Here is a 55,636-nt window from a genome sequence, read left to right as displayed (position 1 = left end):
AGCCGGTTAACATAGATATAGCCTGAAGCCGCTTTACTGCTGCTTCTCATCTGCTGCGCAGAGTCAGTAACGCTGGCAATGGCGGGGGAAGAGAGAAAGAGACTCAGTAAAGTGGCGACAATGACAGCTTTCATAATCGACTCCTCACCTGTGATACTTCATCAATCGCGCACGCGGTGCATTGTTCAGGGCGCTTTTATAGAGTTTAGTTTTTAACCAGCGCAGCGCCAGAGCGGCTTTTTGAACGCGTATTTCAATGTTTTTGAAAAAACGCGCGTAACAGGCTGAAGTTGCACGCTTAGCACAAAAAGGCGCGCTGTCTGGCACGCCTGTGCAAAACAGGCGAAATGTGCGCTTGTGTTTAGCCCCTGAGGCCAGTATGATTACGCGTCAATTTTTCAGCTGCATTCAGAGGTGTGTGTCATTTAACGATGATATGCAACCTATAACGTTCCTTGCTTCCATGGGCCGCAGCTGACCCTGACAGGAGGCTGAATAATCCGTAAGGAGCTATCGATGCGTCATTACGAAATCGTATTTATGGTCCATCCTGACCAGAGCGAACAGGTTCCGGGCATGATCGAGCGTTACACTGGTGCTATCACTGGTGCACAGGGCACGATCCACCGTCTGGAAGACTGGGGCCGCCGTCAGCTGGCTTACCCGATCAACAAACTGCACAAAGCTCACTATGTTCTGCTGAACGTAGAAGCGCCGCAGGAAGTGATCGACGAGCTGGAAACTAACTTCCGCTTCAACGACGCCGTTATCCGCAGCATGGTTATGCGCGTTAAGCACGCGGTAACTGAAGCTTCTCCGATGGTTAAAGCGAAAGACGAGCGTCGTGAGCGCCGCGAAGATTTCGCTAACGAATCGGCAGAAGAGTCAGATGCTGGGGATTCTGAAGAGTAATTCCCGATGACGGCAAATCAGCTGCGTCTGTCTGGCACTGTGTGCAGGACGCCAGTTCGAAACGTCAGTCCGTCAGGGATCCCACACTGCCAGTTCATGCTTGAGCATCGTTCTGTGCAGGAGGAGGCCGGGTTTCACCGGCAAGCCTGGTGTCAGATGCCGGTGATTATCAGCGGCAGCGCCCATCAGGCGATTACTCAACATATAACGGTCGGCACGCAACTCACGCTCACAGGTTTTATTAGCTGCCATCAGGCACGCAATGGCCAGAGCAAACTTGTGTTACATGCCGAGCAGATTGAATTGATAGATTCTGGAGACTAGCCAAATGGCACGTTATTTCCGTCGTCGCAAGTTCTGCCGTTTCACCGCGGAAGGCGTTCAAGAGATCGATTATAAAGATATCGCAACGCTGAAAAACTACATCACTGAAAGCGGCAAGATTGTTCCAAGCCGTATCACCGGTACTCGTGCTAAATACCAGCGTCAGCTGGCTCGTGCTATCAAGCGCGCGCGTTACCTGTCTCTGCTGCCGTACACTGATCGTCATCAGTAATCGGCAACTGTCCATTAACGACTTTAAGAGGATAAGGTAATGCAAGTTATTCTGCTTGATAAAGTAGCAAACCTGGGCAGCCTGGGTGACCAGGTTAACGTTAAAGCGGGCTACGCTCGTAACTTCCTGGTACCACAGGGCAAAGCTGTTCCTGCTACCAAGAAAAACGTTGAGTTCTTTGAAACTCGTCGTGCTGAACTGGAAGCTAAACTGGCTGACGTTCTGGCAGCTGCCAACGCACGTGCTGAGAAAATCAGCGGCCTGGGCACCGTTACCATCGCGTCTAAAGCAGGCGACGAAGGTAAACTGTTCGGTTCTATCGGTACCCGCGACATCGCTGATGCAGTTTCTGCAGCAGGTGTTGAGGTGTCTAAGAGCGAAGTTCGCCTGCCGAACGGCGTTCTGCGCACCACCGGTGAGCATGAAGTTGACTTCCAGGTTCATAGCGAAGTTTTCGCTAAACTGGTTGTGAATGTAGTTGCTGCATAATTTTATGCAGTAATGCGAAAACGCCGGCCCTGTGCCGGCGTTTTTGTTTCCGGCGCTTACTGAGCGCGGATAAAGGTGCCGTCGGGCTGACGGGTAAACAGCACCGGACCGTTACTGCCATCAACGGTAAGACCGGTCACCACGCCGTCGCCATTCTGCCGAATCTTCACCTGCTGACCGCTCTGCAGCGAGCTCAGCGGCGAGCCTTCTCCCTCTACGCGCGCCATCGCAAACACATCATTAACCGGCAGATTATTGTCCCGGAACAGCTGCGCCAGCGTCTGGCCCGAGGCTACGCTGTAGCTGCGCCAGGTGCCCTGCGCATCAATAGCCGGCTGGCCGTTTTGCGGCGCAGAAGCGCTATCCTGATTACCAGAAAGCTCCGCCTGCATTGGTACCTCTTTCGGCTGACTCTCAACCGAACGTTCAACCGGATATTTGCCGTTGCTGGTCGGCCAGAGAAACGCCAGCAGCACGATTATCAGGGCAATAACGATGCCGCGGCGATGAAGCGGCGGCAGGGGATCCATCCAGCGTACATCATCCAGCAGGTGCCAGACGCGCTGCAGGGCAGCAGGCATGCGGGACGGGGTATCTGTGGCCATAGGTGAATCCTCCTCGCCAGCGGTTTTATGCATTCTGGCTGGCAGCCAGCGTTGCAGCCAGGGTAACAGCGTTCGCGTGGTGCGCGTCCGGCGACGTCGCGGGGCAATCTGGCCCATGTTATCTCTCTTGTTTTACAGTATGGGCAATGACAGCAGGAAGTGCCCGCCAGCATTGAAAAATTTGACCTGCGTATTGTTTCTGTTTCGTCGCCAAATGTCATCACGCACCGCGTGAGATTTTACGCCAGCCGCGTGCGCTGCTATGCTGCCGGTTCACTTTTATCCGGGATTAAGGAATCAAGATGACGACCCCTTCATTTGACAGCGTCGAATCACAAGCAAGTTACGGTATCGGTTTACAGGTTGGTCAGCAGCTGCAGGAGTCTGGACTGCAGGGTCTGCAGCCTGAAGCACTGCTGGCAGGTCTGCGCGACGCGCTGGAAGGGAACTCACCGGCGGTTCCGGTTGATGTGGTACACCGTGCGCTGCGCGAAGTACACGAGCGTGCAGAAGGCGTGCGCCGCGAGCGCACCGAAGCGATGGCCGCACAGGGTCAGCAGTTCCTTGAGCAGAATGCCCAGCGTGAAGGCGTGAGCACGACGGAGTCAGGTCTGCAGTTTAGCGTGATCAAACAGGGTGATGGTCCGATTCCGTCACGTCAGGATCGCGTACGCGTGCACTACACCGGTAAGCTTATCGACGGCAGCGTGTTCGACAGCTCCGTTGCCCGCGGTGAGCCAGCAGAGTTTCCGGTTACCGGCGTTATCGCTGGCTGGATCGAAGCATTAACGCTGATGCCGGTTGGCTCAAAATGGGAGCTGACTATCCCGCACAACCTCGCCTACGGTGAGCGTGGTGCCGGCGCCTCAATCCCGCCATTCAGCACCCTGATTTTTGAAGTTGAGCTGCTGGAAATCCTGTAATAGCTTCGCCGCCAGGGGCGTATAAATGCGCCCCCTACGGGTTGGCCGATGTAGGGGCGCCATTAATGGCGCCCTTGTTGCGTGTGGGGATCGAATGTAGGGGCGCCATTAATGGCGCCCTGGTTGCGTACGGGGATTGAAACCTGGGGCGCATAAATGCGCCCCCTACAGGCGGGTCAATGTAGGGGCGCTATTAATGGCGCCCTGGTTACGGGCGGGACTGAAACCAGGGGCGCATTTATACGCCCCCTACGGTCGGGTCGGTGTAGGAGCGCCATTAATGGCGCCCTGGTTGCGTACGGGGATTGAAACCTGGGGCGCATTAATGCGCCCCCTACGGGTAGGCCGGTGTAGGGGCGCCATTAATGGCGCCCTGGTTGCGTACGGGGATTGAAACCTGGGGCGCATAAATGCGCCCCCTACAGGCGGGTCGGTGTAGGGGCGCCATTAATGGCGCCCTGGTGACGGGCGGGCGGGGTCAGGGGTGCTGCAGGTTGACCTGCCAGATAGCAAAGCCCGTCTCGTCTGTGCCCACCGGCTTCATCGGATAGTCGGCATACTGGTTTATAAACTGCGTTGCTTTACTGCCCGGCGCCGTTTCAAAGCGAATATCCAGCGGCGTCTGGCTCTTTATGGGCGCTAAACGCCAGTTATGATCTGCCTGCGGCTGCACGGCGCCCTGTTGCTTACTCTGGCTGCTGATATAGGCTGCCACCACGGCGCGATTCTCATCCGGTGAGGCAAAGGCGACAAACGGTTCGCCGGTACCGGCAAACTTACCGCCCCAGGCGCGATAATTATTGGTCGCCACAAGGAAGGTTGCCGCGGGATCAACCGGCTTGCCCTGCCACGTAAGCTGGCGGATGCGTGACGCATTTTGATTAATCAGGGCACATTCGCTGTCGTAGCGGGCGGGCTGCGTCACATCAATCTGATAATTCACGCCATCTATTACGTCAAAATTGTAAGTGCGAAAATCCCAGTTAATCAGCGACTGCGGCTTGCTGCTGTGTGGGTCAATCTGATTAAACTGCCCGGCTGAGCACTCCAGCCACTCCTTAACCTGAGCGCCGCTCACTTTCATCACAACCAGCGTATTGGGATAGAGGTACAGATCGGCGGCGTTGCGAAACGTCAGCTCACCTTTCTCAACCTCCACGTAGCTTGCAGGATCGTTTTTGCGGCCGCCTGCTTTAAACGGAGCTGCTGCCGACAGCACCGGCAGGCGTCCCAGATCGGGATCGCCCTGAATAAAGCGTTCGGTATAGGCACGCTGCGCGTTATTCACAATCTGCACGGTGGGATCGTCCTGCACCAGCGCCAGATAGCTGTACATCACATCTGCTGCTTTGCCGATCGGTTTGGCGACAAACTCGCGCGTGGCGCGATGATCTTCAGCCAATACCGCAACCAGCGCGGGATCCTCTGCCGCCAGCGATCGCTTCGCCGCTGCGTCATAAATCGGATGCGCAGCGGCAGTACCCTGCGTCACCTGCCACGATCCCCGATCGTTGCTCAGCACCAGATCGACCACGCCAAGATGATCGCCCCACATTCCTGGCATCACGGCGGGTATGCCGTTCAGCGTCCCCTGAGCAATATCAGCGCCTTTGATCGCAGCAAACTCTTTTGAGGGGAATACCGCATGCGCATGACCGAACATGATTGCGTTAATGCCCGGCACCTGGCTCAGATACCACACCGAGTTTTCCGCCATCGCATGATACGGCTCGCTGCTCAGGCCGGAGTGGGGAATGGCAACAATAATGTCAGCACCTTTAGCGCGCATTTCCGGCACATAGCGTTTGGCGGTTGCGGTAATGTCATCAACCCGCACTTTACCCTGCAGATTATTGCGATCCCATACCATAATCTGCGGAGGCACAAAGCCGATATAGCCAATCTTAAGCGTGTGCTGAGCGCCGCTGCGATCGGTTACCAGGGTCTCTTTAATCAGATAGGGCGTAAACAGCGGCTTACCGCTGGCTTCATCAATGATATTGGCATTCACATAGGGAAAGCGTGCACCTGCCAGCGCGCGCTGCAGATAAGGAAGGCCGTAGTTGAACTCGTGGTTGCCCAGGTTGCCGACCGCGTAATCCAGCGTGTTCAGCGCCTTATAAACCGGATGCACCTCGCCTGGCTGCAGCCCCTTTGCCGCCATATAGTCGCCAAGCGGGCTGCCCTGAATGATATCGCCATTATCGACCAGCACGCTGTTTTTGCGCCCGGCGCGCGCCTGCTGAATCAGCGTGGCGGTACGCACCAGACCGAACTTCTCCGTAGATTTATCTTTGTAATAATCAAAATCCATCATATTGCTGTGCAGATCGGTGGTTTCCAGAATACGCAGATCCACAGTCGCAGCCTGAGCGGTAGCGGCTGCCAGACACAGCGTCAGTAACGACATGTTCACTCTGAACACGGCTCTCTCCTTGTTTACCTAATAGGCTTCTCAAAATAATGTAAAACCATGACAAATTATCAGTTCAATTTGTGATAGATATCGGGGTTTTGCTTTTTTTCCGCGACCGCAGGCGATTCAGCAATGCGCCATAGTTACCCTTTGCAATCTATGGTATTGATAATACGATCTATTATTGAATACGATGCCGGCAACAGACAGGCGGGCCTTTACCTGCCAGACTCTGAAGAGCAGCAGTCCGGGTCGGAAAGCGCATTTCTGCGAAAATGAGGTGAAGCATGTTAGATAAAATTTGCCAGCTGGCGCGCGACGCAGGCGATGCAATTATGCAGGTCTATGACGGCGCACAGCCGATGGACGTGACCCGTAAAGCGGATGATTCACCCGTTACCGCGGCGGATCTGGCCGCCCATGATGTGATCATACAGGGCTTAAAAGCGATCGCGCCCGATCTGCCGGTGCTGTCTGAAGAGGATCCGCCAGCCTGGGCGATCCGCCAGCAGTGGCAGCGCTACTGGCTGGTCGATCCGCTGGATGGCACCAAAGAGTTTATCAAGCGTAACGGCGAATTTACCGTCAACATTGCCCTGATCGATCAGGGTAAGCCGGTGATGGGCGTCGTTTATGCGCCGGCGCTGGGCGTGCTCTATTCAGCGGCAGAGGGTAAAGCGTGGAAAGAGGAGGCGGGGCAGACTACCCGCATTCACGTGCTGGATGCGCGGCCACCGCTGGTCGTCGTCAGCCGCTCGCACGCTGACAACGATCCGGAGCTGAAGGAGTACCTGACGCAGCTGGGCGAACACCAGACCACGGCTATCGGTTCATCGCTGAAGTTCTGCCTGGTGGCCGAAGGTAAAGCGCAGCTCTATCCGCGCTTCGGGCCTACCAATATCTGGGATACCGGTGCAGGCCATGCGGTTGCGCTGGCGGCGGGGGCCCATGTGCATGACTGGCAGGGGCGTACGCTTGACTATACGCCGCGCGAATCCTTCCTGAATCCCGGTTTCCGCGTTTCTCTGTTTTAATGCATCGGGAGGCATACGCCTCCCGTTATTTACGGCTGCAGCAGAGAGTGAAGCAGCGTCATCACCTCTTTAACTTCATCCTGCGTCAGCGCTCCCTCTTTCGCAAAACGGATATGTGCCGTTTTATCCAGCACCACTACGGTCGACTCCCCTTTTCCCAGCTGCCAGGCTTTTCGCGCGCTGCCGTTGCTGTCGATAATGAACTGCGACCAGGGGAACTGCGCTTTGTTACTTTCAATGCTATTGCGCACAAACATGCCGGTCCCCGGAATGGCGTCATCGGTATCGACCAGCGTGGTGGTCTGATAGCGATCGTGCGGTAGCTGGGCTGCTTTGATCGCCTCAATCAGCGCCGCGTTTTGCTCTTTAGCTGAGATGCGTCCGGCGAGATGCAGGATCACCCGTACTTTGCCGCTAAGCTGAGCGCTGTTCCACGGCTGATAGCTGAACTTATCCTGCTGATACATCAGCTCGCCCCGATCGGCAACACCCACCGGCGGCACGCGTTCGTCGGTTTTAAAAGCGTGTGCTGCTGCCAGGCCAGGCAATAGCAGGGCGATCGCAAGCAGGGGAAGGGCCAGACGCATAGAGTGCTCCTTAGTGATCAGACCAGTTGGTCATATTTTTGTCATGGTAAGCGCGGATGATGCGCCTGTCGCGAAAACCTGGCAGCTTTGCAACCTGCGCCACAAATCTGTAACCAACAAAGGTTTATACTGGATTTTGTGAGGTGAATGACAGAGTTGTCTGTAATGATGTGTCAATTCAGTAAAAAATTCATGTTTCCGGAACCCGGATCAAAAATCCTGTTCTATATTTAGGCCTCATTTGCGCTTCATGAGTTCGTACCCATTTGGCAACGGCGAAGCGTATTACATCTGTTCAGGAGTTAAACAGCATGAAGATCTTCCAGCGATATAATCCGCTGCAAATTGCGAAATATGTGAAAACGCTATTTAAAGGAAGGTTGTATATCAAGGATGTTGGCGCGTTTGAGTTTGATAAAGGCAAAGTGATTTTGCCGCGCGTTAAAGATAAACAGCACCTCAGCGTAATGTCAGAAATCAATCGTCAGGTGCTGCGACTGCAGGCTGAGTATAACTAAGCGTTAAAATCAGGCAGTAAAAAGGGCGCCGCTGGCGCCCTTGATGTTTCTGCTGTTTCTGTTTTAGCACTGTGGCTTCACGGCCATGCGCTTATCGATCAGGAGAGCGATGGATTTTCATCATCACTGGTTTTCACGCTGAGCGCCGGCGGGCGTTCATCAATACGCGTCACCAGCAGCTGATCGATACGGTAACTATCGATATCCACCACTTCAAACTTATAGCCGGAAAACTTCACAAAGTCGGTGCGTTTCGGGATTTTGCGCAGCATATACATCATAAAGCCGCCGATGGTCTCATAGTTGCCGGACTGCGGAAATTCATCGATATCCAGCACGCGCATAACATCATCAATCGGGGTGCCCCCTTCGACCAGCCAGGAGTTTTCGTCGCGCGCGACAATCTGTTCTTCCAGCCCCTGACCCACCAGGTCGCCCATCAGCGTGGTCATCACGTCATTCAGCGTGATGATACCTACCACCAGCGCATACTCATTCATGATCACGGCAAAGTCTTCGCCGGCGGTTTTAAAACTCTCCAGCGCTTCCGACAGCGTCAGCGTATCCGGCACAATCAGCGCCGAGCGGATCTGGACGCCGCTGTTGAGCGCCATGCTCTGATTACCCAGCACGCGCAGCAGCAGCTCTTTGGAGTCAACGTAGCCGACGATATGATCGATATCGCCGTCGCACACCAGGAACTTTGAGTGCGGGTGCTGGGCGATTTTGGTTTTCAGGCTCAGCTCATCTTCACGCAGATCGAACCAGACGATGTTCTCGCGCGAGGTCATGGAAGAGGGAACGGTGCGCGACTCCAGCTCAAACACATTCTCAATCAGCTCATGCTCCTGCTTGCGCAGCACGCCGGCCAGCGCACCCGCCTCTACCACCGCATAGATATCGTCAGAGGTAATATCATCTTTGCGTACCATCGGCAGCTTAAAGAGACGGAAAAAGACGTTGGCGAGGCCGTTGAACAGCCAGACCAGGGGCCGCATGACCAGCAGGCAAAAGCGCATCGGATTGATGATACGCAGCGCGACGGCTTCCGGGGCGATCATGCCGACGCGCTTGGGCGTCAGGTCAGCAAACAGAATGAACAGGCTGGTTACGATGGTAAAGGAGCAGATAAAGCTGAGCTTTTCCGCCAGCTCAGGCTCCACAAAGCGGTTGAACAGGCTGCTGAAAGCGGGGGAGAACGCTGCGTCACCAACGATACCGCCCAGAATCGCGACCGCGTTCAGGCCGATCTGCACCACGGTAAAAAACATGCCGGGCTGTTCCTGCATCTTCAGCACGCGCTGCGCGTTGATATTGCCTTCATCAGCCAGCAGTTTAAGTTTGATCTTGCGGGCGGCCGCCAGCGAGATCTCCGAAAGAGAAAAAAAGGAACTGATGACAATCAGTAAAAGTATGACAAGCAGGCTATCTAGCATAAAAGATCCGTTGAGTTAATCACTTGTCATTTTTGGCCTGGGCAGCGCGAAGAGGGGTACGTCCGGTACACACCAGTCTGACAGGGCTATCCGTGCCAAAAATGTCTGCGCCAGTTCGACAATAGAAAGTAACGTCGGGGCAGAATTGAATGCAGGCAGGGCCTGCTGGTCGGTGATTATAGCAGCAGCGCCTGTCATGCCGCCAGAGGCACGATCGGTGACACCAGATTTATCCGACAGCAGCGCAGCGGCGCACAGAAGCACGGCATCCCGGTTGTATCACCGCGATCAATTACCGACAATAGCGATCAATTTGGCTTAGTCGTGGGTTTAACGTAGCCGCTTGCCCTAAAAGATGGCTATGCTGATGGGTAAATGGGGAAGTGAAACCCTGCCTGACTGATTAACGCCCCTGCGGAAGGGGGGCAGGCATTGATAACAGGAGTACGCGTGCCGCGATTTCATGCTTATTGTTTGGCCAGCCTGCTGCTTGCTGCGCCTGCCGTTGAGGCAGCGAAAGTGCGACTGCAGGTAGAAGGTCTTACCGGGGATTTAGAAAAAAATGTCAGGGCGCGCCTGTCCACTATTGGCAGCGATGAAGTCTCCAGTGACGGGCGCTTTCAGGCGCGCGTCTCAAATGCCATTAAAGAGGGACTGCGCGCGCTCGGCTACTATGAACCGCAGATTGACTTTGAATCGCGTCCACCCCCGCCACAGGGTGGTCGTCCGGTTCTGATTGCCCATGTGACAGCCGGCGAACCGGTAAAAATCGGCGGCAGCACCATTGTGATCGAGGGTGAAGCGAAAGAGGATCCGGACTACCGGGCGTGGGTAAAGCAGGGCAGACCAAAAGTGGGCTCGCAGCTGAACCACGGCACCTACGATAAATTCAAAAGCGGTTTCTCTAACCTGGCGCTGCGTAACGGCTATTTTGACGGTGATTTCAAAAAGAGCCAGCTCGGCGTCTCCGCAGAGCGGCGGCTGGCTTTCTGGGATATCGATTACGACAGCGGCCCGCGCTACAGATTTGGCGACGTCAGCTTTGAAGGCTCGCAGATAGATGAAGCTTACCTCCATAATCTGGTGCCGTTTAAGAAAGGCGATCCCTACAGTTCACGCGAGCTGGCTGAGCTGAATCGCCGCCTTTCCGCCACCGGCTGGTTTAACTCTGTCGTGGTGGCCCCGGAGTTTGATAAAGGGCGTAAAACCAAAGTGCTGCCGCTCAGCGCTGCACTTTCGCCGCGCGTGGAAAATACCATCGAAACCGGCGTAGGCTACTCCACTGACGTCGGCCCGCGCCTGAAAGGCACCTGGCGAAAACCCTGGGTTAACGATCGCGGCCACAGTCTTGCGGCCAGCGCCTATGTCTCCGCGCCGGAGCAGCAGCTCGATCTCAGCTACAAAGTGCCGCTGCTGAAAAGCCCGCTGGAGCAGTACTACACCTTTTCCGGCGGCCTGAAGCGTACCGATCTCAACGATACGAAATCGGATACCACAACGCTGGCGATGTCGCGTAACTGGGACAGCAGCTCCGGCTGGCAGAAAGCGGTTAACCTGCGCTGGAGTCTCGATCACTTTACCCAGGGTAACGTAACCAATACCACCATGCTGCTCTATCCGGGCCTGAGCCTGAACCGCACGCGGTCGCGCGGCGGGCTGATGCCCACGTGGGGCGATTCACAGCGCTATTCGGTCGACGTTTCTGATACCACCTGGGGTTCCGATGTCGACTTCCTGATCCTGCAGGCGCAGAACGTCTGGATCCGTACGCTGGCGGATAAACATCGCTTTGTGGCACGCGGTAACCTGGGCTGGATTGAAACCAATAATTTTGAAAAAGTGCCGCCCGACCTGCGTTTCTTTGCCGGCGGGGATCGCAGCATCCGCGGCTATAAATATAAAAATATCTCGCCGCGCGACGAAGAGGGCAAGCTGACCGGTGCCTCGAAACTGGCAACCGGATCGCTGGAGTATCAGTACAACGTCTCCGGCAAGTGGTGGGGCGCAGTATTTATCGACTCCGGGGAAGCGGTTAATGATATTAAGCAGAGCAACTTCAAGACGGGTGCAGGCGTAGGCGTGCGCTGGTCTTCGCCGGTCGGGCCCATTAAGTTTGATATCGCCCGGCCCGTTGGCGATGACAAGGAGCATGGATTGCAATTTTATGTCGGACTGGGGCCGGAACTATGAAGCTGTGGAAAAAGGTCCTGATTGGCCTGATTATTTTTCTGGTCGTTCTGCTGGGCAGCGTGGCGCTGCTGGTTGGCACGACGCCGGGTCTGCATCTGCTGCTGAAAGGGGCTGACCGCTGGGTGCCCGGTCTCTCAATCGGCAAGGTTGACGGCGGCTGGCGCAATCTGACGCTGAATAATGTGAAATATGAGATGCCGGGCGTCAGCGTGGATGCCGGGCGCTTTCATCTCGCGCTGGATCTCAACTGCCTGCTGCACTCCTCGGTCTGCGTCAACGCGCTCGCGCTGCAGGATGTCAGTGTGGTGGTCGACAGCAAAAAAATGACGCCGGCCAGCGAGCCGCCGCCACCGGAGGAGTCGGGCAGTACTAATCTCAGCACGCCTTACCCGATCGCGCTGCGGAATGTCGCGCTGCACAATATCAACGTTAAAGTTGATGATACGGCGATTTCACTGCTCGATTTCAGCACCGGTCTGCAGTGGCAGGCTCGGGCGCTGACGCTCTATCCTACCCGTATCCAGAGCCTGCTGATTGCGCTGCCAAAAGCGGCTCAGGTGGCGAATGAAGAGATTGTTCAGCCGAAAGTTCAGCAGCCGCAGCCGGACGAAAAACCGCTGGGCGAAACGCTGCAGGCGCTGTTTGCCAAACCGCTGCTGCCGGAGCTGCCTGACTTCCGTCTGCCGCTGGATATCACCGTCCAGTCGCTGCTCGGCGAGCAGCTGCGCATTACCGGGGATACGGATCTCACTCTCTCGCGCCTGCTGGTAAAAGCCAAAACGGCAGATACGCATCTGCAGCTGGAGACGTTTGATATCGATTCACCCCAGGGCCAGGTGAGCGCCCGCGGTGACGCGCAGCTGGCGGGCAACTGGCCGGTTAACTTCACGCTGAACGGCGCGCTGAATATCGATCCGGTAAAAGGCGAAAAAGTGAAGCTGACGCTGGGCGGTGAAATGCGCGACGAGCTGCAGCTGGGGCTGAACCTCTCCGGACCGGTGCGCGCGCAGCTTGCGGCGACGGCACAGCCTGCCGTCGCTGAACTGCCGCTGTCGCTGACGCTGACCAGCCCGCAGCTGCGCTGGCCGCTGACCGGACCGGTGCAGTACCAGGCAGATAATTTCGACTATCAGTTCAAAGGCAAAGCCACCGACTATGTGATGTCGCTGCGTGCGGCGGTAAAAGGCGAGGCGATCCCACCGGCAACGATTACGCTCGATGGCAACGGCAACGAGCAGCAGTTTACGCTGGATAAACTGCGCGTCGCCGCGCTGCAGGGCAACATCGATCTCTCGGCGCTGGTGGACTGGCGCAAAGCGATTAGCTGGCGCAGCGAGCTGACGCTGGCCGGTATCAATACGGCGAAGCAGTATCCTGACTGGCCTGCGAAGCTGGATGGCAAAATCACCACGCGCGGCAGCCTTTACGGCGGCAGCTGGCAGCTGCGCGTACCGCAGCTGGAGCTTAACGGTAACGTGAAGCAGAATGCCGTACGCGCGCAAGGTTCCCTGAGCGGTAATAGCTACAACCAGTGGAAAATTCCGGGCCTGAATGTGGCGCTGGGACGTAACTATCTGGATGTAAAAGGCGAACTGGGCGATACGCTGAATCTGGATGCGATTGTGGATGCACCGCGTCTCGACAACGCGCTGCCGGGCCTTGGCGGCGTCGTCAAAGGGGCTATTAACGCGCGCGGCACGCTGCAGGCGCCGCAGCTGCTGGCCGATCTTACCGCTACCGGCCTGCGCTGGCAGCAGCTGCTGATCCGCCGCGCCACGCTGCAGAGCGACATCAAGTCGGGTGAGCAGGTGGCCGGCAAGCTGCAGCTGCGCGTGGAACAGCTGCAGCAGGAGGCGCTGAAAATCAACCTGCTGACGCTGAATGCCGACGGCAGCGAGAAGCAGCATCAGCTGAAACTCAATGTTCAGGGTGAGCCGGTTTCAGGTCAGCTGGCGCTGAACGGCAGCTTTGATCGTCAGGCTGGCCGCTGGCAGGGGTCGCTGAATAATACCCGCTTTGATACCCCGGTCGGTGAGTGGCGCCTGACGCGCGCCATGGCGATTGACTATCTCAACAGCAAGCAGAGCGCAACCATTGGTCCGCACTGCTGGCAGAACCCCAATGCGCAGCTCTGTGTACCGGAACCGATTGAGGCGGGCGCGAGCGGCCGGGCGCACGTTGTGCTGAATCGCTTTGATCTGGCGATGGTGAAGCCGTTTCTGACCGATGCCACCCGGCTTAGCGGTCTGTTCAGCGGGGATGTGCGCGTTAACTGGAGCGCGGACGGCGCGCTGCCAACCGGCACCGTGGCGCTGAAAGGCAGTGGCGTAAAAGTCGTGCAGGATGTGCAGGGTAATGCGCTGCCGATAGCGTTCGATACGCTGAACCTCAACGCGGCACTGCGTGACGGACGCGCGCAGCTCGACTGGCTGATCCGTATTGCTAACAATGGCCAGCTTAACGGCAACGTGCAGATCAACGATCCGCAGAACCGGCGACAGCTCTCCGGCAACATCGGCATCAGCAACATCTCCCTGGCAATGCTGAATCCGGCGCTGTCGCAGGGCGAGAAAGTGCAGGGCAGGCTCAACAGCAATCTGCGGCTGGGCGGGACGCTGCAGCGTCCGCAGGTGTTTGGCCAGCTCGGCCTGAGCGATGTCAACGCCCAGGCAAGCTTTATACCGGTGACGCTGACGTCGGCTAACCTGAACATGGTATTCAACGGCATGAGCTCTACGCTGAATGGTCTGATTCAGACGCAGCAGGGCAGCCTGAATCTGGGCGGAAATGCTGACTGGAGCCAGCTCGATAACTGGCGTGCGCGTGTCACGGCGCAGGGCAGCCGCATTCGCGTTACCGTGCCGCCGATGGTGCGCATGGATGTCTCGCCGGATCTGGTTTTTGAGGCGACGCCTGCCGCGTTCAGCCTGGACGGTAAAGTGGATGTGCCGTGGGCGCGTATCACCGTACAGGAGGTGCCGGCGAGCGCTACCGGCGTCTCATCGGATGAAGTGATGCTGGATGAGAACCTCAAACCTATAGCGCCAAAAACGGCTGCCATCCCGATTAACAGTAATCTGGTGATCCACGTCGGCAATGATGTGCGCCTCTCCGCGTTTGGCCTGAAAGCGCGCCTCAGCGGCGACCTGAAGCTGGTACAGGATAAAACCGGACTCGGCCTTAACGGGCAGATCAATATTCCGTCAGGCCGTTTCCACGCCTATGGGCAGGATCTGATCGTCCGCAAAGGTGAGCTGCAGTTTGCCGGCCCGCCGGATCAGCCGTATGTTAATCTGGAAGCGATCCGCAACCCGGATGCCACTGAAGATGATGTCACGGCGGGTCTGCGCGTGACCGGTCTGGCGGATGAGCCGAAAGTGGAAGTATTCTCCGATCCGGCCATGTCGCAGCAGGAAGCGCTCTCTTACCTGTTACGCGGTCAGGGACTGAACAGCGACGGTGACAGTAATGCATTAACCTCCGCGCTGGTGGGGCTGGGGGTTGCACAAAGTGGGCAGGTTGTGGGTAAAATCGGTGAGACGTTTGGCGTCAGTAATCTTGCGCTTGATACCACAGGCGTAGGTGACAGCCAGCAGGTTCAGGTCAGCGGCTATGTGCTGCCGGGGCTGCAGGTGAAATATGGCGTAGGTATCTTTGACTCACTGGCGACGCTGACTCTGCGTTATCGCCTGATGCCAAAACTCTATTTGGAAGCTGTGTCTGGTCTCGATCAGGCGCTGGATTTGCTCTATCAGTTTGAGTTCTAGCAATGCGAATAATTGTCTACGGCAGTTTACGGCGCAAGCAGGGAAATAGTCACTGGATGACCAATGCGCAGTGGCTCGGCGAGCACCAGATTAAGGGGTTTGACCTCTATAATCTGGGGCTTTACCCGGGTGTGGTGGAGGGCGAAGGAACCGTCCTGGGTGAGGTATACCGCATTGATGCCAGCACGCTCGGTGAGCTGGATGCCCTGCGCTGCAAGAACGGCGAGTATAAGCGTCAGCTTATTCAGACGCCTTACGGCAGCGCCTGGCTGTACGTCTACCAGCGCTCAGTCGCGGGGCGACCGCACATTGCCAGCGGCGACTGGCTGCAACGCGATGACGCTGCAGATGCATAAATAAAAACACCGCCGTAAAGGCGGTGTTTTTTTATCGGTAACGCGCATCTCAGCCGGTCTGCCCGGCAAAGATTATTTCTGCTGCGCGCGCTCGAAAGAGGTGATGATTTCAGCTTTGGCCGCTTCTGCGTTATCCCAGCCGTCAACCTTCACCCACTTGCCTTTTTCCAGATCTTTGTAGTGCTCAAAGAAGTGGGTGATCTGCGCTTTCAGCAGCTCTGGCAGGTCGTTCACATCTTTGATGTGATCGTACTCTTTGCTCAGTTTGGTATGCGGCACCGCCACCAGTTTGGCATCTTCGCCAGACTCATCGGTCATCTTCAGAACGCCAACCGGACGGCAGCGGATCACTGAACCCGGCACCAGCGGATAAGGGGTTGGCACCAGCACGTCAACCGGGTCACCATCCAGTGACAGCGTGTTGTTGATGTAGCCGTAGTTGCACGGATAGAACATGGCGGTAGACATAAAGCGGTCTACAAACAGGGCGCCAGACTCTTTATCCACTTCATATTTGATCGGATCGGCATTCGCCGGGATCTCAATAATTACATAGATATCTTCTGGCAGATCTTTACCTGCAGGCACCTGGTTCAGACTCATCTGGCTTTCCTTCATTAGTCGTATGTTGAGTGACGGCTATTATAGCCAACTGACTCTGAAAGTATGCCCCCTTTTTGGCGTTTCGGAATGCTCCAAGCCCGCTACTTCGCCGTCACAAATAGCGAGACAATGCCCGCCGCAATCAGCGGCCCTACCGGCACGCCGCGAAAGAACGCCACGCCAATCACGGTACCAATCAGCAGCCCGGCAACCACCGATGGCTGAATGCTCATAAAGCTGACGCCGCGCCCGCCGAGCCACGCAACAAATACGCCAACCAGAATTGCCACGATGGACTGCCAGCTGGCAAATGATTTCAGCAGGGCGCTCACCGGCAGGGTGCCGCTCGCCAGCGGTGCCATGACGGCGACGGTCAGAATAATAATTCCCATCTGAATACCCTGTTTCTCCACGTAAGGGAAAAACTGCGCCAGCGGCGTGAGCTTGATGGCCAGCAGGATCAGAATCGAAATCGTCACAGCGCTGTTATGAACAAAATAACTCAGTATGGCGAGACAGATAAGGATCAGCGTTGAGGCGTAGGGGGCCATGATTTCTCCATAAATAATCAGCAGGCTGACAATGAGCCATGCAACGGTTTGTCTGCTGTCCTTTATCAACCATCAGAAAAAATGGCGCAACCGGCTTATGCATAATTATCTCTGCTGCAGTAAAGAGAATTCACAGCATGAGCGATCATCATTCGCCCGATCGTCAGGCACCGGTAAAGTTTCCGCACGTCACAGCCGATAATTTCTTCGTTTAGGGTCACTGGATTCTCCCTTTTTTACCGCATACGGGAATTATCATGATTGCTCAGCTCTCGCTTCGCACTGCCTTACTTTCGCTGCTTATCTGCATGACGCTGCTGCTGCTGGCCGTCAGCGGCATGGGCATTTACGCCATCAATGCCGGTAATCAGTCGCTTAACGCCATCAATCGTATTCAGGGAATTGAACTGAATAGCCTTTATCAGAGCAACGCCGACCTGATGCGCGCACGCGCCAGCGCCGCGCTGGCGGTGCGCAAAATTGAGATTGGTCTGCTGGATGAGGGGACCGCCGTCACGAAGCAGGCCGCCGCGGACGTCGCCAGCTCGCAGCGGCATCTGCAGGCGTTTATCGACGCCGGCACCGTAACGGCTCACGGCAAAACGCTGGCGGAGGCGATCGCCGCCGCCTATAAAGCGTATCAGCAGGGTGCAGTTGCGCCGATGATGGCCGCGCTGGAAAAGCAGTATACCGATGAATATTACCAGGTACTGGAGGGCAATGTATCGCAGCTTGCGGCCCGCTATGCCGGTGCGGTTAACGCATTCAGCCTCTACGCCGATGAGGTCTCTGCCGCACGGCTGGCGCAGGCGGCGCACAATGAGTGGCAGATGAAAATCCTGATCGGCATTGCGGTGGCGCTCACCCTGCTGCTGACCGGCCTGGCCTGGCTGCTGCTGCGTCAGGCGCTGCTGCGTCCGCTGGAGAGCGCCGTCCGGCATCTGGAGCAGGTGGCTGCGGGCGATCTGTCGCAGCCGCTGCCGGCTGCCGGTCACAATGAGATTGGCCGTCTGAATCAGGCGCTGGCCGTTATGCAGCGCGCGCTGCGCCACTCTGTGAGTCAGGTGCGCGAAGCCAGCCTGCAGATCGATACCGGCAGCCGCGAGCTGGCGGCCGGTACGGTACATCTCTCACAGCGTACCGAGGAGTCTGCCGCATCACTGGAGCAGACTGCTGCCAGCATGGAACAGCTCACCGCCACCGTGCGGCTCAACGCCGTTAATGCGCAGCAGGCAAATCAGCTCGCCAGCAGCGTCTCTGACACCGCCGGCCGCGGTGCCGAAGTGGTGTGCTACGTTATGGAGAAGATGCAGGAGATCACGCAGAGTTCCAACCGCATCGCGGATATCCTTAGCGTGATTGACGGTATTGCCTTTCAGACTAATATTCTGGCGCTTAACGCCTCGGTAGAAGCGGCGCGCGCTGGCGAGCAGGGCCGGGGCTTTGCCGTGGTGGCGAATGAAGTACGTACGCTGGCAGGACGCAGCGCCAGCGCGGCGAAAGAGATCCGGACATTGATCAGCGAGTCGCAGACGCGGGTGAAAGAGGGCAGTGAGATGGCGACGCGCGCGGGGGCGACCATGGATGAGATCGCCGGTGAAGTGATGCGCGTAACGACGCTGATGAAAGAGATCTCCGGTGCATCTGACGAGCAGAGTCGCGGTATTGAGCAGGTCAATATGGCGGTGACGCAGATGGATGAAGCGGCGCAGCAGAACGCGGCGCTGGTGGAGCAGGCGGGAGCCGCCACCCGGCTGCTGGAAGCGCAGTCGCAGCAGCTGCAGGCCTCAATGGCGCAGTTCCGCATCGCCGCGGCGTAAGCGCAAACCATAAAAAACCCGCTCAGCGGCGGGTTTTTTTACTGTCCGGCACGGCTCAGGCGCCGTGGTTATCCGGATATTCGCGGATAAAGCGCTCAACATCATCGACCATCGCTTCGTTACCACAGAAGAACGGGCAGCGCTGGTGCAGCGTTTCAGGCTGCAGGTCAAGAATACGGTTTTTACCGTCGCTGGCTTTACCGCCCGCCTGCTCGGCGAGAAACGCCATCGGGTTGCACTCATACAGCAGGCGCAGCTTGCCGTTGGGATGGCTGGCGGTGCTTGGGTAGAGGTAGATGCCGCCTTTCAGCAGGTTACGGTGGAAGTCTGCCACCAGCGAACCGATATAGCGCGAGGTATAAGGACGATGCGTGTCGATATCCTCTTCCTGGCAAAACTTCAGGTATTTCTTCACGCCCTGCGGGAAGCGAATGTAGTTACCTTCGTTAATGGAATAGGTGTAGCCCTTTGCCGGATAGGTCATGCGCTCGTGGCTCAGGCAGAAAACGCCGAGCGACGGATCATAGGTAAAGGCGTGCACGCCGACGCCGGTGGTATAGACCATCATGGTTGAGGAGCCATACACCACATAACCTGCGGCCACCTGCTGATTCCCCGGCTGCATAAAGTCCGCTTCTGTGATCGGCGTACCGGGTTCACTGATGCGGTGATAGATAGAGAAAATGGTTCCGACAGAAACGTTTACGTCAATGTTGGATGAGCCATCCAGCGGATCCATCAGCACCACATATTTGCCATCTTCCGAGCCTTCAAAGATAACAAACTCATCCTCTTCTTCAGAGGCGATGCCGGCAACCACACCACGCGCTTTCAGGGCAGCTTTCAGTTTTTCATTCGCGAAGAGGTCCAGCTTCATCTGCTGTTCGCCCTGCACGTTTTCCACGCCGCTGGCACCCAGAATATCCACCAGACCCGCTTTATTAATATCGCGGTGAATGATTTTAGCGCCCAGCTTAATGGAGGAAATCAGCGCCGTCAGTTCACCTGTGGCGTGAGGAAAGTCGTGTTGCTTCTCGACGATGAATTCGCCTAACGTTTTCATAACACATTCCCTGAATCTACGATGGAGTGGCAGCAGCTGTAACAAACTGCCAACGTATGCGTACGCAGTTTAGCCGATTGAACTTTAAAAACCATAGTCCTAATCCGTTTCTTCCCTTCAGACTCGGGGTTACACTGTGCGCCGAACTTTCAGTTAATGGATCTATTTATGCGCATTCACATCCTCGGCATTTGTGGCACTTTTATGGGCGGCCTGGCTATGCTGGCGCGTTCGCTGGGACATCAGGTAACCGGCTCGGACGCAAATGTTTACCCGCCGATGAGTACGCTGCTTGAGCAGCAAGGCATTGAATTAACTGAGGGTTACGAGGCGTCGCAGCTCGATCCGGCGCCAGACCTGGTGATTATCGGTAACGCCATGACGCGCGGTAATCCCTGTGTTGAAGCCGTGCTGGAGCGCAACATTCCCTACCTCTCCGGGCCGCAGTGGCTGCACGATTTTGTGCTGCGCGATCGCTGGGTGCTGGCCGTAGCCGGAACGCACGGTAAAACCACTACTGCCGGCATGGCAGCGTGGATCCTCGAGGCGTGCGGCCTCGAACCAGGCTTTATCATCGGTGGCGTGCCGGGCAACTTCGACGTCTCGGCAAAATTAGGAAAAAGCCCATTCTTTGTCATTGAAGCGGATGAGTATGACAGCGCCTTCTTCGACAAGCGCTCCAAGTTTGTGCACTACTGCCCGCGTACGCTAATCCTCAATAACCTTGAGTTTGACCATGCAGATATCTTCGACGACCTGCGCGCTATCCAGAAGCAGTTCCATCATCTGATCCGCATCATACCCGGCCAGGGCAAAATCCTGCTGCCGGAACACGATCACAACCTGAAGCAGGTGATGGCGATGGGCTGCTGGAGCGAGCAGGAGACCACAGGCGAACATGGCCACTGGCAGGCGAAAAAGCTGACGCCAGACGCCGCCCGCTGGGAAGTCTGGCTGGAGGGGGAAAAAGTGGCCGAGGTGAACTGGGGGCTGGTCGGCGAACACAATATGCATAACGGCCTGATGGCGATTGCCGCCGCGCGCCACGTGGGTGTGAAACCGGCAGATGCGGGCGAGGCGCTCAGCAGCTTTATCAACGCGCGCCGCCGGCTGGAGCTGCGCGGTGAGGTCAACGGTATCAAGGTCTATGACGATTTTGCCCACCACCCGACGGCGATACACGCCACGCTGGCGGCGCTGCGCAGCAAAGTAGGTGGCAGGGCGCGCATCCTCGCGGTACTGGAGCCCCGCTCCAACACCATGAAAATGGGGGTCAGTAAAAACGATCTGGCGCCGTCGCTGGGCCGGGCAGACAAGGTCTTTCTGCTCCAGCCGCACCATATTCCGTGGCAGGTCTCCGACGTGGCAGACGCCTGTATTCCGCCTGCGCAGTGGAGTGCGGACGTCGATACGCTGACGGAAATGATTGCGAAAGAGGCGCAGCCAGGCGACTCAATTCTGGTGATGAGCAACGGCGGTTTTGGCGGGATCCATCAAAAACTGCTGGAGCGACTGGGACGCTAAGGCTGGGGCGTCCTGCAGGACGCCTCCGGAGAGCGTGCGGCCGGCAGGCCGCCTCTTACGCTTCAGCCAGCTCGCGCAGATACTGGAAGATCTGCCGGGCTGCTTTTGGCGTTTTATTCGCCGCCTTCTCTTTCTGCGCGTTGCGGATCATGCTGCGCAGCTGCTGCCGATCGGCCTGCGGATAGAGCGTGATCACCTCGGTCATCGCGTCGTCACCCTGATCGATCAGGCGGTCGCGCAGATGCTCCAGCTTGTGGAACAGCGCCACCTGCTGGTTGTGACGGTTTTTCAGCTTATCCAGCGCCTGACGGATCGGATCTTCATCGCGCTGGCGCAGCATTTTACCAATCAGCTGCAGCTGGCGACGGCGACCCTCTTTCTTAATACGCTGCGCCAGCTCAATCGCGTTGCGCAGATCCTCATCGAGCGGGATCTTATCCAGGGAGTTTTTCCCCAGATCAACCAGCTCGGCACCGAGGCGTTTTAGCTCTTCGGCGTCACGTTTAATTTCACTTTTGCTGACCCAGATAATCTCTTCATCTTCTTCTTCCTGATTATCCGGTACATCGTCGAGCCAGTCTTCGGGCTGCCTGGTCATCTCTTGGCTCCTTAAAAAAAGAGGCTAATCCTACCAGTTTATCGGGCGACTGCGAAATTGTTCTCTGAGTCTGATAGACTCAACAGATTCACACTTAAGATTAGACGGCAGGTCGATGAACGTATCTACTCAGGTTGCAGAACAACGTAAAGCGCTGGAACAGGCTGTCGCCCAGGCGCTGGAACTCGCTAAAGCTCACACCGATGGTGCGGAAGTTGCGGTGACAAAAACCACCGGCATCGGCGTCAGCACGCGCTATGGTGAAGTGGAAAACGTCGAATTCAACAGCGACGGTGCGCTTGGTATCACCGTCTATCATCAAAACCGCAAAGGCAGCGCCTCATCGACCGATCTCAGTCCCGATGCCATAAAAAGCACCGTGCAGGCAGCGATCGACATTGCGCGCTACACCTCACCCGATCCTTACGCTGCACCGGCAGAGCGTGAACTGCTGGCGTTTGATGCACCCGATCTTGATCTCTACCATCCGTGGGAGATCGACGCCGATCGCGCCATCGAGCTGGCCGCGCGTGCTGAACAGGCGTCGCTGCAGGCGGACAAGCGCATTACCAATACGGAAGGTGGCAGCTTCAACAGCCACGTTGGCATCAAAGTGTTTGGTAACAGTCACGGCATGCTGCAGAGCTACTGCTCCAGCCGCCACTCGCTGTCGAGCTGTGTCATTGCCGAGCAGGATGGCGATATGGAGCGTGACTACGCCTATACTATCGGCCGCTCGATAGACGATCTGCAGAGCGCAGAGTGGGTCGGTAACGAGTGTGCCCGCCGCGTGCTGGCCCGCCTTGCCCCGCGCAAGCTGCCAACCATGAAAGCACCGGTGCTGTTTGCACCTGAGGTCGCCACCGGATTGTTTGGTCATCTGGTTGGTATGATCAGCGGCAGCAGCGTCTATCGCAAATCGACGTTTCTGCTCGACTCGCTGGGCCAGCAGATCCTGCCCTCATGGCTGACGATTCAGGAGCAGCCGCATCTGCTGAAAGGACTCGCCTCGACGCCGTTTGACAGTGAAGGCGTGCGAACCGAAGCGCGCGATATTATCAAAGAGGGTGTGCTGCAGAACTGGCTGCTGACCAGCTATTCAGCGCGCAAGCTTGGCCTGCAGAGCACCGGCCACGCGGGCGGCATACATAACTGGCGCATTGCCGGTCAGGGCCACAGCTTTGATGACCTCGTTAAACAGATGGGACGCGGCCTGATTGTCACTGAACTGATGGGTCAGAGCGTCAGCGCCATGACCGGCGACTACTCGCGCGGCGCGGCGGGCTTCTGGGTTGAAAACGGCGAAATTCAGTATCCTGTGAGCGAAGTCACAATTGCAGGAAACCTTAAAGAGATGTGGCGCAATATGGTTACGGTCGGTAACGACATTGAAACCCGCAGCAATATACAATGCGGATCGGTGCTGCTGCCGGAGATGAAAATCGCCGGACAATAACGACATCGCTTCCAGAAAGCAGCCGGCAAGGCTGCTTTTTTTTTGCCCGATAATAATTAAAAGGAACACGTCATGCGTAAGCATTTAATTGCAATGTTGTCTCTGTCGTTACTGTTCTCTTCTGCCAGCGTGCTGGCGGCAGATCTTGAACAGGATATGGATACGCTGAAAGAGAACCTGAGCGTAGTGAAGAAAACGGATGACGCGCAGGAGATGCATACTGCGCTCGGTAAAATGCGCCAGGCCGCGCAGGATGCCAAAAATTCCACGCCGGACAAGCTGGAAGGGCAGCCGGCGGATAGCGCACAGATCAAAGATTATCACGCCGGTCTTGACGCACTGATTGCGCAGATTGACGTGGTCGACAAGCTCGCTCAGGCCAGCAAGCTGGATGAGGCAAAAGCCGAAGCGAAAAAACTGGAAGATATCCGCAATACCAACCATAAGAAATTCCGCTGATACTCGGGGCCAGCCTGCGTGCTGGCCCGCTTTACCGATCCTCCCCTGCACACTCCTCTGCAAATATATAACTTTCCCGCACGCCTGATGCATGCCAGCCGCTGGCATGCGCGATATGTGCTGTCTGCGATTTGACGCACCGCGCGTTGCCACATTTCCGTTTCAGGGTGGAAAAAGTGCGTCTCCACACGGCCGGACGGAACGCGTAGTTTGTTTTTTAACGCGAATTATCTGCCGTAAACAGGAGTAGAAGGGTGAGGAGTGATGCTGTCCCGCTGAACGCAGAAGCCGTTCAGGCGCTGGCGGATCGCATATTAAGTCAAATCGCGATCCTCTATACCGCGCACCAGATTAGCCCCACACCGGTGCAGCAGCAGATGCTGAATTCGCACGTTCAGGCGATGGCCAGCCGCTCGCTAAGCGGCGAGGCGCTGCCGGAGGTAGAAGCGGAGCTGTTTGATGATATTCCGCCTGACAGCCTGCAGCTGGCGCAACAGATCGTCGATCTGTTCGGCAATCTGCCGGTGGAAGAGGCCTGGCTGCTCTCGGTGCATATTGAAGTGGCGAAAAGTAACGACGCATAAACAGAGAGGAAGTGAACATGGTGACAGTAGTGATTGGCGATCGTCTGGGTAAAGGCCAGAAAGTGGCTGCCGGCATTGAAAAAGCGGGTGGACGCGCGGTGGTGGTGCCGGGCGTGGCAGCCGATATGAAGCTGGGTGATGTGATGAAAGCGGAAAACGCTGATTTCGGCATCTCTTTCTGCGGCAGCGGCGGCGCGGGTGCTATCACCGCGCAGAACAAATATGGCTACCGGGCGAAACATGGCATGCGCTCGGTAGACGAGGGCGTAACGGCGATCAACGAAGGGGCAACCGTGCTGGGCTTTGGTTTTATGGACAAAGAGGAGCTGGGCGAACGGCTGGTGCAGGCCTGGAACAAGAAGCACGGCAGCTGACGTATGAAACAGCACTATGAGACGCAGGTTATCGTGCAGGGGAAAGGCGATACCAAAGCAAAAGCCTTTGCCGATGCGCTCAGCAGCGTGCAGCAGCAGGTATTGCGCAACAGCCAGAAGCTGCTGCTGCGCATTGAGCCGCTGGATGTGCGGGTGCTGCACGCCAGGGTGCGTACCCGGCGGGAAAAATTTCTGTTTTTTTTCCTGGCGCGCGAGCGGCATCACTACAGCGTTGAACTGGAAATCAGCGTCAGCGTCACCGTTATCGATATGGAAAGCGTGACATTTACGGCGACACCCTGAACGCGCTGGTCTGGTCGTTATCCCGCCAGGAGAGCGGGCTTACCCGGCCCAACAATGACAATAAAGGGTACAACACTATGTTTCTCATCATTTTGTTTAAGTCGTTAATTATCGGCGGGCTGGTCGGCGTCGGAGTGGGAGCCGGCGCAGCGCGCATGTTCCACGCACCGGTCACACAGGGCATGGGTGCATTTCGTACCCTGGGCGAGCTTAACTCGTGTGAAGGCGACCCCGCTTCCCATTTCTCTTTTGGTCTCGGCTTCTTTTTTAACGCCTGGGCGTCCTCTGTGGCGGCTGGCTCCTTCACGCAGGATGTGGATCACCGCATTCTGCCGAACTGGGGTGCTGCGGCGCTGATGGTCAAAAATCGCAATGTGGCAGAGACGCTGCATAACCCGAAGCGTATGGCGATAGCGTGCGGCATCATCGGCATGATCGTCGTGGCTTTTCTGAACAGCACCGCCTCAGCCGTACCGGCTGCGCTGCAGGTGACGGCAGTCAAAGTGCTGGTGCCGGCGGCTAACCTGCTGGTAAACACCGTCATGCCGGTCATTTTCTGGCTGGCAGCCATCGACGCCGGCAAAAAATCGGGCTTCTGGGCCACCATCTTTGGCGGCCTGGCGCAGCTGATTATGGGTAATGCCGTACCGGGGCTGGTGCTGGGGATCCTGATTGGGAAAGGGGTAGAGGAGAGCGGCTGGAACCGGGTGACGAAAGTCATGATGGCGGCGATTGTGCTGCTGTTTGTACTGAGCGGCTTCTTCCGCGGGTTCGATATGAAACTGCTGCAATCTTTCCAGCTCGGCGTCCCTGGCTGGCTTGACATGATCCACAACAGCCTGAGCGGCAAATAAGGAGCCATCCATGAACGAACATGAAAATCGCGGCTTCTGGTATGCCGACTGGTCCTTCCCGATTTTTGTCGGTCTGCTCTCATCCGGCGTATTTGCCGGTACGCATATGTACTACCTCTACGGAATCGGCGCCTTTAACGAAGTGGCGTTTGTGTCGATGCTGCGCGCCGGCATGGAGACCGGCGTCTATGGCGCGGTCGCCGCGTTTGGCGCCAGCTTTCTGTTTGCCCGCATCATTGAAGGCTCGCTGGTCGGTATTCTGGATATCGGCGGTGCGATCCAGACCGGCGTCGGGCTGGGCGTGCCGGCGCTGCTGCTGGGCGCAGGCATTGTGTTTCCGGTCGCGAACTTTGCGGCTTCGCTGGTAACCGGTCTGGTGATCGGGGTGGCGATTGGTTACGTCATTATTCTGGCGCGCAAATTTACCATCAACCAGAGCGATTCCACCTATGGCGCCGATGTGATGATGGGCGCAGGCAACGCCTCCGGACGCTTTCTCGGCCCGCTGATTATCCTGTCGGCGATGGCAGCCTCCATTCCCATTGGCCTGGGCTCGCTCGCTGGCGCTCTGCTGTTTTACCTGTGGAACAAGCCGATTACCGGCGGCGCAATTCTGGGTGCCATGGTGCTGGGCGCGATGTTCCCGATTTCGCTGTAACAGGGCGGGCGCCATGAATGGCGGATGTAGGGGGCGCATTTATGCGCCCCTGGCCGCAAACGAGCTTACCTGTGGAACAAGCCGATTAACGGCGGTGCAATTCCGGGTGCCATGGTGCCGGGTGCGATGTTCCCGATTTCGCTGTAACAGGGCGGGCGCCATGAATGGCGACCCTGGGGTAAGGATGTAGGGGGCGCATTCATGCGCCTCTGGCCGCAAACGCAGTAAGGAGTAACCATGTTTGATCTGATTCTGCGCCGCGCACGACTGTGCGATGAGCAGCTGGTGGATATCGCTCTTCGCGACGGCAAAATCGCCGTCGTCGGCAACGTCACGGGCAGCGCGCAGCAGGAGCGCGATCTGGCCGGGCGCTGGTACGTCAGCGCAGGCTGGATAGACAGCCACGTACACTGCTATGCAAAATCGCCTGTCTACCACGATGAAGCGGACGCTGTCGGCGTTGCGCAGGGCGTCACCACCGTGGTGGATGCCGGCAGCACCGGCGCCGACCAGATTGATGACTTCCGGCAGCTGACGCGCCACGCCACCACCGACGTCAGGGCGCTGCTCAACGTTGCCCGCACCGGGATAGTCACCCAGAACGAACTGGCGGACATGCGTCAGATTGATGAAGCAGCGGTGGTGCAGGCGGTCACGCGCCATCCCGGTTTCATTGTTGGTCTGAAAGCGCGCATGAGCAGCAGCGTGGTCGGGGAAAACGGCATTGCACCGCTGATCCGCGCCAAAGCGATCCAGCACGCTGCCGGCGATCTGCCGCTCATGGTACATATCGGTAACGATCCGCCGGCGCTGGAGGAGATCGCTGAGCTGCTGACCGCCGGCGATATCATTACCCACTGCTTTAACGGCAAACCTAACCGCATTCTCTCCGCGCAGGGTGAGCTGAAAGCGGCGGTCAGTCAGGCGCTGGCGCGCGGCGTCACGCTCGATATCGGGCACGGCAGCGCCAGCTTCAGCTTTGCGGTGGCGCGACAGGCGATCGCCCGCGGCATTCTGCCCGATACCATCAGCTCCGATATCTACTGTCGCAACCGCCTGCACGGGCCGGTACACAGCCTCGCGCACGTGATGTCTAAGTTTCTTGCGCTGGGCATGACGCTGCCGCAGGTGATCGCCTGCGTGACAACCCAGGCAGCAGCGGCGCTGCGCCTCAGCGGCAAAGGCGATCTGACGCCGGGCAGCGATGCCGATCTGACTATTTTCAGTGTGAATCAGGAGACCCGTCCATTTACCGATGCAGAGGGCGAACAGGTGGCGGGAGAGCACCATTTTTTGCCGGTGGCTGTGACAGTGGCAGGCCAGTGGCATCTGACCGAAGAGGGAAAGCGTCATCATGTCTTCAGTTTATGAAAAATATCACCTGAAACAGGTGATCAACGCGTCAGGCCGTATGACTATTCTGGGCGTCTCGACGCCGGCACCGGAGGTGGTGGAAAGCGTCAGCTATGGCCTGAACCACTACTTTGAAATGAAAGATCTGGTGAACCATACCGGTGACTACATTGCCGGACTGCTGCAGGCAGAAAGCGCCGTCGTGGTCTCCTGCGCCTCGGCGGGTATCGCTCAGTGTGTGGCCGGGGTCATTGTGAAAGATAACGCCTGGCTGCTGGATAACCTGCACGCGGCGCCGCTCACGGTTCCGCATGAGATCGTCGTGCCTAAAGGGCACAACGTGAACTACGGCGCGCCGGTCGGCACCATGGTCGCGCTGGGCGGTGGCCGGCTGGTGGAAGCGGGCTACAGCAACGAGTGTTCCGCCGCGCAGCTGGCAGCGGCGATCACGCCGGCTACGGCAGCGCTGCTCTACGTAAAATCGCACCATTGCGTGCAAAAAAGCCACCTCAGCGTGGCGCAGGCGGCAGAAGTCGCGCAGCAGCATGGCATCCCGCTGATTGTGGATGCGGCGGCAGAAGAAGACCTGCGCTGCTACTACCAGATGGGTGCTGACCTGGTGATCTACAGCGGTGCCAAGGCGATAGAGGGTCCCTCCAGCGGACTGGTGGTAGGGCGCAGCCGCTGTGTCGAATGGGTAAAACGGCAGAGCAACGGCATCGGTCGTGCGATGAAAGTGGGCAAAGAGGGGATCCTGGGCCTGACGCAGGCCATTGAGCGCTACCTGTCGCAGCCAAAAACCAGCGGCAGCGAGATGGTTCAGCACATGACGCCATTTATCGACCAGCTTAACCAGCTGCCGGGCGTCACCGCGCGGGTGGTATGGGACAGCGCCGGGCGCGATATTGCGCGTACAGAGATCCATTTCGATGAAGCGCTGACCGGCTGGGCAACCGGCGATCTCGTCCAGGCGCTGAAAAACGGCGACATCGCTATCTATTTTCGCGGCTATAAGGCAAACGAAAGCATTATCGAAGCCGACGTGCGCAGCGTTACTGCCGCGCAGCTGCAGACTATCTTCAGCCGTATTGACGCGCTGCTGGCAGAAAGGAACAACGCATGAAGCTGACCCCCGATTTTTATCAGGATCGTCTCTGTCTCAACGTACTGGCGGGCTCAAAGCAGAACGCACGCGACATCTGGCTGGCAGCAGAAGGGCATGTGCTGGTTGGCGTGCTGTCAAAAAATTATGCCAGCCACGACGCGGCGCTGGCTGACATGTGCGATTACGCCGCGCTGATTGATAACGCGCTCTCTATCGGTCTCGGGGCCGGCGATCCGCGTCAGTCTGCTATGGTGAGCGAACTGGCAGCGGTGCTGCAGCCGCAGCATGTCAATCAGGTGTTTACCGGAGTCGCGACCAGCCGTGCGCTGCTGGGACAGTCGCAGACGGTGGTAAATGGTCTGGTCTCCCCCAGCGGGACGCCAGGGAAAGTGAAGATCTCAACCGGTCCGCTAAGCTCGCAGGCGGCGGAAGCGATTGTGCCGATCGACAGCGCCATCGCCATGCTGCAGGACATGGGCGGCAGCTCGGTAAAATTTTTTCCGATGGGCGGTCTGAGCGCGGTGGCGGAGTATCGCGCGGTCGCAGAGGCGTGCGCCCGGCGCGATTTCTGGCTGGAGCCCACCGGCGGTATCGATCTGCATAATTTTGCGGAGATCGTGCAGATCGCGCTGGAGGCGGGCGTCAGTAAAGTGATCCCGCACGTTTACAGCTCAATTATCGACAGCGCAAGCGGTGAGACGCGCATTGACGATGTGCGCCAGCTTCTGGCAACGTGCAAGGCACTGCTGCAATAACTTCGTTACGGGTGAGGCTTTGTGAGATTTCCTAATCAGCGTCTGGCGCAGCTGTTTGCCGCACTGCAGCATGAAACGCTGCCGCAGGATGAGCTGGCACGGCGTTTCTCGGTCTCTACGCGCACGGTGCGCACCGACATTGCGGCGCTGAACGCGCTGCTGGAGCAGCACGGCGCACAGTTTGTGCTGGCGCGCGGCGCCGGCTATCAGCTGCAGGTGGCCGACGCGGCACGCTTTGATTCGCTGCAGCAGCAAAGCAGCGCGCCGCTGCGGGTGCCGCGCACCTCGCAGGAGCGGGTTCGCTATCTGCTCAGCCGCTTTCTTACTGCGGCCTGGTCACTGCGGCTGGAAGATCTCTCGGAAGAGTGGTTTGTCAGTCGCGCCACGCTGCAGGGGGATATGGCAGAGGTGCGGGAGTGGCTGGGGCGCTATCATCTGCATATCGAAACTAAACCGCGCTACGGCATGAAGCTGTTTGGCAGCGAGACGGCTATCCGCACCTGCCTTACCGATCTGCTGTGGCAGATCGACCAGGAGACGCCCGACAGCCCGCTGCTGAGTATTGAAGTACTGCGCAGTGATATGCTGACGCAGCTGCAGCCGCTGCTGCAGCACTGCCTCAGCCGTTACGCTATTCGTCTCAGCGATGAGGGCGAGCGCTACCTGCTGATCTACTGCGCGGTAGCAGTACGCCGCATCAGCGAAGGCTTTCCGCTCAGCGATCCGGGCGCAGAAGAAGTAGGCGAAGAGGTGCGTGAGGCGGCGCACGCGCTGGTGCATCAGCTGCGACCGCTTACCGGCAAAGCCTTATCGCGGGCGGAAGAGAACTGGCTGCGCGTCAATATCGCCGCGCGTCAGATCCAGGCGCTGGAGCCAAGCACCATCAATGCAGATGACGCTGACGCGCTGGTGAGCTGGCTGCTGAGTTATATCAATACGCATTATGCCTACCAGCTGCAGCACGACGAGCAGCTGCGCGCCGATCTGCTTACCCATATCAAATCGATGATCACCCGGGTGCGCTATCAGATCCATATTCCCAATCCGCTGCTGAGCAACATCAAACAGCACTATCCGCTGGCGTGGGATGTGACGCTGGCCGCCGTCAGCAGCTGGAGCAAATATACCCCTTATACGCTGAGCGAAAATGAGATTGGCTTTCTGGTGCTGCATATTGGCGTGGGGCTGGAGCGGCACTATGACGTTGGCTATCAGCGCCACCCGCGCGTACTGCTGGTGTGCGATAGCGGAACCTCAACGCTGCGGATGATTGAGGCGCTGCTGCTGCGCAAATATCCGCAGCTGGTGGTCACCGCCCGGCTGACACAGCGCGACTACGCGCTGCGGGAGCGGATTGAAGAAGATTTTGTTATCTCTACGGTGCGGCTGCATGAAAAGAACCGGCCGGTGGTAGTGATGTCGCCCTTTCCGACCGGCTTTCAGCTGGAGCAGCTCGGCAAGCTGGTGCTGGTGGACCGCACCCGGCCGTGGATGCTGGAAAAATATTTCTCCGCGCAGCATTTTATGGTGCTGGATCAGCCGCTGACGCAGCAGGCGCTCTTTCAGCTGCTGTGCGATCGCCTGCAGGAGCAGGGCTTTGTTGCAGCAGACTTTTATCCATCCGTGGTTGAGCGTGAAGCGATTGTCAGCACGCTGCTCGGGGATGGCATTGCGTTGCCGCACGCGCTCGGCCTGCTGGCGCAGAAAACCGCGGTCTATACCGTTATTGCGCCGCATGGCGTCAGCTGGGGTGATGAGACCGCCTGCGTGATCTTTCTGCTGGCTATCAGCAAACGTGAATATGAAGAGGCGATGGCGCTCTACGATCTGTTTGTCACCTTTTTGCGCGAACGTGCCATGCCGCGCCTGCGGGAGTGCCGTGACTTTGACCATTTTAAAACCGTGGCGATAGAGTGTCTGGGCCGCCCCTGACTAGGCCTGATTGCGCTTAGCCAGCAGCTTCGGGATTTCACGCAGGCACCAGGCTTTGGCTTCACCCATGCTGTCGCGACGCCAGGCCATAATAATATCCACTTCCCGCGTATACTCAGCGCTGACCACGCGCAGCCGGCCCTCGGCAATATCTTTCTCTACCATCGGATAAGGCATGGTGGCAACGCCCAGTCCCGCCAGCAGCGCCCGCCGCTTGTCATCCATGCTGCTGACCGTAAGACGCTGCTGCTTATCCAGCAGCTGTACCGTCAGCACCGGACGTTCACGCGCCGTGTCAGCGACGGCAATGCCGCGATATTTCACACGCGTGACTTCCGAAAGCGGCTCTGCCTCCTGATGAATAGGGTGGTCAGGACTGGCGACATAGACGCTCATAATGGTGTAAAGCTTGCGGGTATTGATTTCGCTGGAGGCGCGGAAGTGCAGGTCAGGTGCGATGACGATATCCGCCCGGCCCTGCTCCAGACGTTCCCACGCGCCCGCCAGCACTTCAGTGATCAGAGATATCTGCGTGTTGGCTTTTTCTGACAGCTTGCTGACCAGCGGAAACAGCAGGTCGGTGGGGATGAGTGCCTCCGCTACGATAGTCAGCTGCGTTTCCCAGCCGCGCGCCAGCGCTTCTGCGTCGGTGGTGAGCTTGTCTGCGGCCTCGAGCAGGACGCGACCGCGCTCCAGCAGCATCCGGCCAACGTTAGTGAATTTGGTGCGATGACCGGAGCGATCGAACAGCACCACATCCAGCTCCTCTTCCAGCTTCTGCATGGTATAGCTCAGCGCAGAGGGAACGCGACCCAGCTCATCTGCCGCGGCGGCAAAGCTGCCGCGCCGGTCAATCGCATCCATCACCCGTAACGCTTCTAACGTTAATGCACGCTCTTTAGCCATACTGATTCTCTGTCAGTAAATTTGAATATGCCAGGCAGATTAACTGGCTAACATTCCGCCGTCCAGCCTTTTACCATAAACCGATTAAGCCTGCAGTGAGCGTCTCCTGCAGTGCACCGGAGGTATAGCATGATGACAACCCGCTGCGCGTCCGCATGTGGCCAGGCTGATTTTGGCTGGTTGCAGGCGCGCTATAGCTTCTCTTTTGGCCACTATTTTGATCCCAAACTGATGGGATACGCCGCGCTGCGCGTGCTGAACCAGGAGGTGCTGGCGCCGGGTGCCGCTTTTCAGCCCCGCACCTATCCGCAGGTTGATGTGTTGAATCTGGTGCTGCAGGGCGAGGCGGAGTATCGCGACAGCGAGGGACAGCGCCTGACCGTACGGGCAGGTGAGGCGATGCTGCTGTCTGCGCGGCAGGGCGTAAGCTACAGCGAGATAAACCTCAGCAAAGATCGGCCGCTGACGCGCCTGCAGCTCTGGCTGAGCGCCTGTCCGGAGCGGGAAAACCCGCTGCAGCAGCGGATGACGCTCAATGGCGCATCGCCGCTGCTGCTGGCCTCGCCTGACGGGGCAGACCAGAGTTTGCAGCTGCGTCAGGATGCGAGAGTGTATCAGGTGACGTTAGCGCCGGGAGAGGAGCAGATTGTGCAGCTGCGCGGCGCGCGCGCGTATCTGCAGTCGATTCACGGCACGCTGGATGTGCGCAGCAGCAGCACGAATCAGCAGCGGCTGCAGTGCGGCGACGGTGCGTTTATTCGTGATGAGCAGCAGCTTATTCTGCAGGCAGAGACGCCGCTGCGTGCGCTGGTGATCGATTTACCGGCATAAAAAAGGGCGGCCAGCGCCGCCCTCACAGTAAGAATGAAGATTATTTCAGAATGGTAAAGGCGGTTGTCACGTGCTTCACGCCGCTGACCCGGCTGGCAATATCTGCCGCCGCCGTGGCTTCTTCCTGCGTGACCAGTCCCAGCAGGAAGACTTCCCCGTTTTCCGTCGTCACTTTCACGTTAGACGATTTGACCTGATCGCTGCCCAGCAGCTGCGAGCGGATCTTGGTCGTGATCCAGGTATCGGAAGAAGAGGTGCCAAGGCTGACCTTCTCTCCGGTGCGGATCTCATTGTAGACCTCTGTTGCGCCGTCGACGCCCATAGCGATCTGTTTGGCACGGCTGGCGAGATCGGCAGACGGTGCCTGACCGGTCAGCAGCACTTTGCCCTGGTAAGCGGTAACAATGACCCGCGCCTGCTTCTTAATCTGTTCATCTTTTGCCAGCGCGTTAGAGACGCGCAGCTCCAGCGTACCGTCATCAACCTGCGTACCCACGGTGCGGGGGTCAGTGGCGGTTTTGGTGGCAACAGCGGCACCGCCGGCAACCACTGCCACGCAGCCCTGCAGCAGCATGGCCGTTAACAGCAGGGCGATAGCGTTCAATGCTTTCATGTAAGCTCCTTCAGTCATTCCTGGTGGGGAAAGAGGGTGTTATCGATCAAGTCGCACAGGCAGTTCAGCGTCAGCATATGCATCTCCTGAATGCGCGCACTGTGATGAGAGGGAATGCGGATTTCCACGTCGTGAGGGCCGAGCAGGCCAGCCAGCTCGCCGCCGTCGTGTCCGGTCAGCGCGACAATAGTCATATCGCGCGTCACTGCCGCCTCAACCGCTTTAACGATGTCACGGGTATTACCCCGGGTTGAGATCGCCAGCAGCACATCACCCGCCTGACCCAGCGCCCGTACCTGTTTGGCGTAGATCTCATCATGCAGCCGATCGTTGCCGATGGCGGTGAGCATAACGTTATCTGCGCTCAGCGCCAGCGCCGGCAGGCTGGGACGCTCGGTTTCAAACCGGTTAATCATGCTGGCCGCAAAGTGCTGCGCATTGGCCGCTGAGGCACCGTTACCGCAGCTGAGAATTTTATGACCATTCAGCAGCGACTGCACCAGCGTCATCGCGGCGCGGGAGATCGCATCCGGCAGCGCTTCGGCTGCGGCAATCTGCGTCTGAATACTTTCAGTAAAACACGCTTTAATTCTGTCCTGCACAAGACCACCTGGTTCTATTCATCGGCATTAAAAGCAGCGGGCAGCCACGTCAGTTCGCGCCCGGTAATGGCAATGATGTCAAAACGGCAATTGACCGTCTCAAAACTGCCGCCGCGCGTCAGCAGCCAGAGCGCCGCTGCCCGCAGCAGCTTCTGCTGTTTCTGACGCGTCACGCTGGCGGCTGCTCCGCCGTAGCGCGCATCGCGCCGGTAGCGCACTTCTACAAATACCCAGCAGTCGGCTTCGCGCATAATCAGGTCAAGTTCACCTCCGCGAAAGCGGACGTTACTGGCGACCCACTTCAGCCCGGCGCGCTCCAGATAGTGACGCGCCTGCTGTTCATGCTCCGCGCCGATACGCTGGCGGTTTACTGTACCGGAACGACCTGTCCCTGGCGATACTGGTTCCATGCCAGCTTCCTGTTGATGACACAATCCGTGTCGGCGCTCAGCTTACCGGTGTTGCCATCAATGGCAAAGCCGGCTACCTGCCGCATTTGGTTAAACTGCGTTGCCAGCGTCCAGGCATCGATGCCCATCGCGTAGAGGCGCACCAGCGAATAGTCGTTGTTAAACGTCTTCGCTGCCTGCTGCATCAGGCCAGGGTTAGCGCCGGAGAGCAGCGGAATATCGCTGTACTGCAGGCCTTCCATCTCCAGCCGGAAATCGGGACCGGCGCCCGCCTGCGCGCTGCGCGAGCTGGCATAAAGCGCCGTGCTGTTGCGGCTGCTGGTGCGCATGGCGATCATCGGTTTGATCAGCTGCAGCTCATTCTGGCTGGCGACGATGTAAACGGCGTCCACGCTACCGCCACTGCTGTCAGCCGCCGGTGCCGGGGTGCTACTCTGCGGCGCCGGGATCGTCAGGCCTGCAATGGCCACGCTTTGCGGCTGCTCCATTTGTACCGTCAGCGGCGTGCCGCTCAGCGCAATACCGGCTCCGCTGTTAATGCCCTGTTTCAGCTCGGCCACGCCACCAAAGCGCTGCTGCAGCACCGTGGCACCACCCAGCTGCTGCCACTCTTCTGCAAACGCTTTTCCGACCCGGTCGCCATAACTGCTGCGCGGCAGCAGCAGCAGCGGCTGGCGCTTGCCCTGCTCATAGATATGGTGCGCTGCATCACGCGCTTCGTCTTCAGGAGAAAGCGCAAAATAGCAGATATTCGGATGGTTCTGGATCTGTTCCGGCTCGTTTAGCGCCAGTACGTTGAGCGGGGTCTGGCTGTTTGCTACTTCTTCCACATGATTTTTCAGCAGAGGGCCAACGACCAGCGTGGCGCCATCCTGCTGCGCCTGCTGCATGACCTGAGCGATCGGCTGGCTGCTGGTATCGTACACTTTAATCTGTGCGCTGCTGGCGGCTGGCTGAGAGGCTGGTGCAGCAGGCTGCTGCTGCGTGTTCTCCTGCGCAGGCATGCTGGCGGCCGCCGGGCTAACCACGCTGTTGGCCGCTCCGCTATCCGCTGTCGCGTCCGGCGCAGGCTGGGCAGTGGCGCTTTCCGGCGCGCTGCTCTGTGCCGGGGCAGCCGCGCTCAGCACGCCATTTTTTGCATCGTTAAAGCCTTTCTGAATCGCATTCGCAAACACCTGCGCCTGACCGTTCAGCGGCAGCAGCAGGGCGATGGTGCTGGTGGAAGCCTGGCTGAAGTTTTTGACCTGGCTGAGCTGCGCTGGCAGCGTTTTTGCCGCCGGGTTTTGCGGGTAGCGCGTCTGCCAGTCGCTAATGGCCGCCTTCAGCATCTGCGGATCCTGGCTGTTAGCGTGCCAGGTATTGAGCAGATCGAGCCAGCCCTGCAGGGTATTTTCATCGGCATTGATGACAACGCTGTTAAGCTGGTCCTGCGTCAGCTGGGTCAGCGCCTGCCAGGTCGCGTCGATGTTACTCTGGTGTTCGTCACCTTTTAAGAGCGGTTCCTGCGCGATATAGGCGCGCAGCAGCGCCAGCGATGGCCGGTTCTGCGCCGCGGCGATCTGCAGTGCGTAGTAGCGTACCTGCTGATCGGAAGAGAGATCGGCTACCTTAATCGGGCTGAGCTGCTGCTGAGCGCCGCTGTAATTCTGCTGCGCAATCTGCAGCTGCGCGCGCAGCAGCTGCAGCTCCTGCTGCTGCACATCAGAGAGCTGCTGCGGCAGCTGGCCAAGCTGCGTTTGTGCCTGAGGATACTTTCCTTCCTTCAACAGGGCACGGATGGCAAGTAATTGCCAGTCGGTCTTGCTATCATCGCTGCTTTGCTGTGCCTGCTGCAGATAATAGTCAGAGCGTCCGGTTGCGGGCCCCTGAATATTGACGTTAGAGGTTTGCTGCGGACCCTGACCGCTACAGGCGGCCAGAATCAGCCCGGCGAGAAGAACAGGTACAAAGCGTCCTGCTTTACGACGTACGACTTTTGAAGGAAGCATACTGTATCCAGTGATGTTTTTTTCTTGATGCTCAATATTAAATCGGCAATTCGGATGAGACAATGAAACAACTCGATCGGGCAGAGATTTCTGCCAGTACGCTCTATATCGTTCCTACCCCGATCGGTAACCTGGGTGATATCACACAGCGTGCGCTGACGGTGCTGGCGAGCGTCGATCTCGTTGCAGCGGAAGATACACGTCATACCGGGCTGTTGCTACAACATTTCGCCATCAATGCGCGACTGTTCGCACTTCACGATCATAACGAACAGCAGAAAGCGGATGTGCTGCTGGCGAAGCTACAGGAGGGGCAGAGTATCGCCCTGGTCTCCGATGCCGGCACGCCGCTGATCAACGATCCGGGCTACCATCTGGTGCGTCGCTGCCGCGAGGCGGGCGTGCGCGTTGTGCCGCTGCCTGGCGCCTGTGCAGCCATTGCAGCATTAAGCGCGGCGGGATTACCGTCCGATCGATTCTGTTACGAAGGGTTTCTCCCTGCGAAAAGCAAAGGGCGCTGCGATGCACTGCGCGCGCTGAGCGAAGAGCCGCGTACGCTGGTGTTTTATGAGTCGACCCATCGACTGCTGGATACGCTGCAGGATATGGCAGCCGTATGGGGCGCAGCGCGCTATGTGGTACTGGCGCGCGAGCTGACCAAAACCTGGGAGTCGATCTATGGCGCGCCGGTGGGAGAGCTGCTTGCCTGGGTGCGGGAAGATGAGAACCGGCGCAAGGGCGAGATGGTGCTGATTGTTGAGGGACATAAGGCAGATGAGGAGGCGCTGCCAGCCGAGGCGTTGCGTACGCTGGCGCTGCTGCAGGCGGAGCTGCCGCTGAAAAAAGCCGCTGCGCTGACCGCGGAGATCCACGGCGTGAAAAAAAATGCGCTGTATAAATATGCGCTGGCGCAGCAAGAAGAGTGACAAACGTGGTCAGATCGCCTATTATCCTGCGCCGAAGCTGACCAGACAGTCGCCGCTTTGTCGTCGTCCCTTTCGGGGGAGACAGGCAGAGGGGAGGAAAGTCCGGGCTCCACAGGGCAGGGTGCCAGGTAACGCCTGGGGGGCGCAAGCCTACGACCAGTGCAACAGAGAGCAAACCGCCGATGGCCCGGAAACGGGATCAGGTAAGGGTGAAAGGGTGCGGTAAGAGCGCACCGCGCGGCTGGCAACAGTCCGTGGCACGGTAAACTCCACCCGGAGCAAGGCCAAATAGGGGTTCACATGGTACGGCCCGTACTGAACCCGGGTAGGCTGCTTGAGCCAGTGAGCGATTGCTGGCCTAGATGAATGACTGTCCACGACAGAACCCGGCTTATCGGTCAGTTTCGACTTTTCAAATGAAAAGCCCCGCCCCGGCGGGGCTTTTTGTTTTGTGAGCCGCGAGTGCAGGTATTTCCGTTTCTCTCTGCGGCCAGGGGCGCATGGATTCAGCCAGGGACGCATGAATGCGTCCCCTACATCTAAACACCCCGGGGCGCAAGAATGCGCCCCCTGCGGTTATGCGTAGGGGCGCCATTAATGGCGCCCGTTTCGTATGCAGGTATTCGGTTCGCGGTTGTTTGCGGCCAGGGGCGCCATTAATGGCGCCCGTTTTACATCCGATTAACCGCGGCCGTGGGGTTCATCCCAGTCAAATGCCGGACCGAGTGAAATCACGCCGTTCGGGTTGATGGTTTTATGGCTGCAGTAATAATGATGGCGGATCTGCGGCAGATTCACCGTCTCTGCAATACCGGGCATCTGGTAAATATCGCGCAGAAAGCCATTCAGATTGCGATAGTCACTAATGCGGTGCCTGTCGCACTTGAAGTGAGTAACATACACCGGGTCAAAGCGTACCAGCGTGGTCCACAGGCGCAGATCGGCTTCAGTCAGGCGATCGCCGGTGAGATAGCGATGCTGTCCCAGGATCTGCTCCAGCCGCGCCAGTGAATGAAACAGGGCGGTAACGGCTTCATCGTAAGCGGCCTGAGAGGTAGCAAAACCGCTCTTATAGACGCCATTATTGACCGTATCGTAAATCCAGCCGTTAAGTTCATCGATCTTATCGCGCAGATCGGCAGGATAGTAGTCGCCGGCTCGTGCGCCCTGTGCATCAAATGCGCTGTTGAGCATGCGGATAATGTCGGCCGACTCATTGCTGACAATGGTGTGCTGCTGCTTGTCCCACAGCACCGGTACGGTCACGCGGCCGCTGTAGTGCGGATCGGCATGCAGATAGAGCTGGTAGAGAAATTCATGCTGATACAGCGTGTCGCCGGTTGCCTCCGGAAAGCTGTCATCAAACGTCCAGCCGTTCTCCAGCATCAGCGGATGAACCACGGAAACCGATATCATCTCTTCCAGCCCTTTAAGCTTGCGCATCAGCAGCGTGCGATGCGCCCACGGGCAGGCAAGTGAAACGTACAGATGGTAGCGATCGCGCTCTGCTGCAAAGCCGGACTTACCGTCAGGGCCGGCGCTGCCATCAGGCGTGATCCAGTTACGCCACGCTGACTCTGAGCGTTTGAAACGCCCTCCGGTTGACTTTGTATCGTACCAGGTATCGTGCCAGACACCCTCAATCAGCTGTCCCATATGCCCTCCATAGAAAAAAGGGGCGAGGATGATCCTCTGCCCCTGTATTCAGTATATCTGCTGTAAGCTACCTGCGCGCTTAACGGGCGGCGGCGGGCGCCATGCGCTGGCGGATCAGACGATCAATACTCCAGGCGCCTGGTCCCACCAGACCCAGAACCAGGAAACCGCCAGCAATGCTGAGGTTTTTCATAAACATCAGCTGGTTTACGCCTTCTGCAAAGTTGCTGTGAAACAGAAATGCGGTCAGCAGAGTAAAGCCTGCGGTAAACAGCGCGGTAAAGCGCGTCAGGAAACCAAACAGAATAGCCAGGCCGCCACCCAGTTCCAGCAGGATCACCAGCGGCAGCATAAAGCCCGGCACGCCCATGGCCTGCATATACTGCTCAGTGCCGGCATAAGCGGTAATTTTGCCCCAGCCGGCCGTAATAAACAGAATAGTCATCAGTACACGCGCGGCTAACAGTCCTGCATCTTCGAATTTTTTCATCATCTACTCCAGCGTAATTTTGTGGCAGGCTGAAAACCTGTCCGTTAATTTCCCGCTGCAACGCAGATAAACGTTCACCGGGCTGATGGAGAGAGATAATAATCGCGGCGCGAAAGGGTTGTAAGCAAGATAAACTGTCGAAGTTATTCAGGAATTCTGACGAAAAAAAACCGGACCTGCTGGTCCGGTTTTTTATAGAGCGGTTAGCGCCCCGGCATGGATGATTTAATCATACGCCAGGTGCTCCACAGGCCGAAGCCGCGTTTAACGAGGCGCAACAGCCGGTTAGGGCTGCGTACTGACCAGATAGCCAGCGCGCTGCTTCCTATCGCCAGATAGCGGCGACAGCTTACCAGCGTCAGCCAGCCGCGGTCATAGCGGGCTGTACTTTCCAGCCAGTCACGTCCTGCTGCGCTTAAATCGAGCCGCTGCTGCTGAACCGTATTAAGGAGTTCATGAATGCGGGCTTCGCGTTCATGGCGACTGCTCATGAGCGGTCCTCCTCCAGTAGTTTACGATCGGAATCGAGCTCTTTACGGGTATGACGCAGCAGCGTCGACTGACGCGATTTACGCAGCGTCCACAGACCGAAAATCAGCGCAAGCAAAAACAGTACGCCTGTGGTCACTCCGATCGCCATCAGCCGGTATTGCGCGTCAACCGCCCAGATGATCAACACCATCAGACTCATCAGCCCAAATGCCGTAAACAGCATGGTCAGGCCAATCATGATCAGCATCTGGATCAGATTGGCTTTCTCTTCTTCCAGCTCAACAACGGCCAGCCGGACACGCGTCTCGACCATACTGACCAGCGTAGTTACCACGCGCTGACCGATGTTAAAGACCCCTTTGCCCGGGCCGTGGCTTTGCTGAGAATCGTTCATATCAACGACGCGAAATCAGAATGCCAATCAGCACGCCCACGGCTGCGCCAACGCCAACGCCGTGCCACGGATTCTCACGCACATAGTCTTCCGCTTTCTCTGCGGCTTCACGCGTGGATTTGGCAATACGCTCACCGGAATCGCCCAGACGCTCGCGTGAACTTTCCAGTGCGCCGCGCGCTTTATGACGCAGGCGATCCAGCTCGCTGCGGGATTTGTCTGCAGAGCTGCTTAATACTTCTTCCAGGGTGTCGGCCAGATTTTTCAGTTCGGCGCGCAGATGTTCAGATGTGGTGTCTTTAGCCATGAGAGTTCTCCATTACTTCAATTATTTATGTCCGATTAGTAAGGCTCTGCAGCAAGCTTTTTCAGCTCCTGTCGTGCCTCATCCAGCTTGCGTTCACGTTTTTCAATTTTGTCTTTGTCATCCCTGTCATCGCGCGCTTTCTGCAGCTCCTGCTCGCGCTCGGCCACCTTGTTCTGCTGCGACTTCAGACGCTCTGAGTGCGCTGATTTCAGCTGCCGATCGCTGCAGCTGGCGCGAACTTCTGTCAGCGCCCGTTCCAGTCCGTTTACCCGGCGCTGATTATCATGCTGTTTTGCCATCGCAATCTCATGCCGGATATCGCGCTCTTTTTGCTGACACAGCGACTCTGCCGCCAGCAGAGAGCCAGAGCAGGAGATAAGCATGGCACCCAGAAGAAATTGTTTCATCACGTTCACACCTTCCATTGTTGATGAACTGCCGCCTGCCAGACAGGAGCGTATCCCGGCGTCGCGTCGGCTTGTGCTAACGTTAAGCATAGTCAGCCGGGGCAAAAATTCAAAAAAGACGAAGAGATAGCGGAGAAAAAGTATCGTCTGACCGCAGGTCAGACGATCGGATTAGCTGTAGGTCGGGGGATTGGCGTCGCGCGGTTGCTGTGAGGCCTGCGGGCCTGCGGCCACAACAAAACCCTGTGGTAATAAGCGGCGTAATACCTTCTGCGCCGCCAGACTCTGTTCTTCATCTTCAAAGTGGATCACCAGCGCATCGCCTGCTGGCGTAATACTTTTAATGCGCACGCCCTGGGCAGAGAGCTGCTGATAAAGATAAAAGCCATCCGGCAGATTGGTGCCGCTATGCGCCACGCGAATTTGTACCACGGTTTCATGTTGCCACAGCAGTGGAGCAGCCCCGGCCGCGAGCAGCAGCAGCAGGCCGCCGCACAGCCACGGCAGCAGCGGTCGGGTAAAGAGACGTCCTGTTTTCATTACTGCGCTTTCCCGTTTTGTCCTGCCTGACGCTTACGCCACAGTACGACCAGCGAGCCGATCAGGCCGATGACCAGCAGCGCCAGCGGCAGCATCATCAGAAAAAACATCAGCTCATCTTCGTAACGGCGAAACAGCGGCGTTTTTCCTAGTGCAAAGCCAAGTACGGTCAGGATCAGTACCCACAGGAAGCCACTCATCCAGTTAAAGAACTGAAAGCGCGCATTACTCAGGCCAGATAACCCTGCAATGGTGGGCAGCAGCGTACGTACAAACGCAATAAAGCGCCCAATCAACAGGGCAGAGAGCCCGTGACGATGGAACAGGCTGTGGGCGCGCTGGTGATATTGTGCCGGCAGGTGTGAAAGCCATTTCTGTACGGTAGGGGTATTACCCAGCCATCGCCCCTGGATATAACTTACCCAGCAGCCGAGGCTGGCACCTGTGGTGAGAACCAGCAGCGTCAGGGGAAAACTCATTGTGCCTTTGGCAATCAGCACGCCGACAAGGATGAGCAGGCTGTCACCGGGCAGGAAGGCGGCAGGGAGCAGGCCATTTTCAAGGAACAGAATCATGAACAGTAAGCCGTAGATTGCCCACACCAGCGTGGGGTCAGAGAGCATTTCATAATCCTGCTGCCACAGGGCATGCAGCAGTGCTTTCAAAATATCCATCAATCTTTCCCGAACATCATTGTTAAACGAGCCCATCAGGGGCTAAAGCGCAGGCAGAGGTGAGTTATACATTTTGGGTATGCCACCTGCGCAGGGGTCCGTATCCATGCGGCTATGCGTGTTAAATCAGCGACTTTCTAACGCCCTTGTCGCAAACGGTAAAAAAAGGGCGATAACTGTAACAAATACTTCCCAATTCAGACAGTGCATTATGTCCGTTGTAGTGGAGTTTTACCCTTTGCTGCCAGGAGTAAAAGGAGCTTTACACGAGCTGACACTATTGCAGATTATCTGACCCCGTCTGCAGGTTCAGAATGTACAAACGTGGCCGTTTTTACGCTGTTCGGCTTAATCAGGCGGCCTGCGGCAAACAAGTTGCAGTTACGGGCAGAAGCCGTGTGATGTAGCGTAACGTTGCGCCGCCACCGCTTAGTATTTTCCAGATATGGCAACATTGCCAGTTTATGGCAGCAGTTTGTTACATGAGGCAGAAGGGAAGGATGGCAGCACAGCGGCTATGAAAGCGCGCGGCGCACAGTGTGCGCCGCAGAGGAGAGGTCAGGTCGCGGCGCCGGGCTGGCGTTCCGCTTCTGCCTGGCAGACAGCCGCAGTAAACAGAATGTCGGTTGAGGAGTTCAGGGCCGTTTCTGCTGAATCCTGCAGCACACCGATAATAAACCCAACGGCCACCACCTGCATGGCCAGGTCGTTAGGAATGCCGAACATATTGCAGGCCACCGGGATTAACAGCAATGAGCCACCCGCTACGCCGGAGGCACCACAGGCGCACAGCGTGGCAACCAGGCTTAGCAGAATCGCTGTCGGTACATCGACATTGATGCCCAGCGTATGCACCGCAGCCAGCGTCAGTACGGTAATCGTAATAGATGCGCCCGCCATGCTGATGGTCGCACCCAGCGGAATTGATACGGAGTAGGTGTCTTCATCGAGGTTGAGTCGTTTTGCCAGCGCCATGTTCACCGGGATATTGGCGGCCGAGCTGCGGGTAAAGAAAGCCGTCACGCCGCTTTCACGAATGCAGGTAAATACCAGTGGATAGGGATTACGCCGGATTTTCTGATACACCAGCAGCGGGTTCACAATCAGTGCCATGAACAGCATGCAGCCAATCAGCAGGACCAGCAGGCTGCCATATTCCCACAGCGCCCCAAAGCCGGTAGAGGCCAGAATGGAGGCGACCAGGCCAAAGATGCCCAGTGGCGCGCAGCGGATCACACAGCGTACGACCCAGGTTGCCGCGTGTGAGGCGTCATTTAAAAAATCTTTGGTGCCGGGACTGGCATGACGAAATGCAAGGCCAAGGCCCAGCGCCCAGACCAGAATGCCGATGTAGTTCGCGTTCATCAGCGCTTCGAACGGATTAGCCACCATGCTCATCAGCAGGCCATGCAGCACCTCGGTGATCCCGGAAGGCGGCGTAATTGTCGTGTTACCGGCGGCGAGTGACAGCGTCTGCGGAAAGAGGTGGCTGAAAATCACCGCGATCATCGCGGCAAACAGGGTGCTGAGCAGATAAAGCATAATGATGGGACGGATATTGGTTTTCTGTCCCTGCTGATGGTTAGCAATGGACGCGATGACCAGCACCAGAACCAGCAGCGGCGCGACGGCTTTCAGTGCCCGGACAAAGAGTTCACCCAGCAGGCCGGCGGCTAATGCGGCATCGCGCGACAGCCACGCCAGCGCTACGCCAGCGACCAGGCCTACCATGATTTGTTTGACCAGGCTGCCTTTAAACAGCACGCCTGCCACTCTGGAAAGGTTATTTTGCATATCGTGATCTTTTACTATCGGTCATGAGTGTGGTGCGCGTTTATTCCGCGCCAGAGGGTTTGCCCGGCGGAGTATAAGGAAAAGTGCTGGTGAGAAAAGCGATAATTCCGGCTTTGCGTGCGGGATCGATTTTTCAATCTGCTAAACAGAGGAAGTGTGACAGAGATAAAAAAGGGAAAGTTTCATTGAGGCGAAATAAAGCAGGGGCGATTTACGCCCCTGCAGAAGATTATGGCGAGATGCGCCGGCGGTCATTTCGCCGGTTAACCCAGGCGTTGATCAGCAGCGTTCCACCCAGAATAATGCCCACCACGCTGAGTGAGACAGCGACCGGAATGTGGTAAAACTCGACGATGAGCATTTTGATGCCGATAAACACCAGCACGATAGCCAGCCCATATTTCAGCATAGAGAAGCGCTCAGCCACATTCGACAGCAGGAAATACATGGCGCGCAGGCCGAGTATGGCAAACAGGTTAGAGGTCAGCACAATAAAGGGATCGGTGGTTACCGCAAAAATAGCCGGAATACTGTCGACAGCAAAAATCACATCGCTGAGCTCGACCATAATCAGAACCAGCAGCAGCGGGGTGGCAAACAGTACGCCGTTACGGCGAATAAAAAATTTCTCACCCTCCAGCGAATCGGTCATGCGCAGATGCTGACGCAGCCAGCGCACCACCGGCTTATCACCCACGGCCGTGTCATCCTCGCGCGCCAGCGCCATCTTAATGCCGGTAAACAGCAGAAACGCGCCGAAAATATAGAGGATCCAGCTGAACTGCATGACCAGCCAGCTGCCGGCAAAGATCATGATGGTACGCAAGACAATGGCACCCAGCACGCCGTAAATCAGGACGCGCCGCTGCAGCTGGGGCGGAATAGCAAAGTAGCTGAACAGCATCAGCCAGACAAAGACGTTATCCACCGCCAGCGCTTTTTCCAGCACGTATCCGGTCAGGAAAGCGAGCGTCTGCGTAGTGGCAACCTCGCGCCCGGCGTGCGTATCGAGATACCACCAGAAAGCGGCAGCAAACAGCAGTGAAACGGAAACCCAGATCAGCGACCAGATAGCCGCCTGTCTGAACGACATAGTTTGTGCGCCGCGCCGGCCCTGCAGCAGCAGATCGATCGCCAGCATAATCAGCACAACAACGGTAAAGCTGCCCCAGAGTAACGGTGTGCCTATCGATTGCATAATGGTGTCCTGTGCGAAAGTTAAAAAAAACGGCTCCGTCAGAAGACGTAAGCCGCTTTCATTATGCTGCAAGCGCTCCTCGCCTTCCGGCAAGGTCTCACTTACAACACAGAATCACTTCCGGGTTGCCTGACGACCGGATGCGCTACACATCGTAATGACGATCAATCAGCTGACAAGTTACTCCCCTTTGCTTAGAAAAAAATAGCGCAGCCGCACTCCGATGCAATGCAGGACCAGTCATATTTAGCAATATTTACACTTCCTGGCGATCGGCGGGAAATATCACGCCGGTCTGCTGGCGGATGGTGGTCAGCAGCGCTGCTGTCAGCCGCGAAATTTCGAGGCCAGGGTGTGCGGTCTGCTGCGTTTCCACCAGACTGGCAAACACCTCTGCTTCATAGCGCATCGTATTGCTGTGCTGCGGCTGCGTCAGATTCTGCTCAACACCGCTGCGTGGCAGTAGCCGCAGCTGCTGGCACTCTGCCAGTTTCTCAATAAGCAGCGAACCCTCCTCTCCCTGAATTTCGCTCGGAATAGCGGAGTTGCTGACTTTGGAGTGCAGCAGAGTGACGTCGAACTCGCCATAGTGAAGTATCACGGTGCCGTGCGCATCTGTGCCGCTCGCCAGCAGCGTGGCTTCAGCCGTGACGCGCTGTGGCGCCCCCCACAGCGTGACGGCAGCAGCGAGGCAGTAATAGCCGATATCCATGATGGAGCCATTGGACCAGCGCGGGTCAAACGTATTCGGGTTTTCACCGGCAAGATAGCGCGGGTAACGGGAAGAGTACTGACAGTAGCTGAACAGCGCCTTACGCAGCGTGCCCAGCTGCGGCAGGGTGCGCTGCAGCTGCAGAAAATTAGGCAGGCTGGCGGTTTTAAAGGCTTCAAACAGCACAACCTGATGCTGTTGAGCGCAGGCGATCATCGCTTCGGCTTCACGCAGCGTGGAGGCCAGCGGTTTCTCGCAGATCACATGCTTACCGTGAGACATAAACAGCAGCGCCTGTTCGCAGTGCAGTGCATTCGGGCTGGCGATATAGACCGCGTCGATATCCTGGCATGCCGCCAGAGCCTCCAGTGAGGTGAACGTGAGCGGACAGGCGTAATCTGCGGCAAAGGCGTCAGCCTGCTGCTGGCTGCGTGAATAGACTGCGCTGAGCGTAAACCTGCCGCTCTCATGTGCTGCGTCAATAAACTGACGGGTAATCCAGTTGGTGCCGACAATGGCAAAGCGAATCACAGGTCTGCTCTCCTGACAAAATAAAGCCGCAGGGTAGCACGCGGCGGCAGGAAACCTGCCGGCACTATTTGATCCTGCGATCCGCATTCCAATATAGTGAGCCCCTGTGTCTGAAAGCCTGCGAACGGGAGAGCCGGGTGAGCGGAAGCAAACATGCATTAAACTGGACCACGCTGCTGATCGCCATTCCGGTGGGGCTGATGGCCTCGCTGGTGACGCTGGCGTTTCGTGGCATTATCGATGTGATTAACCAGCTGCTGTTTAACAGTGACCATGAGATCACCGTGGCGATGCACGTCTGGCCGTGGATCTTCTGGCCGCTGCTGGTGGGCGGCGGGGGCGTGCTGGCGGGCTGGTTCCTGCGCTATGCCGTCGCAATTGAGCAGCAGCAAACGGTAAAAACAGACTACCTGGAAGTGATTAACGCCAGGCTGGATGCCGTGCCGACGCGCACCTCACTGTTTCGCGCGCTCTCTTCAATCGCCAGCATTGGCAGCGGCGCTTCAATCGGTAAAGAGGGGCCGATGGTACAGCTCTCAGCGCTCAGCGGCAGTCTGCTGGGACGCTGGCTGCCGGCATCGCTCAATCTGCGCAACAGCGACATTGTCGCCATGGCGGCAGCAGCGGGCCTCTCCTCGGTTTACCACGCGCCACTTGCCTCGGCGATCTTTGTTGCTGAAATTGCTTTTGGTATTTCAGCCCTGCAGCGACTGATCCCGCTGATTGTCGCCTCTGCGGTGGCGGTGATGACCATGTGGGCGCTGGGTTTTCGCAATGCGCTTTATCCGCTTGCCGATACGCTGTTTCAGATGGATGGAGTGAGCCTGCTGATGACAGTGCTGATTGGTCTGGTAGCAGGCGTTGCCGGCTGGCTGCTGATCGCGCTGATTGGCCGTAGCCGGCGGCTATTCAGCCGCGTGCGATCGCTGCCGCTGCGGCTTGGCGCAGGAGGCGTCGCTGTCGGCCTGCTGGCGCTGCTCTCCACGGATATTCTCGGCAACGGCTATGAAGTGATTGTGAAGATCATTGAGGGGCACTATGTCATCACCGGACTGCTGCTGCTGCTGCTGCTCAAAACCCTGGCGACAACCCTCTCCGTAGGCTCAAATGCCGTCGGCGGACTGTTTACGCCCTCGCTGCTGATTGGCGCCCTGCTCGGGGTGATTCTGGCGCAGAGCGCAGCCGCGCTGCAGCTGCCGGTGGGCGATACGCTGCTCTATGCAGCAATAGGCATGGCCGCCGTGCTGGCCGCTGTCAGTCAGGCTCCGCTGATGGCGATGCTGATGGTACTGGAGATGACGCTTAACAGCAGCCTGCTGTTTCCGCTGATGATCGCCTCGGTCCTGGCTTCAATGGTGGTCTACCGCCTGCAGTCCGCCAGCACCTATCCGGTGGTCAGCCATCACCTGAGCCGTTCTGAAGCCTGGTATGATTTTGACCATATGCGTGTCGACCAGCTGATTATTCCCGGTGCAGCGCTGCAGCCGGAAGAGTCGGTCGGACAGGCGCTGGCGGTCAGCTCGCTGAAGCGTGAACGCTATGTTTACGTACTGAATCAGGCGGGGCAGTTTCTGGGCGTGGTCTCCATTCACGAGATCTCGCGCAAGGTACTGGCGCAGGAGATCACTCTGGACTCGCCGGTCAGCACCGTCATGGATAGCAACTTTCCCTGCATTTTTCAGGGACAGAGCATGCGCGAAGGGTGGGAGGCATTTTCACGCGTGACGCTCGAGCGGCTGCCGGTGCTGAATAATCCGCAGGAGCGTCGTTTTATGGGCGCCCTGACCAAAACCAGTCTGATTCAGAAAGCACAGGAGTTTCTTTAAGCTGCGTTGCCGCGCATCGCCTGATCGGTCATCCACAGGCGCGCGTCAAATTCCAGCTGATGATAGTCAGGCTCCATATGGCAGCAGAGCTGATAGAACGCTTTGCTGTGATCTTTCTCTTTGAGGTGGGCGAGTTCGTGCACCACAATCATGCGCAGGAAAGGCTCAGGAGCAAGGCGGAAAAAGGTGGAGATGCGGATCTCCGCTTTAGCTTTCAGGTTGCCGCCCTGTACGCGGGAAATGGCCGTGTGCAGCCCCAGCGCATGCTTCATCACTTTGATTTTATTATCCCAGAGGATTTTGCTTACCGGAGGTGCGCTGCGCATATAGCGATTTTTTATCGCCTGCGTGTAGTCATACAGCGCGCGATCGCTGACCACATCATGCGTCTCGGGATAGCGCTGCTGCAGGAACGCGCCTAATCGCTGATGATCAATCAGCATTTGCACCTGTTCGAGGATATTTTCAGGGTAACCCTGCAGATAAATTAATGACATTGGGATTCCTGACGAAAGACAGTATACTGCGCCCCCCTTTTCAGGGCGAAAATTGCGCAAAGTGTACCACGCCGGAGATCCCATGAGCCAACTTGAACTGACCCATAGCACCCTTACGCTGGAGCGCTTTCCGCCGATGCGCGAAGAGAGCCCGTTACAGGCGTGGGATGCTGCCGATGAATATCTGCTGCAGCAGGAGCTGCCGGAAGGTCCGGTGCTGGTGTTCAATGACAGCTTTGGGGCATTAACCTGTGGCCTGCAGGATCGGGAGATCTGGCACGTCAGCGACTCCTGGCTGAGCCAGCAGGCAGCCAGACAGAATCTGCGCTTAAATGGTTTGTCTGACGATCGCATTCACTTTATTGACAGCCTGAGCGCGCTGCCTGCGGCGCCTGCTGCTGTCTTAATCAAAATTCCCAAAGCGCTGGCGCTGCTGGAGCATCAGCTGCGTGCGCTGCGCAGCGTGGCCACGCCAGAGACGCTGATTCTGGCGGCAGCCAAAGCAAAAGATATTCATAACTCCACCCTGCAGCTGTTTGAGCGAATTCTGGGTGAGAGTAAAACGTCGCTGGCCTGGAAAAAAGCGCGTCTGATCTACAGCCGTTACAGCGCCCCGGCGCTGGCTGAGGCGGCGGACACTACCGTCTGGCCACTCGATGAGACGCCTTACCAGATCCATAACCACGCCAACGTCTTTTCACGCACTTCGCTGGATATTGGCGCGCGGCTGTTTATGCAGCATTTGCCACACAATATTGAAGGCGAAATCATGGATCTCGGCTGCGGCAACGGCGTGATTGGCTTAATGGCACTGGAGCAGAATCCGCAGGCTGAGGTACTGTTTTATGATGAATCTTATATGGCGGTCGCCTCCAGCGAGCTGAACGTCAGGGTTAACCGCCCGCAGGATCTGTCGCGCAGTCAGTTCCGCGTTAATAATGTGCTGAGCGGCTTTCCCTCCGACCGGCTGCATGCGGTGTTGTGCAATCCGCCGTTCCACCAGCAGCATGCGGTTACCGATCACCTGGCGTGGCAGATGCTGCGCGACGCAAAGCGTTGCCTGCAGTATGGCGGTGAGCTGCGCATCGTGGGCAACCGGCACCTCGGCTATCACCAGAAGATGAAGAAGCTGTTTGGTAACTGCGAACTGGTGGCGTCCAGCGCCAAGTTTGTGGTGCTGCGCGCGGTCAAACTGCGCTGATCACAGACTCAGCGCCAGCGCGGTAGCCTGTGCAATAGCCCGCCGCGCGTCCAGCTCCTGCGCCACATCTGCGCCGCCGATCACCCGCACCGGTTTGCCGCGTGCGGTCAGCTCGTCAGCCAGCAGGCGCAGCGGCTCCTGACCGGCGCAAACCACAATATTATCCACGGCCAGCGTGACCGGTTTACCCTGGTGACGCAGATGCAGCCCTGCATCGTCAATGCGCAGATATTCCACATCCCCCCACATCTCTACGCCGTGCGCCTGCAGGCTGGCGCGGTGGATCCAGCCGGTGGTTTTCGCCAGGCCCGCTCCGGGCTTCCCGCCTTTACGCTGCAGCAGCCAGATTTGCCGGCCGGGAGAGGGTGGCCGGGCAGGAACAATGCCGCCGCGCGCCTGCAGCGTGCGATCGATTCCCCAGCGCTGGTAAAAATCCTCTGATGAATGGAGTAAATAGGCGGCCGTATCAAAACCGATGCCGCCTGCGCCGATAATGGCGATGCGCTGACCCACCGGTTTTTTATGGCGCAGAAGATCCAGATAGCCGATCACGCTGGCATGATCGATGCCGGGAATAGAGAGCTGACGCGGCGTTACGCCGGTAGCAATGATAATTTCATCCGCGTCTGTCAGCTCTTCGGCACAGACCCGGTGGTTAAGCCGCAGCGTCACCTTCGCTGCCGCAAGCTGATGGCGGAAGTAGCGCAGGGTTTCGCTAAACTCCTCTTTACCCGGGATCTGTCGGGCGATACCAAACTGCCCGCCAATCTCCGCCTCCGCTTCATAGAGCGTTACCTTATGCCCGCGCTGAGCCGCCTGCAGGGCAAAAGCCATGCCTGCCGGACCGGCGCCAACCACAGCCAGCTGCTTCGGCTGCGTGGCTGGTACAGCCGGCATCAGGGTTTCGTGGCAGGCGCGCGGATTGACCAGGCAGGATGTCACGTTGCCTGCAAAAATCTGATCGAGGCACGCCTGGTTACACGCAATACAGCTATTGATAGCTTCAGGCTGACCCTGCGCCGTTTTGGAGACAAACGCGGCATCCGCCAGAAATGGCCGTGCCATTGAAACCATATCAGCAGTCCCGTCGCGCAGCAGGGCTTCAGCCACGTCAGGGTGGTTGATCCGGTTGGTGGCAATCACCGGTACGGATACGCGTTCGCGCAGGTGGCGGGTTACCCAGGCAAAGCCGGCTCGCGGGACACAGGTGGCTATCGTCGGGATGCGCGCTTCATGCCAGCCAATACCGCTGTTGAACAGCGTCACGCCACACGCTTCCAGCGCTTCAGCCAGCATCAGCGTTTCATCCAGCGTGCTGCCGTGCTGCACCAGGTCGAGCAGCGACAGCCGGAAAATAACAATAAAGTCTTCGCCTGTGGCGTGGCGTACCGCCTGCGTCACTTCACGGGCGAAGCGCTGCCGCCGCTGCACATCGCCTCCCCAGGCGTCAGTGCGCTGGTTAGTCTGCGCCGTCAGAAACTGATTAATCAGATACCCCTCGGAGCCCATGATCTCTACGCCATCATAGCCCGCCTGCTGTGCCAGACGGGCGCAGCGGGCAAAATCGGCAATCGTCTGTTCAATTTCTGCTTCGCTCAGCGCATGCGGAGTAAAAGGATTAATAGGCGCCTGGAGTGCGGAAGGGCCTACCAGCGCACGCTGATAGCTGTAGCGTCCGGCATGCAGTATCTGCAGCGCGATTTTTCCGCCCTGCGCATGGACCGCCGTCGTGATCTGACGATGCCAGCCGCACTGACTTTCATCGGTCAGCATCGCACCACCCTGTGCCACCACACCCTGCGCATTCGGCGCGACGCCGCCGGTTACAATTAGCGCCACGCCCTCGCGTGCGCGCTCAGCATAAAAAGCGGCCAGTCGCTCCGCCCCGTCAGGGTGCTCCTCCAGTCCGGTATGCATTGAGCCCATCAGAAAACGATTTTTTAACCGGGTAAATCCCAGATCGAGAGGCGTAAATAAGCAGGGGTAGTGCTCGATCATGATCGGGTACTCGAAAGTGGTCGGATGAGTTAACTCTAACGGTAATCGCGCATGATGGAAGAGGGGGACGCTGAGCTTGTGAGAGACGTCAAAAAAAGCAGGGCGGCAGGTTACGTACGAAGTATCAGCTTGTCTTCGTTACGCACGGGAAGGACCGGCGCGCCCTGAAAGGGCCAGAGTACAGGGCTAATGACTTAGCACTTTTTATATATCATCATGGATTCCTTTTTCCGGAAACGCCGGGTAATTATCAGACCGCGGCAACCTGTGTTCATCGCAACTCGCCTGAGTTTTAAATATTATAGCGGGAAAGTAATCTGGAAATAAGTCTTCAGATAGAGTCAGACAGAGAATTTATCATTTTAACCGCTATTTTAATGTTATTAATGATGCTTGTTAATCATAGCGCGCAGCTGAATGGTGCGATCGGATGAGTGATATATTTATTGCGCGCCAGCCCGCACAGTTAGCGGCAGCCAGCAGCCGGGGCGCCTCTTTTTCTGGATGAATTATCCTTTATTTTATTAGTGAAGCAGTTAATTCCATATCTTAATAATTTTTTATTTATCGGTTTTATATAATTACCTGAATAATCACATTGTGAAGGTGATTTTCCTGCTATTACCACTGAGTTAACTGAAAAGGTTAAACGATATAGCCCTTTTACCTGTCATATACTTTTAGAGGAGAGGCAGATTGGATTTAAACACTCAGCCAGTCCGTATTGCTGTTCTTGACGGTCATCCTATGATTCGTCTGGTTTTTGAGCTATGTCTGAAAAACCATCCCGATATTCACCTTGTTGCTGCCTGGTCTTCCGGCAGCGAGCTTTTCAGCGCGTTAAGTACGCACAGTGTTGATGTTCTGATTCTGGATTTCCTGCTGGGCGAGCGTGAAATTGATGGTTTGACGCTAATAAAGCAAATACGTAATCACTATCCGATGCAGAAAATGCTGGTTTTAACCTCTGCCGAAAGCCCGGCGGTAGCAAGAATGGTACTCCGGGCCGGCGTAAACGGGTTTATCGGTAAAAGCCATCCCTTTGAAGAGGTACTGGCGGCGGTCAGATCCGTTGCTGAGAATAACCTGTTTTTAGCCACGCACCTTGCTGAAGAGATCCAGACGCTGTATGCCATTTCCGGAAAAAAGGCGGACGATGATTTCTGTATCAGCTGTAAGCCGGTTCTTCACGAAAAAATAAGATTATTAAGCCCGCGTGAAGCAGAAGTGATCCGCTGCTTTCTTGATGGCATGAGCGTTTCACAGATTGCGGCCAAGTTCAGACGAAGCCGGAAGACGGTAAGCGGACAGAAGCAGTCGGCGCTGAAAAAGCTCGGCGTCCGTTCAGATTCGGAACTATTTAAATATAGCCGGGAGCTGCTGTCAGCCCGGTAATCGCGCAGGGCGGCCGCGCCCGAGCGCAGCAACCTGATAGCCAGTTCACGTTCCCGGTAACATCTTTTCTGTAACATCGTTCTGAGTGATGTTCATCACAGTTTTATCCTGTTTAACCCGTTTTTATAGTCGTCACATCATCAGACTCACAGGATAAACATGAATATTGAAACGCAATCCTGCGTTATTACCGGCAAAAAGCAGGTCAGTGTCGCACAGCAGCAGGTGCAATGGGATGGCTCCGGCACGCTGGTGCGCATTACGCGCGGCGGAATCTGCGGCTCCGATCTGCACTACTACCAGGAGGGAAAAGTGGGCAGCTTTGCGCTGCAAATGCCCATGATACTCGGGCATGAAGTGATTGGTTACGTCATTGAAAGCGACGATCCCCGCCTGCAGCCGCAGCAAAAAGTGGCTATCAATCCGGCTAAACCCTGCGGTGAATGCAAATATTGTCAGCGCCAGCAGGAGAACCAGTGTACCGCCATGCGCTTTTTTGGCAGTGCAATGTATGTCCCGCACGTCGATGGCGGATTTACCCGGCACAAAGTGGTGGCGAGCAGCCAGTGCGTGCCTTTTCCACAGGATGCCGATGAAAAGGTGATGGTGTTTGCTGAGCCGCTCGCGGTCTGCATTCACGCCACGCATCAGGCTGGCGATCTTACCGGTAAGCGTATCTTTATCTCCGGCACCGGGCCAATTGGCTGTCTGATTGCCGCTGCCGCGCAGGCGCGTGGTGCTGCAGAGGTTGTCTGCAGCGATATCAGTGAACGTTCGCTGGAGATGGCGCAGCAAATGGGTGCCACGCAAATAGTTAACGCGGCAAGCGGCGATTTCACCGGCTGGATGGCGGATAAGGGCTACTTCGATGTTGCGTTTGAAGCGTCCGGCCATCCGGCGTCACTGCAGCGCTGCCTGGAAGTTGTGTGTGCCAGAGGCACGGTGGTGCAGGTAGGAATGGGCGGCGCATTTCCTGATTTCCCCCTGATGACGCTGATTGCCAAAGAGATAAATCTGACGGGATCGTTCCGTTTTACGCATGAATTCAATACGGCAGTTGAGTGGCTGGCGCAGGGCGTTATCAACCCGCTGCCGCTCTACAGCGGGGAATACCCGCTTCAGGATATCGATGCGGCGCTGCAGTTTGCCAGCGATAAAACCCGCGCGGCAAAAGTTCAGCTGACTTTTTAGGGAGATACTATGAACGCACTCTTTTCTCTGGCCGGCAAGCGTGTACTGCTGACCGGTTCAGCACGCGGTATCGGGTTTCTGCTGGCGCAGGGCCTGGGTGAAGCCGGCGCCGAAGTGATTATTAACGCGACCACAGCTGAAGGGGCAGAGCGCGCCGCCGCCGCCCTGCGCGAGCAGGGGATCGTCGCCCGGGCCAAAGCGTTTGACGTAACCGATTCCGGCGCGGTGCATCAGGCGATCGATGAAATTGAAGCACAGTGGGGCGCCATCGATATT

Annotated in this window: 57 protein-coding genes and 1 other RNA gene (2 of these 58 running past the window's edge); 31 read left to right on the top strand and 27 right to left on the bottom strand. The window is 57.3% G+C overall.

Going from position 1 to position 55,636, the window contains the following annotated elements; genetic code table 11:
• Nucleotides 1–134, bottom strand: the 5' portion of a protein-coding gene (locus DBY66_RS09475; RefSeq protein ID WP_108569953.1) for a hypothetical protein. The gene continues 70 nt to the left of window position 1, outside the view; 134 of the gene's 204 nt are visible here — the first part of the coding sequence; the start codon lies at nt 132–134; its stop codon lies off the left edge, out of view.
• A 382-nt stretch (nt 135–516) separates the two neighbouring features.
• Between DBY66_RS09475 and rpsF the strand changes: the two genes are divergently transcribed.
• The 4 genes from rpsF to rplI are packed head-to-tail and all read left to right on the top strand — an operon-like array spanning nt 517 to nt 1,957.
• Complete coding sequence (gene rpsF / locus DBY66_RS09470) at nt 517–912, top strand: 30S ribosomal protein S6 (protein WP_039380603.1); 396 nt, start codon at nt 517–519, stop codon at nt 910–912.
• A gap of 6 nt (nt 913–918) precedes the next feature.
• Entirely contained in the window at nt 919–1,236 is a 318-nt protein-coding gene (priB, locus tag DBY66_RS09465; protein WP_071669179.1) for a primosomal replication protein N, read from the top strand.
• A gap of 4 nt (nt 1,237–1,240) precedes the next feature.
• Nucleotides 1,241–1,468, top strand: a complete 228-nt coding sequence (gene rpsR / locus DBY66_RS09460) for a 30S ribosomal protein S18 (RefSeq protein ID WP_000135199.1) — start codon at nt 1,241–1,243, stop codon at nt 1,466–1,468.
• 39 nt (nt 1,469–1,507) lie between these two features.
• Nucleotides 1,508–1,957, top strand: coding sequence for a 50S ribosomal protein L9 (rplI, locus tag DBY66_RS09455; protein WP_065648101.1), 450 nt, complete (start codon nt 1,508–1,510; stop codon nt 1,955–1,957).
• 56 nt (nt 1,958–2,013) lie between these two features.
• On the opposite strand, the gene DBY66_RS09450 is transcribed toward rplI, so the two are convergent.
• Entirely contained in the window at nt 2,014–2,679 is a 666-nt protein-coding gene (locus DBY66_RS09450; RefSeq protein WP_158249868.1) for a LysM-like peptidoglycan-binding domain-containing protein, read from the bottom strand.
• A gap of 185 nt (nt 2,680–2,864) precedes the next feature.
• Here DBY66_RS09450 and fklB point away from each other — a divergent pair, with 185 nt between their 5' ends.
• Nucleotides 2,865–3,485 (top strand): FKBP-type peptidyl-prolyl cis-trans isomerase, encoded by a 621-nt coding sequence (gene fklB / locus DBY66_RS09445; RefSeq protein WP_071669180.1) that lies wholly within the window; start codon nt 2,865–2,867, stop codon nt 3,483–3,485.
• A gap of 478 nt (nt 3,486–3,963) precedes the next feature.
• On the opposite strand, the gene DBY66_RS09440 is transcribed toward fklB, so the two are convergent.
• Entirely contained in the window at nt 3,964–5,895 is a 1,932-nt protein-coding gene (locus tag DBY66_RS09440) for a bifunctional 2',3'-cyclic-nucleotide 2'-phosphodiesterase/3'-nucleotidase (RefSeq protein WP_108569952.1), read from the bottom strand.
• A 293-nt stretch (nt 5,896–6,188) separates the two neighbouring features.
• On the opposite strand from DBY66_RS09440, the gene cysQ reads away from it, so the two are divergent.
• Nucleotides 6,189–6,935: a 3'(2'),5'-bisphosphate nucleotidase CysQ gene (cysQ, locus tag DBY66_RS09435; RefSeq protein WP_094111030.1), complete on the top strand. Its 747-nt coding sequence runs from the start codon at nt 6,189–6,191 to the stop codon at nt 6,933–6,935.
• A 29-nt stretch (nt 6,936–6,964) separates the two neighbouring features.
• Here the strand turns inward: cysQ and DBY66_RS09430 are convergent, their stop codons facing one another.
• Nucleotides 6,965–7,522 (bottom strand): YtfJ family protein, encoded by a 558-nt coding sequence (locus tag DBY66_RS09430; RefSeq protein ID WP_108569951.1) that lies wholly within the window; start codon nt 7,520–7,522, stop codon nt 6,965–6,967.
• Between the two features lie 311 nt (nt 7,523–7,833).
• Here DBY66_RS09430 and DBY66_RS09425 point away from each other — a divergent pair, with 311 nt between their 5' ends.
• On the top strand, nt 7,834–8,040 hold the full coding sequence (locus tag DBY66_RS09425; protein WP_039380586.1) for a DUF1107 domain-containing protein: 207 nt from the start codon (nt 7,834–7,836) through the stop codon (nt 8,038–8,040).
• A 98-nt stretch (nt 8,041–8,138) separates the two neighbouring features.
• Here DBY66_RS09425 and DBY66_RS09420 read toward each other — a convergent pair whose 3' ends face one another.
• Nucleotides 8,139–9,476, bottom strand: coding sequence for a hemolysin family protein (locus DBY66_RS09420; protein ID WP_039380584.1), 1,338 nt, complete (start codon nt 9,474–9,476; stop codon nt 8,139–8,141).
• A 450-nt stretch (nt 9,477–9,926) separates the two neighbouring features.
• On the opposite strand from DBY66_RS09420, the gene DBY66_RS09415 reads away from it, so the two are divergent.
• Genes DBY66_RS09415 through DBY66_RS09405 form a run of 3 tightly spaced genes read left to right on the top strand, consistent with a single transcriptional unit; the run spans nt 9,927 to nt 15,789 of the window.
• Nucleotides 9,927–11,666: an autotransporter assembly complex family protein gene (locus tag DBY66_RS09415; protein WP_039380582.1), complete on the top strand. Its 1,740-nt coding sequence runs from the start codon at nt 9,927–9,929 to the stop codon at nt 11,664–11,666.
• A complete protein-coding gene (locus DBY66_RS09410) occupies nt 11,663–15,433 on the top strand; it encodes a translocation/assembly module TamB domain-containing protein (protein WP_108569950.1) in 3,771 nt (1,256 codons plus the stop codon). Before DBY66_RS09415 ends, DBY66_RS09410 begins: the two co-directional genes overlap by 4 nt.
• A 2-nt stretch (nt 15,434–15,435) precedes the next feature.
• Complete coding sequence (locus DBY66_RS09405; protein ID WP_039380578.1) at nt 15,436–15,789, top strand: gamma-glutamylcyclotransferase; 354 nt, start codon at nt 15,436–15,438, stop codon at nt 15,787–15,789.
• Nucleotides 15,790–15,861: 72 nt separating this feature from the next.
• Here the strand turns inward: DBY66_RS09405 and ppa are convergent, their stop codons facing one another.
• Both ppa and DBY66_RS09395 read right to left on the bottom strand, forming a co-directional pair.
• Complete coding sequence (gene ppa, locus DBY66_RS09400; RefSeq protein WP_039380576.1) at nt 15,862–16,392, bottom strand: inorganic diphosphatase; 531 nt, start codon at nt 16,390–16,392, stop codon at nt 15,862–15,864.
• A 101-nt stretch (nt 16,393–16,493) separates the two neighbouring features.
• Nucleotides 16,494–16,943 (bottom strand): DUF441 domain-containing protein, encoded by a 450-nt coding sequence (locus DBY66_RS09395; RefSeq protein ID WP_039380575.1) that lies wholly within the window; start codon nt 16,941–16,943, stop codon nt 16,494–16,496.
• Between the two features lie 260 nt (nt 16,944–17,203).
• On the opposite strand from DBY66_RS09395, the gene DBY66_RS09390 reads away from it, so the two are divergent.
• The gene (locus DBY66_RS09390; RefSeq protein WP_039385652.1) at nt 17,204–18,763 is read left to right on the top strand and encodes a methyl-accepting chemotaxis protein; all 1,560 of its coding nucleotides are present in this window, start codon (nt 17,204–17,206) and stop codon (nt 18,761–18,763) included.
• A gap of 55 nt (nt 18,764–18,818) precedes the next feature.
• On the opposite strand, the gene fbp is transcribed toward DBY66_RS09390, so the two are convergent.
• Nucleotides 18,819–19,826 (bottom strand): class 1 fructose-bisphosphatase, encoded by a 1,008-nt coding sequence (fbp, locus tag DBY66_RS09385; protein WP_039380574.1) that lies wholly within the window; start codon nt 19,824–19,826, stop codon nt 18,819–18,821.
• A 168-nt stretch (nt 19,827–19,994) separates the two neighbouring features.
• On the opposite strand from fbp, the gene mpl reads away from it, so the two are divergent.
• On the top strand, nt 19,995–21,350 hold the full coding sequence (gene mpl, locus DBY66_RS09380; protein WP_039380571.1) for a UDP-N-acetylmuramate:L-alanyl-gamma-D-glutamyl-meso-diaminopimelate ligase: 1,356 nt from the start codon (nt 19,995–19,997) through the stop codon (nt 21,348–21,350).
• Between the two features lie 55 nt (nt 21,351–21,405).
• On the opposite strand, the gene yjgA is transcribed toward mpl, so the two are convergent.
• Nucleotides 21,406–21,948 carry a ribosome biogenesis factor YjgA gene (yjgA, locus tag DBY66_RS09375; RefSeq protein ID WP_065648113.1) on the bottom strand — a complete coding sequence of 181 codons (543 nt, stop codon included), beginning with the start codon at nt 21,946–21,948 and terminating at the stop codon, nt 21,406–21,408.
• 115 nt (nt 21,949–22,063) lie between these two features.
• Between yjgA and pmbA the strand changes: the two genes are divergently transcribed.
• The 11 genes from pmbA (at nt 22,064) to DBY66_RS09320 (ending at nt 31,781) form a co-directional block, all read left to right on the top strand.
• Nucleotides 22,064–23,404 (top strand): metalloprotease PmbA, encoded by a 1,341-nt coding sequence (gene pmbA, locus DBY66_RS09370; protein WP_094111026.1) that lies wholly within the window; start codon nt 22,064–22,066, stop codon nt 23,402–23,404.
• 72 nt (nt 23,405–23,476) lie between these two features.
• Nucleotides 23,477–23,863 (top strand): cytochrome b562, encoded by a 387-nt coding sequence (gene cybC, locus DBY66_RS09365; protein WP_071669184.1) that lies wholly within the window; start codon nt 23,477–23,479, stop codon nt 23,861–23,863.
• 254 nt (nt 23,864–24,117) lie between these two features.
• Nucleotides 24,118–24,447 carry a glycine dehydrogenase gene (locus DBY66_RS09360; protein WP_039380564.1) on the top strand — a complete coding sequence of 110 codons (330 nt, stop codon included), beginning with the start codon at nt 24,118–24,120 and terminating at the stop codon, nt 24,445–24,447.
• Between the two features lie 17 nt (nt 24,448–24,464).
• Nucleotides 24,465–24,821 (top strand): SFCGS family glycine-rich protein, encoded by a 357-nt coding sequence (locus DBY66_RS09355; RefSeq protein WP_039380562.1) that lies wholly within the window; start codon nt 24,465–24,467, stop codon nt 24,819–24,821.
• A 3-nt stretch (nt 24,822–24,824) separates the two neighbouring features.
• Nucleotides 24,825–25,124 (top strand): DUF4312 family protein, encoded by a 300-nt coding sequence (locus DBY66_RS09350; RefSeq protein WP_071669186.1) that lies wholly within the window; start codon nt 24,825–24,827, stop codon nt 25,122–25,124.
• 77 nt (nt 25,125–25,201) lie between these two features.
• Complete coding sequence (locus tag DBY66_RS09345) at nt 25,202–25,978, top strand: DUF4311 domain-containing protein (RefSeq protein WP_071669187.1); 777 nt, start codon at nt 25,202–25,204, stop codon at nt 25,976–25,978.
• A 10-nt stretch (nt 25,979–25,988) separates the two neighbouring features.
• Nucleotides 25,989–26,636, top strand: a complete 648-nt coding sequence (locus DBY66_RS09340; RefSeq protein WP_039380556.1) for a DUF4310 family protein — start codon at nt 25,989–25,991, stop codon at nt 26,634–26,636.
• Nucleotides 26,637–26,873: 237 nt separating this feature from the next.
• Nucleotides 26,874–28,007 (top strand): amidohydrolase/deacetylase family metallohydrolase, encoded by a 1,134-nt coding sequence (locus tag DBY66_RS09335; RefSeq protein ID WP_108569949.1) that lies wholly within the window; start codon nt 26,874–26,876, stop codon nt 28,005–28,007.
• Nucleotides 27,991–29,112, top strand: coding sequence for a DgaE family pyridoxal phosphate-dependent ammonia lyase (locus tag DBY66_RS09330; protein ID WP_039380551.1), 1,122 nt, complete (start codon nt 27,991–27,993; stop codon nt 29,110–29,112). The genes DBY66_RS09335 and DBY66_RS09330 overlap by 17 nt, the downstream gene beginning before the upstream one ends.
• Nucleotides 29,109–29,849 (top strand): KDGP aldolase family protein, encoded by a 741-nt coding sequence (locus DBY66_RS09325; protein ID WP_108569948.1) that lies wholly within the window; start codon nt 29,109–29,111, stop codon nt 29,847–29,849. The genes DBY66_RS09330 and DBY66_RS09325 overlap by 4 nt, the downstream gene beginning before the upstream one ends.
• 21 nt (nt 29,850–29,870) lie before the next feature.
• Nucleotides 29,871–31,781: a PRD domain-containing protein gene (locus tag DBY66_RS09320; protein WP_071669189.1), complete on the top strand. Its 1,911-nt coding sequence runs from the start codon at nt 29,871–29,873 to the stop codon at nt 31,779–31,781.
• Here DBY66_RS09320 and DBY66_RS09315 read toward each other — a convergent pair whose 3' ends face one another.
• Complete coding sequence (locus DBY66_RS09315; RefSeq protein WP_039380543.1) at nt 31,782–32,687, bottom strand: LysR family transcriptional regulator; 906 nt, start codon at nt 32,685–32,687, stop codon at nt 31,782–31,784.
• Between the two features lie 129 nt (nt 32,688–32,816).
• Between DBY66_RS09315 and DBY66_RS09310 the strand changes: the two genes are divergently transcribed.
• Nucleotides 32,817–33,518, top strand: a complete 702-nt coding sequence (locus DBY66_RS09310; RefSeq protein ID WP_108569947.1) for a pirin family protein — start codon at nt 32,817–32,819, stop codon at nt 33,516–33,518.
• Nucleotides 33,519–33,558: 40 nt separating this feature from the next.
• On the opposite strand, the gene dolP is transcribed toward DBY66_RS09310, so the two are convergent.
• Genes dolP through DBY66_RS09290 form a run of 4 tightly spaced genes read right to left on the bottom strand, consistent with a single transcriptional unit; the run spans nt 33,559 to nt 37,131 of the window.
• Complete coding sequence (gene dolP, locus DBY66_RS09305) at nt 33,559–34,131, bottom strand: division/outer membrane stress-associated lipid-binding lipoprotein (RefSeq protein WP_108569946.1); 573 nt, start codon at nt 34,129–34,131, stop codon at nt 33,559–33,561.
• Between the two features lie 14 nt (nt 34,132–34,145).
• Nucleotides 34,146–34,733: a DnaA initiator-associating protein DiaA gene (diaA, locus tag DBY66_RS09300; RefSeq protein ID WP_039380533.1), complete on the bottom strand. Its 588-nt coding sequence runs from the start codon at nt 34,731–34,733 to the stop codon at nt 34,146–34,148.
• Between the two features lie 14 nt (nt 34,734–34,747).
• Nucleotides 34,748–35,143 (bottom strand): YraN family protein, encoded by a 396-nt coding sequence (locus DBY66_RS09295; protein WP_108569945.1) that lies wholly within the window; start codon nt 35,141–35,143, stop codon nt 34,748–34,750.
• Nucleotides 35,101–37,131 (bottom strand): penicillin-binding protein activator, encoded by a 2,031-nt coding sequence (locus DBY66_RS09290; RefSeq protein WP_104085392.1) that lies wholly within the window; start codon nt 37,129–37,131, stop codon nt 35,101–35,103. The genes DBY66_RS09295 and DBY66_RS09290 overlap by 43 nt, the downstream gene beginning before the upstream one ends.
• 62 nt (nt 37,132–37,193) lie before the next feature.
• Between DBY66_RS09290 and rsmI the strand changes: the two genes are divergently transcribed.
• The gene (gene rsmI / locus DBY66_RS09285; protein WP_039380525.1) at nt 37,194–38,057 is read left to right on the top strand and encodes a 16S rRNA (cytidine(1402)-2'-O)-methyltransferase; all 864 of its coding nucleotides are present in this window, start codon (nt 37,194–37,196) and stop codon (nt 38,055–38,057) included.
• A gap of 33 nt (nt 38,058–38,090) precedes the next feature.
• An RNA gene (gene rnpB / locus DBY66_RS09280) (RNase P RNA component class A) lies at nt 38,091–38,467 on the top strand.
• Nucleotides 38,468–38,738: 271 nt separating this feature from the next.
• Here rnpB and DBY66_RS09275 read toward each other — a convergent pair.
• The 11 genes from DBY66_RS09275 to DBY66_RS09225 all read right to left on the bottom strand — a co-directional run bounded on the left by DBY66_RS09275 (nt 38,739) and on the right by DBY66_RS09225 (nt 47,252).
• A complete protein-coding gene (locus DBY66_RS09275) occupies nt 38,739–39,713 on the bottom strand; it encodes a glutathione S-transferase family protein (RefSeq protein WP_104085393.1) in 975 nt (324 codons plus the stop codon).
• A 79-nt stretch (nt 39,714–39,792) separates the two neighbouring features.
• Nucleotides 39,793–40,203, bottom strand: a complete 411-nt coding sequence (locus DBY66_RS09270; protein ID WP_039380520.1) for a DoxX family protein — start codon at nt 40,201–40,203, stop codon at nt 39,793–39,795.
• Between the two features lie 203 nt (nt 40,204–40,406).
• On the bottom strand, nt 40,407–40,694 hold the full coding sequence (locus DBY66_RS09265; RefSeq protein ID WP_108569944.1) for a YqjK-like family protein: 288 nt from the start codon (nt 40,692–40,694) through the stop codon (nt 40,407–40,409).
• Nucleotides 40,691–41,089 carry a phage holin family protein gene (locus DBY66_RS09260; RefSeq protein WP_039380515.1) on the bottom strand — a complete coding sequence of 133 codons (399 nt, stop codon included), beginning with the start codon at nt 41,087–41,089 and terminating at the stop codon, nt 40,691–40,693. The genes DBY66_RS09265 and DBY66_RS09260 overlap by 4 nt, the downstream gene beginning before the upstream one ends.
• Before the next feature lies 1 nt (nt 41,090).
• Nucleotides 41,091–41,396 carry a DUF883 family protein gene (locus DBY66_RS09255; protein WP_039380513.1) on the bottom strand — a complete coding sequence of 102 codons (306 nt, stop codon included), beginning with the start codon at nt 41,394–41,396 and terminating at the stop codon, nt 41,091–41,093.
• Between the two features lie 35 nt (nt 41,397–41,431).
• Nucleotides 41,432–41,803, bottom strand: coding sequence for a DUF1090 domain-containing protein (locus DBY66_RS09250; RefSeq protein WP_146745175.1), 372 nt, complete (start codon nt 41,801–41,803; stop codon nt 41,432–41,434).
• Between the two features lie 171 nt (nt 41,804–41,974).
• The gene (gene mzrA, locus DBY66_RS09245) at nt 41,975–42,343 is read right to left on the bottom strand and encodes an EnvZ/OmpR regulon moderator MzrA (protein WP_094111020.1); all 369 of its coding nucleotides are present in this window, start codon (nt 42,341–42,343) and stop codon (nt 41,975–41,977) included.
• Nucleotides 42,343–43,017 carry a DedA family protein gene (locus tag DBY66_RS09240; RefSeq protein ID WP_039380506.1) on the bottom strand — a complete coding sequence of 225 codons (675 nt, stop codon included), beginning with the start codon at nt 43,015–43,017 and terminating at the stop codon, nt 42,343–42,345. Before DBY66_RS09240 ends, mzrA begins: the two co-directional genes overlap by 1 nt.
• Nucleotides 43,018–43,575: 558 nt before the next feature.
• Nucleotides 43,576–44,811 carry a serine/threonine transporter SstT gene (sstT, locus tag DBY66_RS09235; RefSeq protein ID WP_039380504.1) on the bottom strand — a complete coding sequence of 412 codons (1,236 nt, stop codon included), beginning with the start codon at nt 44,809–44,811 and terminating at the stop codon, nt 43,576–43,578.
• A gap of 229 nt (nt 44,812–45,040) precedes the next feature.
• Nucleotides 45,041–46,009 (bottom strand): TerC family protein, encoded by a 969-nt coding sequence (locus DBY66_RS09230; RefSeq protein WP_039385651.1) that lies wholly within the window; start codon nt 46,007–46,009, stop codon nt 45,041–45,043.
• Nucleotides 46,010–46,265: 256 nt separating this feature from the next.
• The gene (locus DBY66_RS09225; protein ID WP_039380502.1) at nt 46,266–47,252 is read right to left on the bottom strand and encodes a Gfo/Idh/MocA family oxidoreductase; all 987 of its coding nucleotides are present in this window, start codon (nt 47,250–47,252) and stop codon (nt 46,266–46,268) included.
• A 137-nt stretch (nt 47,253–47,389) separates the two neighbouring features.
• On the opposite strand from DBY66_RS09225, the gene DBY66_RS09220 reads away from it, so the two are divergent.
• A complete protein-coding gene (locus DBY66_RS09220; RefSeq protein ID WP_039380500.1) occupies nt 47,390–49,078 on the top strand; it encodes a chloride channel protein in 1,689 nt (562 codons plus the stop codon).
• Here the strand turns inward: DBY66_RS09220 and DBY66_RS09215 are convergent.
• Nucleotides 49,075–49,575, bottom strand: coding sequence for a M48 family metallopeptidase (locus DBY66_RS09215; protein WP_039380498.1), 501 nt, complete (start codon nt 49,573–49,575; stop codon nt 49,075–49,077). The genes DBY66_RS09220 and DBY66_RS09215 overlap by 4 nt on opposite strands.
• Nucleotides 49,576–49,657: 82 nt before the next feature.
• Between DBY66_RS09215 and rlmG the strand changes: the two genes are divergently transcribed.
• The gene (gene rlmG, locus DBY66_RS09210) at nt 49,658–50,776 is read left to right on the top strand and encodes a 23S rRNA (guanine(1835)-N(2))-methyltransferase RlmG (protein WP_108569942.1); all 1,119 of its coding nucleotides are present in this window, start codon (nt 49,658–49,660) and stop codon (nt 50,774–50,776) included.
• On the opposite strand, the gene DBY66_RS09205 is transcribed toward rlmG, so the two are convergent.
• On the bottom strand, nt 50,777–52,774 hold the full coding sequence (locus DBY66_RS09205; RefSeq protein ID WP_108569941.1) for an NADPH-dependent 2,4-dienoyl-CoA reductase: 1,998 nt from the start codon (nt 52,772–52,774) through the stop codon (nt 50,777–50,779). It abuts the gene before it with no gap.
• Between the two features lie 696 nt (nt 52,775–53,470).
• Here DBY66_RS09205 and DBY66_RS09200 point away from each other — a divergent pair.
• From DBY66_RS09200 to idnO, 3 genes are all read left to right on the top strand, one after another.
• On the top strand, nt 53,471–54,169 hold the full coding sequence (locus DBY66_RS09200) for a response regulator transcription factor (protein WP_039380492.1): 699 nt from the start codon (nt 53,471–53,473) through the stop codon (nt 54,167–54,169).
• Nucleotides 54,170–54,328: 159 nt separating this feature from the next.
• Nucleotides 54,329–55,360 carry an L-idonate 5-dehydrogenase gene (gene idnD, locus DBY66_RS09195; protein ID WP_108569940.1) on the top strand — a complete coding sequence of 344 codons (1,032 nt, stop codon included), beginning with the start codon at nt 54,329–54,331 and terminating at the stop codon, nt 55,358–55,360.
• Between the two features lie 9 nt (nt 55,361–55,369).
• Nucleotides 55,370–55,636: the 5' end (the start) of a gluconate 5-dehydrogenase gene (idnO, locus tag DBY66_RS09190; RefSeq protein ID WP_039380488.1), read on the top strand. The gene runs 498 nt beyond the window's last position; 267 of the gene's 765 nt are visible here — the first part of the coding sequence; it begins with the start codon at nt 55,370–55,372; its stop codon lies beyond the right edge, outside the window.

It is taken from the genome of Pantoea sp. RIT413, from assembly GCF_003057675.2.
GTDB lineage: Bacteria > Pseudomonadota > Gammaproteobacteria > Enterobacterales > Enterobacteriaceae > Pantoea > Pantoea eucrina.
This window is presented reverse-complemented; position numbering and strand designations above follow the sequence as displayed.

What these genes read in the sequence shown, in the direction of transcription:
- rpsF (WP_039380603.1), top strand. Translation starts at nt 517, where the DNA reads ATGCGTCATTACGAAATCGTATTTATGGTCCATCCTGACCAGAGCGAA.
- priB (WP_071669179.1), top strand. Translation starts at nt 919, where the DNA reads ATGACGGCAAATCAGCTGCGTCTGTCTGGCACTGTGTGCAGGACGCCA.
- rpsR (WP_000135199.1), top strand. Translation starts at nt 1,241, where the DNA reads ATGGCACGTTATTTCCGTCGTCGCAAGTTCTGCCGTTTCACCGCGGAA.
- rplI (WP_065648101.1), top strand. Translation starts at nt 1,508, where the DNA reads ATGCAAGTTATTCTGCTTGATAAAGTAGCAAACCTGGGCAGCCTGGGT.
- DBY66_RS09450 (WP_158249868.1), bottom strand. Translation starts at nt 2,679, where the DNA reads ATGGGCCAGATTGCCCCGCGACGTCGCCGGACGCGCACCACGCGAACG.
- fklB (WP_071669180.1), top strand. Translation starts at nt 2,865, where the DNA reads ATGACGACCCCTTCATTTGACAGCGTCGAATCACAAGCAAGTTACGGT.
- DBY66_RS09440 (WP_108569952.1), bottom strand. Translation starts at nt 5,895, where the DNA reads ATGTCGTTACTGACGCTGTGTCTGGCAGCCGCTACCGCTCAGGCTGCG.
- cysQ (WP_094111030.1), top strand. Translation starts at nt 6,189, where the DNA reads ATGTTAGATAAAATTTGCCAGCTGGCGCGCGACGCAGGCGATGCAATT.
- DBY66_RS09430 (WP_108569951.1), bottom strand. Translation starts at nt 7,522, where the DNA reads ATGCGTCTGGCCCTTCCCCTGCTTGCGATCGCCCTGCTATTGCCTGGC.
- DBY66_RS09425 (WP_039380586.1), top strand. Translation starts at nt 7,834, where the DNA reads ATGAAGATCTTCCAGCGATATAATCCGCTGCAAATTGCGAAATATGTG.
- DBY66_RS09420 (WP_039380584.1), bottom strand. Translation starts at nt 9,476, where the DNA reads ATGCTAGATAGCCTGCTTGTCATACTTTTACTGATTGTCATCAGTTCC.
- DBY66_RS09410 (WP_108569950.1), top strand. Translation starts at nt 11,663, where the DNA reads ATGAAGCTGTGGAAAAAGGTCCTGATTGGCCTGATTATTTTTCTGGTC.
- DBY66_RS09405 (WP_039380578.1), top strand. Translation starts at nt 15,436, where the DNA reads ATGCGAATAATTGTCTACGGCAGTTTACGGCGCAAGCAGGGAAATAGT.
- ppa (WP_039380576.1), bottom strand. Translation starts at nt 16,392, where the DNA reads ATGAGTCTGAACCAGGTGCCTGCAGGTAAAGATCTGCCAGAAGATATC.
- DBY66_RS09395 (WP_039380575.1), bottom strand. Translation starts at nt 16,943, where the DNA reads ATGGCCCCCTACGCCTCAACGCTGATCCTTATCTGTCTCGCCATACTG.
- fbp (WP_039380574.1), bottom strand. Translation starts at nt 19,826, where the DNA reads ATGAAAACGTTAGGCGAATTCATCGTCGAGAAGCAACACGACTTTCCT.
- mpl (WP_039380571.1), top strand. Translation starts at nt 19,995, where the DNA reads ATGCGCATTCACATCCTCGGCATTTGTGGCACTTTTATGGGCGGCCTG.
- yjgA (WP_065648113.1), bottom strand. Translation starts at nt 21,948, where the DNA reads ATGACCAGGCAGCCCGAAGACTGGCTCGACGATGTACCGGATAATCAG.
- pmbA (WP_094111026.1), top strand. Translation starts at nt 22,064, where the DNA reads ATGAACGTATCTACTCAGGTTGCAGAACAACGTAAAGCGCTGGAACAG.
- cybC (WP_071669184.1), top strand. Translation starts at nt 23,477, where the DNA reads ATGCGTAAGCATTTAATTGCAATGTTGTCTCTGTCGTTACTGTTCTCT.
- DBY66_RS09355 (WP_039380562.1), top strand. Translation starts at nt 24,465, where the DNA reads ATGGTGACAGTAGTGATTGGCGATCGTCTGGGTAAAGGCCAGAAAGTG.
- DBY66_RS09350 (WP_071669186.1), top strand. Translation starts at nt 24,825, where the DNA reads ATGAAACAGCACTATGAGACGCAGGTTATCGTGCAGGGGAAAGGCGAT.
- DBY66_RS09345 (WP_071669187.1), top strand. Translation starts at nt 25,202, where the DNA reads ATGTTTCTCATCATTTTGTTTAAGTCGTTAATTATCGGCGGGCTGGTC.
- DBY66_RS09340 (WP_039380556.1), top strand. Translation starts at nt 25,989, where the DNA reads ATGAACGAACATGAAAATCGCGGCTTCTGGTATGCCGACTGGTCCTTC.
- DBY66_RS09335 (WP_108569949.1), top strand. Translation starts at nt 26,874, where the DNA reads ATGTTTGATCTGATTCTGCGCCGCGCACGACTGTGCGATGAGCAGCTG.
- DBY66_RS09330 (WP_039380551.1), top strand. Translation starts at nt 27,991, where the DNA reads ATGTCTTCAGTTTATGAAAAATATCACCTGAAACAGGTGATCAACGCG.
- DBY66_RS09325 (WP_108569948.1), top strand. Translation starts at nt 29,109, where the DNA reads ATGAAGCTGACCCCCGATTTTTATCAGGATCGTCTCTGTCTCAACGTA.
- DBY66_RS09315 (WP_039380543.1), bottom strand. Translation starts at nt 32,687, where the DNA reads ATGGCTAAAGAGCGTGCATTAACGTTAGAAGCGTTACGGGTGATGGAT.
- DBY66_RS09310 (WP_108569947.1), top strand. Translation starts at nt 32,817, where the DNA reads ATGATGACAACCCGCTGCGCGTCCGCATGTGGCCAGGCTGATTTTGGC.
- dolP (WP_108569946.1), bottom strand. Translation starts at nt 34,131, where the DNA reads ATGAAAGCATTGAACGCTATCGCCCTGCTGTTAACGGCCATGCTGCTG.
- DBY66_RS09295 (WP_108569945.1), bottom strand. Translation starts at nt 35,143, where the DNA reads ATGGAACCAGTATCGCCAGGGACAGGTCGTTCCGGTACAGTAAACCGC.
- DBY66_RS09290 (WP_104085392.1), bottom strand. Translation starts at nt 37,131, where the DNA reads ATGCTTCCTTCAAAAGTCGTACGTCGTAAAGCAGGACGCTTTGTACCT.
- rsmI (WP_039380525.1), top strand. Translation starts at nt 37,194, where the DNA reads ATGAAACAACTCGATCGGGCAGAGATTTCTGCCAGTACGCTCTATATC.
- DBY66_RS09275 (WP_104085393.1), bottom strand. Translation starts at nt 39,713, where the DNA reads ATGGGACAGCTGATTGAGGGTGTCTGGCACGATACCTGGTACGATACA.
- DBY66_RS09270 (WP_039380520.1), bottom strand. Translation starts at nt 40,203, where the DNA reads ATGAAAAAATTCGAAGATGCAGGACTGTTAGCCGCGCGTGTACTGATG.
- DBY66_RS09265 (WP_108569944.1), bottom strand. Translation starts at nt 40,694, where the DNA reads ATGAGCAGTCGCCATGAACGCGAAGCCCGCATTCATGAACTCCTTAAT.
- DBY66_RS09260 (WP_039380515.1), bottom strand. Translation starts at nt 41,089, where the DNA reads ATGAACGATTCTCAGCAAAGCCACGGCCCGGGCAAAGGGGTCTTTAAC.
- DBY66_RS09255 (WP_039380513.1), bottom strand. Translation starts at nt 41,396, where the DNA reads ATGGCTAAAGACACCACATCTGAACATCTGCGCGCCGAACTGAAAAAT.
- DBY66_RS09250 (WP_146745175.1), bottom strand. Translation starts at nt 41,803, where the DNA reads ATGAAACAATTTCTTCTGGGTGCCATGCTTATCTCCTGCTCTGGCTCT.
- mzrA (WP_094111020.1), bottom strand. Translation starts at nt 42,343, where the DNA reads ATGAAAACAGGACGTCTCTTTACCCGACCGCTGCTGCCGTGGCTGTGC.
- DBY66_RS09240 (WP_039380506.1), bottom strand. Translation starts at nt 43,017, where the DNA reads ATGGATATTTTGAAAGCACTGCTGCATGCCCTGTGGCAGCAGGATTAT.
- sstT (WP_039380504.1), bottom strand. Translation starts at nt 44,811, where the DNA reads ATGCAAAATAACCTTTCCAGAGTGGCAGGCGTGCTGTTTAAAGGCAGC.
- DBY66_RS09230 (WP_039385651.1), bottom strand. Translation starts at nt 46,009, where the DNA reads ATGCAATCGATAGGCACACCGTTACTCTGGGGCAGCTTTACCGTTGTT.
- DBY66_RS09215 (WP_039380498.1), bottom strand. Translation starts at nt 49,575, where the DNA reads ATGTCATTAATTTATCTGCAGGGTTACCCTGAAAATATCCTCGAACAG.
- rlmG (WP_108569942.1), top strand. Translation starts at nt 49,658, where the DNA reads ATGAGCCAACTTGAACTGACCCATAGCACCCTTACGCTGGAGCGCTTT.
- DBY66_RS09205 (WP_108569941.1), bottom strand. Translation starts at nt 52,774, where the DNA reads ATGATCGAGCACTACCCCTGCTTATTTACGCCTCTCGATCTGGGATTT.
- idnD (WP_108569940.1), top strand. Translation starts at nt 54,329, where the DNA reads ATGAATATTGAAACGCAATCCTGCGTTATTACCGGCAAAAAGCAGGTC.